At 54.0% G+C, this 57671-nt stretch carries 48 protein-coding genes, 1 tRNA gene and 1 pseudogene (1 of these 50 running past the window's edge); 23 read left to right on the top strand and 27 right to left on the bottom strand.

Going from position 1 to position 57671, the window contains the following annotated elements; all coding sequences use genetic code 11:
* Nucleotides 1–15: 15 nt before the first annotated feature.
* A pseudogene (locus LZ634_RS06250) lies at nucleotides 16–246 on the bottom strand (IS3 family transposase); the annotation flags it as partial.
* A 372-nt stretch (nucleotides 247–618) separates the two neighbouring features.
* Here LZ634_RS06250 and LZ634_RS06255 point away from each other — a divergent pair.
* Nucleotides 619–2763, top strand: a complete 2145-nt coding sequence (locus tag LZ634_RS06255) for a site-specific DNA-methyltransferase (RefSeq protein WP_045405079.1) — start codon at nucleotides 619–621, stop codon at nucleotides 2761–2763.
* On the top strand, nucleotides 2760–5333 hold the full coding sequence (locus tag LZ634_RS06260) for a DEAD/DEAH box helicase (RefSeq protein WP_045405077.1): 2574 nt from the start codon (nucleotides 2760–2762) through the stop codon (nucleotides 5331–5333). The genes LZ634_RS06255 and LZ634_RS06260 overlap by 4 nt, the downstream gene beginning before the upstream one ends.
* A gap of 563 nt (nucleotides 5334–5896) precedes the next feature.
* Here the strand turns inward: LZ634_RS06260 and LZ634_RS06265 are convergent.
* From LZ634_RS06265 to LZ634_RS06280, 4 genes are all read right to left on the bottom strand, one after another.
* A complete protein-coding gene (locus LZ634_RS06265; RefSeq protein WP_045405073.1) occupies nucleotides 5897–7765 on the bottom strand; it encodes a UvrD-helicase domain-containing protein in 1869 nt (622 codons plus the stop codon).
* A 2-nt stretch (nucleotides 7766–7767) separates the two neighbouring features.
* Nucleotides 7768–10164 carry an AAA family ATPase gene (locus LZ634_RS06270; RefSeq protein WP_045405071.1) on the bottom strand — a complete coding sequence of 799 codons (2397 nt, stop codon included), beginning with the start codon at nucleotides 10162–10164 and terminating at the stop codon, nucleotides 7768–7770.
* Nucleotides 10165–10527: 363 nt separating this feature from the next.
* A complete protein-coding gene (locus LZ634_RS06275) occupies nucleotides 10528–11796 on the bottom strand; it encodes a tyrosine-type recombinase/integrase (RefSeq protein ID WP_045405068.1) in 1269 nt (422 codons plus the stop codon).
* Nucleotides 11797–11996: 200 nt separating this feature from the next.
* Nucleotides 11997–12081: transfer RNA gene (locus tag LZ634_RS06280), tRNA-Leu, on the bottom strand.
* A gap of 273 nt (nucleotides 12082–12354) precedes the next feature.
* Between LZ634_RS06280 and LZ634_RS06285 the strand changes: the two genes are divergently transcribed.
* The 3 genes from LZ634_RS06285 to ahr all read left to right on the top strand — a co-directional run bounded on the left by LZ634_RS06285 (nucleotide 12355) and on the right by ahr (nucleotide 15044).
* Nucleotides 12355–13368: an HNH endonuclease gene (locus LZ634_RS06285; RefSeq protein WP_234503154.1), complete on the top strand. Its 1014-nt coding sequence runs from the start codon at nucleotides 12355–12357 to the stop codon at nucleotides 13366–13368.
* A complete protein-coding gene (locus LZ634_RS06290) occupies nucleotides 13368–13949 on the top strand; it encodes a class I SAM-dependent methyltransferase (protein WP_234503156.1) in 582 nt (193 codons plus the stop codon). The genes LZ634_RS06285 and LZ634_RS06290 overlap by 1 nt, the downstream gene beginning before the upstream one ends.
* 75 nt (nucleotides 13950–14024) lie before the next feature.
* Nucleotides 14025–15044 (top strand): NADPH-dependent aldehyde reductase Ahr, encoded by a 1020-nt coding sequence (gene ahr, locus LZ634_RS06295; protein ID WP_052282396.1) that lies wholly within the window; start codon nucleotides 14025–14027, stop codon nucleotides 15042–15044.
* Nucleotides 15045–15079: 35 nt separating this feature from the next.
* Here the strand turns inward: ahr and LZ634_RS06300 are convergent, their stop codons facing one another.
* Nucleotides 15080–16723, bottom strand: coding sequence for a dihydroxyacetone kinase subunit DhaK (locus tag LZ634_RS06300; RefSeq protein ID WP_234503158.1), 1644 nt, complete (start codon nucleotides 16721–16723; stop codon nucleotides 15080–15082).
* Nucleotides 16724–16857: 134 nt separating this feature from the next.
* Between LZ634_RS06300 and LZ634_RS06305 the strand changes: the two genes are divergently transcribed.
* Complete coding sequence (locus LZ634_RS06305) at nucleotides 16858–18357, top strand: helicase HerA-like C-terminal domain-containing protein (protein ID WP_234503162.1); 1500 nt, start codon at nucleotides 16858–16860, stop codon at nucleotides 18355–18357.
* Nucleotides 18358–18548: 191 nt separating this feature from the next.
* Here LZ634_RS06305 and lptG read toward each other — a convergent pair whose 3' ends face one another.
* Complete coding sequence (gene lptG / locus LZ634_RS06310; protein WP_234503164.1) at nucleotides 18549–19631, bottom strand: LPS export ABC transporter permease LptG; 1083 nt, start codon at nucleotides 19629–19631, stop codon at nucleotides 18549–18551.
* Entirely contained in the window at nucleotides 19631–20731 is a 1101-nt protein-coding gene (gene lptF, locus LZ634_RS06315) for an LPS export ABC transporter permease LptF (RefSeq protein ID WP_234503166.1), read from the bottom strand. Before lptF ends, lptG begins: the two co-directional genes overlap by 1 nt.
* Before the next feature lie 267 nt (nucleotides 20732–20998).
* Between lptF and pepA the strand changes: the two genes are divergently transcribed.
* From pepA to LZ634_RS06335, 4 genes are all read left to right on the top strand, one after another.
* A complete protein-coding gene (gene pepA / locus LZ634_RS06320) occupies nucleotides 20999–22510 on the top strand; it encodes a leucyl aminopeptidase (RefSeq protein WP_052282401.1) in 1512 nt (503 codons plus the stop codon).
* Nucleotides 22511–22597: 87 nt separating this feature from the next.
* Nucleotides 22598–23041 (top strand): DNA polymerase III subunit chi, encoded by a 444-nt coding sequence (gene holC / locus LZ634_RS06325; protein WP_052282402.1) that lies wholly within the window; start codon nucleotides 22598–22600, stop codon nucleotides 23039–23041.
* Nucleotides 23041–25896, top strand: coding sequence for a valine--tRNA ligase (locus tag LZ634_RS06330; protein WP_234503168.1), 2856 nt, complete (start codon nucleotides 23041–23043; stop codon nucleotides 25894–25896). The genes holC and LZ634_RS06330 overlap by 1 nt, the downstream gene beginning before the upstream one ends.
* Nucleotides 25897–26093: 197 nt before the next feature.
* Entirely contained in the window at nucleotides 26094–26597 is a 504-nt protein-coding gene (locus LZ634_RS06335) for a GNAT family N-acetyltransferase (protein WP_234503170.1), read from the top strand.
* 22 nt (nucleotides 26598–26619) lie between these two features.
* Here the strand turns inward: LZ634_RS06335 and LZ634_RS06340 are convergent, their stop codons facing one another.
* From LZ634_RS06340 to rraB, 3 genes are all read right to left on the bottom strand, one after another.
* A complete protein-coding gene (locus tag LZ634_RS06340) occupies nucleotides 26620–27450 on the bottom strand; it encodes a topoisomerase II (RefSeq protein WP_234503173.1) in 831 nt (276 codons plus the stop codon).
* A gap of 169 nt (nucleotides 27451–27619) precedes the next feature.
* A complete protein-coding gene (miaE, locus tag LZ634_RS06345) occupies nucleotides 27620–28378 on the bottom strand; it encodes a tRNA isopentenyl-2-thiomethyl-A-37 hydroxylase MiaE (RefSeq protein ID WP_234503174.1) in 759 nt (252 codons plus the stop codon).
* A gap of 53 nt (nucleotides 28379–28431) precedes the next feature.
* On the bottom strand, nucleotides 28432–28851 hold the full coding sequence (gene rraB, locus LZ634_RS06350; protein ID WP_234503175.1) for a ribonuclease E inhibitor RraB: 420 nt from the start codon (nucleotides 28849–28851) through the stop codon (nucleotides 28432–28434).
* A gap of 95 nt (nucleotides 28852–28946) precedes the next feature.
* Here rraB and argL point away from each other — a divergent pair, with 95 nt between their 5' ends.
* Entirely contained in the window at nucleotides 28947–29042 is a 96-nt protein-coding gene (gene argL, locus LZ634_RS22740; protein ID WP_234503384.1) for a putative translational regulatory protein ArgL, read from the top strand.
* Entirely contained in the window at nucleotides 29012–30016 is a 1005-nt protein-coding gene (gene argF / locus LZ634_RS06360) for an ornithine carbamoyltransferase (protein WP_234503176.1), read from the top strand. The genes argL and argF overlap by 31 nt, the downstream gene beginning before the upstream one ends.
* 176 nt (nucleotides 30017–30192) lie before the next feature.
* Here the strand turns inward: argF and LZ634_RS06365 are convergent, their stop codons facing one another.
* On the bottom strand, nucleotides 30193–30645 hold the full coding sequence (locus LZ634_RS06365) for a YhcH/YjgK/YiaL family protein (RefSeq protein ID WP_234503177.1): 453 nt from the start codon (nucleotides 30643–30645) through the stop codon (nucleotides 30193–30195).
* Nucleotides 30646–30907: 262 nt separating this feature from the next.
* On the opposite strand from LZ634_RS06365, the gene LZ634_RS06370 reads away from it, so the two are divergent.
* From LZ634_RS06370 to ridA, 4 genes are all read left to right on the top strand, one after another.
* Complete coding sequence (locus tag LZ634_RS06370) at nucleotides 30908–31012, top strand: pyrBI operon leader peptide (protein ID WP_072351778.1); 105 nt, start codon at nucleotides 30908–30910, stop codon at nucleotides 31010–31012.
* A 36-nt stretch (nucleotides 31013–31048) separates the two neighbouring features.
* Entirely contained in the window at nucleotides 31049–31984 is a 936-nt protein-coding gene (pyrB, locus tag LZ634_RS06375) for an aspartate carbamoyltransferase (RefSeq protein ID WP_234503178.1), read from the top strand.
* 13 nt (nucleotides 31985–31997) lie between these two features.
* Nucleotides 31998–32459, top strand: coding sequence for an aspartate carbamoyltransferase regulatory subunit (pyrI, locus tag LZ634_RS06380; RefSeq protein WP_234503179.1), 462 nt, complete (start codon nucleotides 31998–32000; stop codon nucleotides 32457–32459).
* Nucleotides 32460–32532: 73 nt separating this feature from the next.
* Nucleotides 32533–32919, top strand: coding sequence for a 2-iminobutanoate/2-iminopropanoate deaminase (ridA, locus tag LZ634_RS06385; RefSeq protein WP_061284876.1), 387 nt, complete (start codon nucleotides 32533–32535; stop codon nucleotides 32917–32919).
* A 68-nt stretch (nucleotides 32920–32987) separates the two neighbouring features.
* Here the strand turns inward: ridA and mgtA are convergent, their stop codons facing one another.
* Nucleotides 32988–35696 carry a magnesium-translocating P-type ATPase gene (gene mgtA, locus LZ634_RS06390; RefSeq protein ID WP_234503181.1) on the bottom strand — a complete coding sequence of 903 codons (2709 nt, stop codon included), beginning with the start codon at nucleotides 35694–35696 and terminating at the stop codon, nucleotides 32988–32990.
* 360 nt (nucleotides 35697–36056) lie between these two features.
* Here mgtA and treR point away from each other — a divergent pair, with 360 nt between their 5' ends.
* The 5 genes from treR (at nucleotide 36057) to nrdG (ending at nucleotide 43477) form a co-directional block, all read left to right on the top strand.
* On the top strand, nucleotides 36057–37004 hold the full coding sequence (gene treR / locus LZ634_RS06395) for a trehalose operon repressor TreR (protein WP_234503386.1): 948 nt from the start codon (nucleotides 36057–36059) through the stop codon (nucleotides 37002–37004).
* Nucleotides 37005–37197: 193 nt separating this feature from the next.
* Nucleotides 37198–38616: a PTS trehalose transporter subunit IIBC gene (treB, locus tag LZ634_RS06400; RefSeq protein WP_234503183.1), complete on the top strand. Its 1419-nt coding sequence runs from the start codon at nucleotides 37198–37200 to the stop codon at nucleotides 38614–38616.
* A 57-nt stretch (nucleotides 38617–38673) separates the two neighbouring features.
* Nucleotides 38674–40329, top strand: coding sequence for an alpha,alpha-phosphotrehalase (gene treC, locus LZ634_RS06405; protein ID WP_234503185.1), 1656 nt, complete (start codon nucleotides 38674–38676; stop codon nucleotides 40327–40329).
* A gap of 385 nt (nucleotides 40330–40714) precedes the next feature.
* Nucleotides 40715–42853, top strand: a complete 2139-nt coding sequence (gene nrdD / locus LZ634_RS06410; protein WP_234503187.1) for an anaerobic ribonucleoside-triphosphate reductase — start codon at nucleotides 40715–40717, stop codon at nucleotides 42851–42853.
* A gap of 159 nt (nucleotides 42854–43012) precedes the next feature.
* On the top strand, nucleotides 43013–43477 hold the full coding sequence (gene nrdG / locus LZ634_RS06415; protein ID WP_234503189.1) for an anaerobic ribonucleoside-triphosphate reductase-activating protein: 465 nt from the start codon (nucleotides 43013–43015) through the stop codon (nucleotides 43475–43477).
* Nucleotides 43478–43494: 17 nt separating this feature from the next.
* Here nrdG and LZ634_RS06420 read toward each other — a convergent pair whose 3' ends face one another.
* The 12 genes from LZ634_RS06420 to pmbA form a co-directional block, all read right to left on the bottom strand.
* Entirely contained in the window at nucleotides 43495–45405 is a 1911-nt protein-coding gene (locus LZ634_RS06420; RefSeq protein ID WP_234503190.1) for a BglG family transcription antiterminator, read from the bottom strand.
* A gap of 22 nt (nucleotides 45406–45427) precedes the next feature.
* The gene (locus LZ634_RS06425) at nucleotides 45428–46579 is read right to left on the bottom strand and encodes a lactonase family protein (protein WP_234503191.1); all 1152 of its coding nucleotides are present in this window, start codon (nucleotides 46577–46579) and stop codon (nucleotides 45428–45430) included.
* 145 nt (nucleotides 46580–46724) lie between these two features.
* Nucleotides 46725–47465: a 2-dehydro-3-deoxy-phosphogluconate aldolase gene (gene dagF, locus LZ634_RS06430; RefSeq protein WP_234503193.1), complete on the bottom strand. Its 741-nt coding sequence runs from the start codon at nucleotides 47463–47465 to the stop codon at nucleotides 46725–46727.
* Nucleotides 47462–48580: a DgaE family pyridoxal phosphate-dependent ammonia lyase gene (locus LZ634_RS06435; RefSeq protein ID WP_234503196.1), complete on the bottom strand. Its 1119-nt coding sequence runs from the start codon at nucleotides 48578–48580 to the stop codon at nucleotides 47462–47464. The genes dagF and LZ634_RS06435 overlap by 4 nt, the downstream gene beginning before the upstream one ends.
* Nucleotides 48564–49697, bottom strand: coding sequence for an amidohydrolase/deacetylase family metallohydrolase (locus LZ634_RS06440; protein ID WP_234503197.1), 1134 nt, complete (start codon nucleotides 49695–49697; stop codon nucleotides 48564–48566). The genes LZ634_RS06435 and LZ634_RS06440 overlap by 17 nt, the downstream gene beginning before the upstream one ends.
* 86 nt (nucleotides 49698–49783) lie before the next feature.
* Nucleotides 49784–50428, bottom strand: coding sequence for a DUF4310 family protein (locus tag LZ634_RS06445; protein WP_052282426.1), 645 nt, complete (start codon nucleotides 50426–50428; stop codon nucleotides 49784–49786).
* A gap of 12 nt (nucleotides 50429–50440) precedes the next feature.
* Nucleotides 50441–51217 (bottom strand): DUF4311 domain-containing protein, encoded by a 777-nt coding sequence (locus tag LZ634_RS06450; protein WP_234503199.1) that lies wholly within the window; start codon nucleotides 51215–51217, stop codon nucleotides 50441–50443.
* Between the two features lie 21 nt (nucleotides 51218–51238).
* Complete coding sequence (locus LZ634_RS06455; RefSeq protein ID WP_052282428.1) at nucleotides 51239–51538, bottom strand: DUF4312 family protein; 300 nt, start codon at nucleotides 51536–51538, stop codon at nucleotides 51239–51241.
* 2 nt (nucleotides 51539–51540) lie between these two features.
* Nucleotides 51541–51903 (bottom strand): glycine-rich SFCGS family protein, encoded by a 363-nt coding sequence (locus LZ634_RS06460; RefSeq protein WP_234503201.1) that lies wholly within the window; start codon nucleotides 51901–51903, stop codon nucleotides 51541–51543.
* A 10-nt stretch (nucleotides 51904–51913) separates the two neighbouring features.
* Nucleotides 51914–52252, bottom strand: coding sequence for a glycine dehydrogenase (locus tag LZ634_RS06465; RefSeq protein ID WP_234503389.1), 339 nt, complete (start codon nucleotides 52250–52252; stop codon nucleotides 51914–51916).
* Between the two features lie 287 nt (nucleotides 52253–52539).
* On the bottom strand, nucleotides 52540–52926 hold the full coding sequence (cybC, locus tag LZ634_RS06470) for a cytochrome b562 (protein WP_061284890.1): 387 nt from the start codon (nucleotides 52924–52926) through the stop codon (nucleotides 52540–52542).
* A 62-nt stretch (nucleotides 52927–52988) separates the two neighbouring features.
* Complete coding sequence (gene pmbA / locus LZ634_RS06475; RefSeq protein ID WP_234503202.1) at nucleotides 52989–54329, bottom strand: metalloprotease PmbA; 1341 nt, start codon at nucleotides 54327–54329, stop codon at nucleotides 52989–52991.
* A 106-nt stretch (nucleotides 54330–54435) separates the two neighbouring features.
* Here pmbA and yjgA point away from each other — a divergent pair, with 106 nt between their 5' ends.
* Nucleotides 54436–54987 carry a ribosome biogenesis factor YjgA gene (gene yjgA, locus LZ634_RS06480; RefSeq protein WP_234503204.1) on the top strand — a complete coding sequence of 184 codons (552 nt, stop codon included), beginning with the start codon at nucleotides 54436–54438 and terminating at the stop codon, nucleotides 54985–54987.
* Nucleotides 54988–55029: 42 nt separating this feature from the next.
* Here the strand turns inward: yjgA and LZ634_RS06485 are convergent, their stop codons facing one another.
* On the bottom strand, nucleotides 55030–55560 hold the full coding sequence (locus LZ634_RS06485; RefSeq protein ID WP_234503206.1) for a GNAT family N-acetyltransferase: 531 nt from the start codon (nucleotides 55558–55560) through the stop codon (nucleotides 55030–55032).
* Nucleotides 55561–55639: 79 nt separating this feature from the next.
* Nucleotides 55640–57016 carry a UDP-N-acetylmuramate:L-alanyl-gamma-D-glutamyl-meso-diaminopimelate ligase gene (mpl, locus tag LZ634_RS06490; RefSeq protein ID WP_234503207.1) on the bottom strand — a complete coding sequence of 459 codons (1377 nt, stop codon included), beginning with the start codon at nucleotides 57014–57016 and terminating at the stop codon, nucleotides 55640–55642.
* A gap of 175 nt (nucleotides 57017–57191) precedes the next feature.
* Between mpl and fbp the strand changes: the two genes are divergently transcribed.
* Nucleotides 57192–57671, top strand: the 5' end (the start) of a protein-coding gene (gene fbp, locus LZ634_RS06495) for a class 1 fructose-bisphosphatase (RefSeq protein WP_052282435.1). Its footprint extends 519 nt past the window's final position; only the first 480 of its 999 coding nucleotides appear in the window; its start codon is at nucleotides 57192–57194; the stop codon falls past the right edge of the window.

The raw sequence follows: 57671 nt of genomic DNA on the forward strand, positions 1-57671 counted from the left end.
TTGTTCGCACCTTCCCTAAGCGAGGTTCTGGTTTTCAACTGTTCCGGGCTGAGACCGCCACAGGCACTGTGACGAGGCCAGCTCTTGTAATCACAATAGATATAATTAAACACAGCCATTCGCATCAGTTCACGGCTGACAAAGCGCTATCCGTGCACGCATTCCATCTTCAGTGAATGAAAGAAGCTTTCCTTCTGCACAGGCATTATCGTAGCTGTTGCCTTTAGCAGTCATGATGCCCCACAGAAGACAGGCACTGAAAGCGAATCCACGATTGCTGGTGGTCAGAATGGCGCTTTGGCCTGACATTGATTCGCTGGTTAACCGACGTCGAAACCTGTCCAACTGTTTCATCAAAACACTGGGATAACCAGCTGTCCCCAAAGTTTGAACATGGCAGAGGTCGAACACCACCATTACCCGAATGTGTATCCAGAACCAAAGGCCCCCCCCCCCGAAACTCTCGGTTTTGGGATCGCCGAATTCATTGCATAGTGTTAATATTACCGCCAATTTTTCAGCGTTCTGATTCCTTCTGTGAATCAACGTATTGGGCTTTCCTGAGAGCCGAACGTTAAGAACCTACAATGCTTAAAATTGATAAGAAACAAGGAATATATGTCCAGGCTGACTGATTTAATAGCTAAAGCGAAGGCCAAAGACCCGCAACTGGGCGCTGATCTTGATCGAGAAATCAAGATCCTGTCGTCACGTCTTCCCTTCGGGCTGAATTTCGAGCGACATAGCCCTGAAGTCGTAGAGTTACCATTGCGACCAGTGCGCAAGGGAGATAAAGTGCGCATTTTGCCAGAACGTGGCTCCACCAAGAAAGGTGACCAGCGATTGTGGCAAGTGAAAGCAATCCATAAAGCGAAGAAGACAGCCGATCTAGAATTGCTGGGCGCAGCTGATGTCGAGACTCAGACAGTAACGCTAAGTGACCTAGTGGTTATAGCTGAATTTCGTGACACGATCTGGCCGGGTCTGGTCAGTACAGGAAAAGTACAGCGTGGTGGTGACAAACCTTACCATTCAGTAATCAATGGCGAGAACTACCATGTGTTGAAAGCGTTGACCTACACGCACAGGGGCAAGGTAGACGTCATCTATATTGACCCACCATATAACACGGGAGCAAAAGACTGGAAATACAATAACGATTATGTCGAAGGTGACGATATTTATCGACATAGTAAGTGGCTGGCTTTTATGGAACGTCGTTTGCTTATTGCGCAAGAATTATTGAACCCAGATAATTCAGTGCTAATCGTGACTATTGATGAGAAAGAATATTTACGGCTAGGGCTGTTGCTTGAACAAACGTTTCAAAATGCAAAAATTCAAATGGTCAGTAGCGTTATATCCCCTCAAGGTAGCACTCGGGGAACTCAGTTCAAACGCTCAGATGAATACATTTATTTTGTCTATTTTGGTAATTCAAGTGTGACGCCCCTGCGGCTTCCTGAAGAATGGTCAAATGGGCAAGAAACAAGTACTGTGCGAGGGTCTATTCATTGGGCTAGTTTAAAAAGAACGGGCACTGAAGCTACCCGCCAAGCTAGACCTCAAATGTTTTACCCGATATTTTTGACATCAGATTGCTCGAAATTCCACTCCGTTGGTGATCCAATAGCTATAAATGTTGAAAGATCATCTATCAGTATTCCTGATGGTTGTGTAGCCATATGGCCTCTGCGAAGAGATTCTTCAGAAGGTCGCTGGCAAGTAGGACCAGAGGCATTACGTAATCTAATTCTTGAAGGCCATGCACGATTAGGCAAGCCAAATGGTACAGAAACTGCTATTGCATATCTTAAGGCTGGTGAAAGAGCAAAAGTTGCGAGTGGAGAATATAAAGTAATAGGTCATAATTATGATGGTTCTATCATAACTGAAAATGAAAATGGGGAAACTACTCAAGCAGAATACCGGCCAACAACTATTTGGAATGTCTCTAGTCATAGCGCAGGGCATCATGGTTCAAATCTACTTCGGTCTTTGCTCCCGGGCCGTACCTTTCCATTCCCAAAATCACTCTACGCCGTTGAAGATGCGCTCAGATTTTTTGTAATAAATAATCCTAATGCAGTAGTGCTTGACTTTTTCAGTGGTTCTGGAACCACTGCCCACGCAGTCATGCGTCTGAACAAGCAAGACGGAGGTTGCCGTCAGTGCATATCTGTCACTAACAACGAAGTAGCGGCCGATGAACAAAAACTGTTGCGTGAACAGGGCCTTCGACCAGGTGATCCCGAATGGGAAAAATGGGGTATATGTGACTATATAACCAAGCCACGTGTGCTTGCTGCCATCACAGGCAAGACTCCCGATGGTAAACCGATTAAAGGTGATTATAAATTTACCGATTTATTCCCAATCTCTGAAGGTATTGAGGAAAATGCTGAGTTTTTTACCCTAACCTACGAAGCTGAGAAATCAGTTAGTCACAACTTGGCTTATACCCGAATTGCGCCGTTACTCTGGCTACGCGCAGGGGCACGCGGCAAACGTATTGACACACTGCCTCTTGAAGGATGGGCGGTGGCAGATACCTATGGCCTGCTGTCAGTCGTAGATCAGGCTACGCCTTTCATTGAAGCCATTAGCCAAACCAGTGACATACGAGTAGCCTTTATCGTCACTGACGATGACCGCCACTTCCAAGCTGTCACCAGACGTCTGCCAAAAGGTGTTGAGCCGGTACGTTTGTATGAATCGTACCTGACCAATTTCAGCTTCACCAGTGGGGAATTAACAGAATGAAGTTCACTCTCAAAGACTACCAGCGTGATGCTGTACGTGATTCGCTGGTGAATCTCAGAAAAGCTCGCCGTTTCTGGCATAACGAAAATGACAAGAGCGCCTTCTCCTTAACGGCTGTGACCGGTGCGGGTAAGACCGTCATGGCTGCCGCTGCGTTTGAAGCATTGTTTCATGGCGACGACGAGTTTAATTTCGATGCCGATCCTGGCGCGGTAGTAATCTGGTTCAGTGACGATCCTGCACTGAACGAGCAAACCCGCTTTCGCTTGATGGAAGCCAGTGACCGTATCAACTACAACGATATGGTTGTGGTTGAACATCCTTTCAGTCGGCGCAAATTTCAGGCTGGAAAAATCTATTTCCTTAACACGCAGAAGTTTGGCAAAAAAAGCCTGCTGGTACGCGGGTTCGATGATAAAGGCGGGCTCTTCGAAGCAGCTCCTGATGCACAGGCTTATACGCTATGGGATACCATCCAGAACACCATTGAAGACCCGGATCTAACCCTCTATCTGGTGCTTGACGAAGCGCACAGAGGTATGGGTTCGTCAACGGCTTCCAGTGAAGCTGCTAAGAGTACTATTGTGCAACGTCTAATCAATGGTTCGGCTGGAGTGAAAGGTATTCCAGTAGTGTGGGGTATTTCTGCCACAGTTGAACGTTTCGACAATGCTATTGCCAATGCCGGTCATCATGTCAAACTGCCGAACGTGGTGGTTGACTCAGCTAAAGTGCAGGAATCGGGACTTATCAAGGACGATATCATTCTTGGTGTACCGGATGAAGCCGGAGACTTCGATACTGTATGGGTACGCCGTGCTGCCGACAGACTCAGGGAAGTGACCGATGCCTGGGCAGAGTATGCAAAACAGCAGGAAACTGCGCGCGAAGTAGTGCCGCTGATGGTATTCCAGGTACCCAATACGCCTGACCCGAACGAAGTGGGGCGTTGGCTGGATACGCTATTCTCTCGCTACCCCGAATTGCCCATTGACAGTGTTGCTCATGTTTTCGGTGAACATACCACACAGCGTTTCGGCCAACACCAGGTACATTATATTGAACCGCAGCGGGTGCAGGAATCAACTTGGGTGCGAGTACTGATTGCTAAAGATGCAATCAGCACTGGCTGGGATTGCCCGCGTGCCGAAGTAATGGTTTCCTTCCGCGCTGCCAGCGACAAAACGCATATTACGCAATTACTGGGGCGTATGGTACGAACTCCACTGGCCAGACGTATTCCGGGTAATGAGCGCTTAAACTCTGTCGAATGCCTGTTGCCCAAGTTTAATACCAATACAGTGAGAGATGTCGTCAATACCCTGTTTAAGGGCGATGATACATCCCCTCCGAGCGGACGTATCTTGGTTAACCCTGTGGAGATGAAACCTAACCCGGCGGCTTCAGCTGCCGTATGGGAAGTATTTGAAGCGCTACCTTCACAAACCCGACCACAGAAAGGAGCCAGACCAGCCAGACGTCTGACCGCGCTGGCACAGGAACTGGTTGATGACGGCATTCTTGATGGGGCAGTCAGGAAAGCCCATGCTGCTTTGCACGCTGTCCTGGACAAATTCCAAACAGAAAATGCTGAAAAAATCAAAAACAAGCGCAATGCAGTGCTCGTAGTGGATGGTAAAGCTGTAGTTGCCAGCCTGAAGAATAAAGCAATGACCTTCAACGAATTCTGGGAGGAGGCGGACGTAGCGGTGATTGATGACGCCTACCGGCGCGCAGCCCGAATCTTCAGCCCAGATGTTTCACGTACCTATGTCGAATATCTGGCCGATAAGGTCGCGGATCGAGAAGAGGATGCTGAGGAGTATTTGGAAGCAATCATGGAAGCTCGTGTGACCGTTGCTGGTTTGGGGCTAGTGATGGAGGTGCAGGATTACTTCGATGCCGAGGCTGATAAACTGGCGAAGGCGTGGCTGGCTGAGTACACGCAGCAGATTAAGACCTTGAAAGATGAGCGTAGAGAGGCTTATCGTCAAATCGCCGAAATGAGTACCGAACCGCAGGACGTGGATCTGGTCAAGCCGGAGAACAAGTTTGAAATGACCAGGGCGCGTGAAGGTGAGAAGGAAACCGACCTTCCTGTCTGGAAACACCATTTGTTGTGTGACGAAAACGGGAATTATCCGGCTCAGTTGAACCATTGGGAAACCACGGTTTTTGAGATCGAAACCAAACGTGAAGGATTTGCTTTCTGGTATCGAAATCCACAATACACAGGGCAGTCGTCACTAGGAATCGCTTATGTTGAAGCCGAACAATACAAAATTGTTCGTCCCGATTTCCTATTCTTTGCCGAACAGGATGGCGAAATGATTGTGGACCTGGTAGATCCACATGGCCTTCATCTGGCTGATGCCTTGCCTAAACTGAAAGGACTGGCGCTATATGCCGAACACCATCCTGATGCTTATAGGCGAATCGAATCCGTCGCCGAAGTAAAAGGTAAATTACGGGTGTTAGATTTGAAACAGCAAGATGTACGAAATGCTATAGCTGTAGCTGAAAATGCAGAATTATTATTCAGCAGCAATTTTGCTGGCTATTATCAGTAACCTATTGGTAATCTGGGATCGGAATGGCCTTTTATAAGTAAAAGGCCATTTTATAAAAATACTATCCACGGCCCCCTCATCAAGTTATTTTTCATAAAATTCAGACATATAATCCAATTAATTACGATTACGGAAGCATACCATTCAGCCTGCATCTACATATCCTGCTCAGCTCAACGAAAGGCCGAGAAAAACGCTAGACTATGAATCACCCGCAGAACGGTTCAATAAGTGTATTGCGTGCATCATTTGAACTCACAGCCATAAGAGGACATTTGGCTGAAAGAATAATTAACACAATGAACTGAGCCTGCCTATTAATATATTCAATATTGATAGCTTCCAGATTTATTTAGGATAGCAATCCTTACCCGATGAATATAAATAAAGCCACCTATTGTAGTGGCTTCACTTGTCAATTATATTGGAGTGTCCCCACTGTACCAAAACAGAACTTGCCATAAATCTATATGCCTGATTTTTTAAATTGACCGGTACCCAATCGCGGTATTCTGCTCCTTTGGAAAGTCATCCTCATTATCCTTCACCATACATGGCCCCGTTCACATATGCATAATTTCTTCCTTTACGAACCAACCTGACTCAATTACGGTCCGTTCAACTAAATAGGGCGCTTTAGTGTATGCAACGACAGCGAGGCTCTCCTGTGCCCTGCTGCAGATAACATAAAAAAGGCGGCGCGATCTTTTAGGCGAAGAGTCACCCCCCGCACTTTCGTTTTCCTGATCCGTTTTAGAGTGCGGTATGACGCCCAGTAGCTTATCGTAACTAAACATGAATCCACGGGCCTCTTCATCATCCAGAATAGCCATGACTCGAGGAAACTGCAGTCCCTTCACTCCCTGATGAGTATCGTAGGAAGATGTAGATGAAATATAGCTAATATAATTTTCCAGTTCACGGACGGATGCGCTCAAAGATCTGCTCCATGCTTCATGCTCTTTGTTGACGTCCACTTCCTCCGTGGATTCATCATCCTTATGTGGCACCAGCGCTAGGTGAAGCTGGAAAGCCTCAGGCAAGATCAGCAATTCCCCTTCATGAATCAGTTTGCACACTTCTAGAATGGGGAACGCCAAGTTCTCGCCAAGAAGCACTTTTATCTTGTCTATTTGGCATTGTGCTTCACGGAAGAGCAATAGTGGATCGTCTGCATATTCGAGGCGCGAACTCGAAAAAACAGGGGAGTACTTACGCATGATTGTAGCAATTTTAAAATCATCATCACTGCGAATTGCGTCAATAAGTGGCCATAGTTGTGAGGATAAGAATGTTATCTCTTGACTATCCCCATTGATTGCTGCATCACCCAATCTTTCGACCTCTAGAAGGGGCAGAAAGAAGTTTTCGAACTCACCACGTCTGGCAGCCATATGGTGTTCAAGCGTCAGTACCATGACTGATTGTTTGTTATTCCATTCAGTATCAGCCGCCTGTTCAGCCATATATTCAGCGACCTGACGCTCAATATCGGCTCTTTCCTTGTGGGTGTTCATGTCAACCACAAACAAGCGCGCAGTTCCAGGCTGGGCGTCAGGGCGCGGCTCCTGAATATATGCATCATTGAATTGCCTGATGGAGTTAATCAAAGTGACAATTCTCACTGGTGAACGGTGATTAATTATTATCTCTGGTGACTCCCATCCAGGGGGTAGAGGAGAGGCTAAGTCGGATTTTCCCCCGCTGAATATCTGCTGCATCATATCGCCGAACAATCCAATGCAGAATTTGGTGGGATGCTCCTGCTGTGTCATAATTAACGATTCGATAAGATATTTATTCGTGTCTTGGCTTTCATCAATCAAAAGCACTGGGAATCTGCTAAATAAAATCTCTCTGAGTAGAGCTTCATTTTGGAGGAGATAAGCGGTGACGTTGATCACTTCACTATGATTTAACGCCCCTTTTTCAGGCCTGTTGCTTGTAGGGGAATAGCTGAATTTTTGAATTTTATCGAGGTATTGCAGCCGTTTCGTTTTGCTGGCTAAACTCCGTCTGTTTCTTTGCGCCGTAATACCATCAGGTTTTCTGCTTTTTTCAATGTCGCGGGTGAGTTGTTCAATACTCTTCTCGAGTTCATTTTTAAGCCATAACTTTATATCTGATGTAAATGGGTTGATCAAGTCCCAGCAAAAACTGTGTATGGTTGAAACCATGAAATTGGCATCAAAAAATAATCGCCGTTGTACTTCCTCGCAGGCTGCATTTGTAAACGTAATAATGCCTATTCTTTTTCCGCATCTAGACAGCTCCGAAGAATACCTTTGTTTCATTTTCTCCAGCACACTGACCAACGTACGGGTTTTTCCAGATCCCGCACCGGCAAAAAGCAGAAAACTTCTGGGATTCTCCAGATCAAGATAACTGAAAAGCTCTTCTACCACAGGTTCGTTCGTGGATGGTGTCTCCATGATTATTCCCCCTCCCAAACGTCAGTGACTTTCGGCACTTCCGGCGTAAGGTCTCTACTCGCCACTTCCAGCTCTTTTTTAAGCCAGTCCAGCCCCTCTTGAATATATTTAGGCGCGGCGAGTTCGGCGGGGTCAGCACAGTACAATAAATCGAGTGCCATCTCGGCTTTGTCATCTTTGAGTGCCAAATAGAGTTTTTCACAGCACTGTTCAAGCGTATCGAGGTTAAGAGCATCCTGCATTTTTTTCATCATCCCGGTAGGTTTTTCTACTTTTTTGAACAACTCGGGATTCGTCAATGCAATAGCATCTTCAAATGTGTAAGGGAAAGCCTCGGCCTCCTCCTCTTTTCCAAATTTAATGGGAATACCATATTGAAATGCAATCCTGACCTTACCACGAATTTTCTCATGCTCCGGCATTCTAAGGACCGTATCCAGCCCTCCCTCAACATCGAGCCAAATTTTTATGGTATGGCTGCCAGTAATATATCCCTTGCCAAATTCAGGCCTGATAGCTTTGGGTTTATTTCCTGAGCTAACTTTTTGAACATCTGCCGGTAGTTTGAGTGGAGGCTTTTGAGCATCCGTATCAGTGACGACAAGGGTGGGAATCCCAAGTATGTCAATCAATGCCCTCAGCCGGTGAGCATGGGCTCCTCCTACCTCCAGAATCGAAATGTAGCTGTTGTCCAAACTTGTATTAGCGTTGGGATTATTACGGATAAAATGCGGCATCAGGATACGTTCTGCCGCCCCCTCGACTAGAATAATCCCGTTCGCAAAAAAGAGATCGCAGTGTGTGGTTTTGAGATAGCGAGCCACGAACTGAGCCGTTTGTAAGACATCATCCGAGCGGATTTTACCGTTGCCAAAAGTACAGGACAGATCAATAACGTCCGCAGTCGGCACGTCATGCGGACCTGTAGCGGGTTTACGTTTGAAGTACCTGAGCTTTTCAAAGCCCACTTCATGCGCAAGGTAGCTTGAATGTGTGCTGACCACCAGTTGGCTCGAGAACCTCTTGGAAGTCCGCAAATCATCATGATTGCGCAGCACCGAATAAGCTTTTTTGATAAACACCTGCTGAACCTGCGCGTGCAGGTGAGCTTCCGGCTCTTCAATCAGAATAAGGTGAAGAGGCTCAACAAAGACATCTTCCTCTGGTTTTCTTAGGCCGGCTTTACCGACGCGCATCCATTGATCCCTAAAGCTCATCATTGTAAAAACCATGGATATCAGATTTTTGTAGCCAAGCCCGTTATATTTCTCTGACAGACTCATCAGAGGCACCCCTGCGGCGTGGCTAGTTTTCTGGATCTCAAAAAGAATGGCCGCTTCGTGGTCCAAATTATCGATCGGATTAACCCTGCTAGATAATCTGATATGGGGATCGCTGAACCCCGGATACCCCAGCGTCTCTATCTCTTTCAAGGGTTTGTTAAACACCTTGTTAAGTCTTCCATCAAAGGAGTGTTGAGCATAGGCGATGGCTTCGAGGGCATCCAAATCTTCGTCACAAGGAAGATCGGTAGGATTTAAATGCCGATTGTAGTACTGGTTAATCTGGCTAGCCAGATTAGAGGCACCATGCTGAGAACCTGTTGCCACATAGGGATCTGAAAACCCACGAGTAGCATCAATGATATCTACTTTGAACAGTCCATTGAAAGGATAAAAATCTAGCGGAAGTTGCCCCTCGACAAGAACCTGAGGGAGGAATTTGCTTCCTTGGTCCGTGATAAGTTTTGCGGGATCTAGGATGTAAGATTTTATCTCAAAAGCTTTAGACACCTCTCTTTCAAGGTATTCACGCAACGATCCCGGCCAGACTGAAAATTTGAAATCACTGAGCTCAGATGCTGAACCACCTTGAGCTTTTTCGGCATTTTTTTCTGCCGAGATTTTAAGCTGCTCAGCGGCCTTGAAGTGGGCAATAAAGTCTGCTTTTAGGGCATCAAGATCTTTGGGTTGATAAATCATCCGAATGCCTAACAGTCCGCCATCCCATTTTAATGTCGGTATTAGGTGCCGTACCCGATGGACTTCATTTTTCTCGACTTTTAACCAGACATCCAGCGTTGGGCATAAGGGCTGCCAGTCACTGATTTTTTCGCCAACCTCTTCGGCGTTCGCCCATGCTTGACCAAATTGATTAAGCTGATGCCAATTTGATAGGGTGAAATCGGCTGCGCCTAATTTTCGTGAAGATGGAGATTTACCCGATGCGATGCTCGCAGCCGTTCTTCCTCGTTGATCCAGAAAGAAAATAAGCGCATCCATTGCTGACGTCTTGCCGCTGTTATTTGCCCCAACGAGCAGTGTTTCTTCGTCAGTCAGACGAATTCTGCAAGTTTTAAGCTTTCTGTAGTTCTGGATATCAATATATTCAATTTTCATCTGGCTTCCTTTCCTAAGTAATGCCGAGATGCATCCTAAATGTCATGATCGGCATATTTGATAAGGTGATGATTTTAGGGCTGCGCAGAGAACAACAGCAGCGATTACTTTAATGTTGTATTTATTTTAAATGTTGCTGTCTAGCGGATTATCCGTTCTTCCTAGCATAGTTTTATCCAGATCAGTATTCTTGGCGTCAAGACAATGTTTGCCCCTAGCCTTTCAGCTCCCTGGAAAGCAGTGTTGTCAACTCAACTCCGTTAACCGGCAAGCAGGTAAGCCCTGCCAAACTGACGCATTTCGGGCCTTACGGTTTGGGTTTAATAGCGAACATAAATCTACAACTGGTTTACCGCCAGCGCATCAATTGCGCCTACCGCGATTGATCTTTGCATAGTCAAACGGCGGAATCCCATTATCCCGGTTAGCATCCAGAAAATCAGCCCACCATTGCAGCATCAGCCTACGTTCATCGATAAATTCCGCCTTATGAATATATGCCGCGCGCACTGAATTACGTTCCATATGGCTCATTTGGCGCTCCACCGCATCCTTCGACCATAGCCCTGACTCAATCAACGAACTACAAGCCATTGTACGGAAGCCGTGGCCGCAAATTTCAACTTTAGTGTCATAACCCATAACCCGCAGAGCACTGTTGACCGTGTTTTCACTCATGGGCTTGCGCGGATCGTGATCGCCAATGAAAATCAACTCATGTTCTCCGCAAAACTGTTTTATCTGCTTCAGGATTGCCAGCGCCTGCCTTGAAAGCGGCACCAGATGAGGTGTACGCATCTTTGATCCTCGCTGAGAATGTTTCACGCCGGGAATAGGTTCTCGCTCAGGCGGGATGGTCCACATTGACGTTTCAAAATCGATCTCTGACCAGCGAGCAAAACGCAGCTCACTGGATCGAATAAAGATAAGCAAAGTGAGTTCCGTTGCCCAACGGGTTAACGGCCTGCCGGTATAGCCGTCTATTTTCTGAAGTAATTCAGGGATGCGCTTTAATTCCAGCGCCGGGCGATGTTGTCGATTGCCAGATGCGACGGCTCCAGCCATCTCCTGCGCCGGGTTGTAATCAATCAACCCGCTTTGAACCGCATAACGCATGATGGCCGTGGTGCGCTGTTGAAGACGGGAGGCCACTTCAAGACGGCCTGATGTCTCGACGGCTTTAATGGGAATTAACAGATCGCGGGTACCCAGTTCAGCAATATTGCGAGCACCAATTGCCGGGAAGATATTGTCCTCCAGGCTCTTTTTTACGCGATTAGCATGATCTTCAGACCATTTTTGGTTAGTCGCAAGCCACTCTCTGGCAACCTTCTCGAAAGTAATAATCTCTTTCGCCTGCTCTTCTTTCGCAGCACGTTTATGCTCACGAGGATCGATACCAGCAGCTACCAGCTTTCTGGCTTCTTCCCTTTTCTTCCTGGCATCCGCCAGTGAAATTTCAGGATAGACACCGAACGCCATCAAATGCTGTTTACCGCCAAAACGGAAACGAAATCGCCAATACTTGGAACCGTTAGGTTTTACAAGTAAAAACATGCCGTCACCGTCAACAAGTGAATACTCTTTCTCCTCAGGTTTCGCAGAACGAACTTTAGTATCCGTTAGGGCCATAATGGTCCTCCTTCCATTGGTATTTCGTGAGTATACAAGCAATATCGAATCGGCAAATATACTCATTAGTATACTCACAGGCTTATTGATGTGGGTTGAGTTAGGTTGACTTCAGTTGAGGAGAAAATCGTGGAAAGCCTTGTGTGGCGCGGATTTCAGACATAAAAAAAGACCTCAGTTGAGGTCTATTTACATGCTTTTGGTGCCGAAGGCCGGACTCGAACCGGCACGTATTTCTACGGTTGATTTTGAATCAACTGCGTCTACCGATTTCGCCACTCCGGCACGGAAAGGTATGCGGAAAACGTTGTGGATTATACCTGCCGCGCGCTGCCATGCAAGCATCAGTCATCTATCATGCTGCTAAGTGTCTAAAAAAACGTCGCTCCCTAGGCTAAAACGGCCACTAGCCCTTACGGAATACCCAACCAATCCTTTTTCTCTGAATCCGCTTCGCAAAAAAAAGCAACGTGATCAGGGCGGTTTACATTTACGCCGGTTTGTTATGAGATCGTGTAACTGAATCAAGTACTCACAATCCGATCTCAGGACACCGTTATGCGTTTCTATCAGGTTGAACCTACGCTGGAAAACTACTGGCGCGGGATTATTCTCTTTGGCAAAAATGTCGCATCCTACAAATTTGCGCTCGCGCATGCCCTGTACGACGTGAAACCAGAGGGCAGCGATCTGATTTTACTCGACGACCTGGCCGTGCCGTTCAGCGATCATTTGTGCCGTCATTTACAGCATGCGCCAAAGCAGATCACTTCACGCAGCAGCCAGTTTATTGCTGCTTGTTCACAGTTCAATGCAAGCGAGATCAGCCGTGATGCGCTCACTGCCATAACGGTTCGCCAGGGCTTTAATAATGTGATTGATGCGTTTCACAATGTGAATCAGGGTGAAATCGACAAACGCTTTTTTATTGATGAGCGTAAAAGCCATAAGGGCATCCGTCTGACCGATAATTTCTACCGTCTGGGTGAGCGCCAGCAGTATCAAAATCTCAGTTTTGAAACCGATGCGCGCTGGAGTCTTGTGGAACAAGCATGGGCGCTGAACATCTCCAGCCAGCTTATCAACGTGGAGTATGACTACAGCGATCAGATGCTGTTTAGCCGTAACAACGATCGCCGAGTCGCAATCTCAAGCTGCCGCGATAGCCTTAACGGCTACCAAAAGGGGCGTTGCTTCTACTGTTTTGCGCCAATCAGCCTGCGTCCTGGAGATGAGGCGCTTGCCGATGTCGATCACTTTATCCCATGGAAGGCTCGCGACCGGGTGCGTAACGTGGACGGTGTCTGGAATCTGGTGCTGGCATGCAAAGAGTGTAACCGGGGCGAAAAAGGCAAGTTCGCCCGCCTGCCCTCGCGCAAGCTGCTTCAGCGCCTGAACGAGAGAAACGAGTACTTTATTAATAGCCACCTGCCGCTACGCGAAACGCTCATTCGCCAAACGGGTACCACCACGGCGCAGCGCGAAAAATTTCTGGCAACCAGTTGGAACGATGCGCTACAAGTACTGTTCCACCAATGGGAGCCAGCCGCACAGGGAACGGATACATTCTGATGACGCTTAAATATTATCAACAACACGCCGACGATTTTTTCAGCGCCACGGTCAACGTCGATATGAACGCTCTCTACCGCCCTTTTCTGGAACACATTCCAAAAAACGGCTGGGTTCTGGATGCCGGCTGTGGTTCCGGACGCGACAGTAAAGCATTTTTACAGCGGGGCTATCGCGTTGAGGCCTTCGATGCAACGGCGGAAATGGCGATTCTCGCAAGTCAGCATACCGGTCTGGCCGTTAAGCAAATGACCTTTAGCGACGTCGATGCCGTCGCTCGCTACGAGGGGATTTGGTGCTGCGCTTCGCTGCTACACGTCAGCGCCATGGAGTTACCCGCAGCGATGGCAAAGCTCGCTCGGGCGCTAAAGCCTGGCGGTATCTGGTATGCCTCTTTTAAATATGGCGATAGCGAACGCCTCAAAGATGGACGACATTTTACCGACCTTAACGAGCAGCGGCTGAATACACTGCTGTCTACGCTTGAAGACATCACGCTGACACGTCACTGGATAACCGAGGATCAGCGCCCCGATCGCAGCGAAATGTGGCTAAATGCACTATTACTGAAGCACCCATAATCCCCCCTTCCGCCAAGCGCCTGCCTCCAGCATGCTCTACACTCTCAGTTCAACACCACACGAAAGAGATACACAATGTCCATAATAAAAAGCTACGCCGCTAAAAATGCCGGAGCGGAACTGGAAGTTTGGGAGTACGACGCCGGTGAACTGCTGCCGGAAGACGTTGAGGTGAAGGTGGATTACTGCGGTATCTGCCACTCGGATCTGTCGATGATCGACAACGAATGGGGTTTCTCGCAATACCCGCTGGTTGCCGGCCACGAGGTGATTGGCCATGTGGTGGCGCTGGGCAGCGCTGCGCAGAGTAAAGGGTTGAAGATTGGTCAGCGCGTGGGTATTGGCTGGACGGCGCGAAGCTGCGGCCACTGCGATGCTTGTATCGATGGCAATCAGATTAACTGTACCGAAGGTTCGGTACCAACCATCCTCAACCACGGCGGTTTTGCTGATAAGCTGCGCGCCGACTGGCAATGGGTGATCCCACTGCCAGACAACATTGATATCGAAACCGCAGGCCCAATGCTGTGCGGTGGGATTACGGTGTTTAAACCGCTGCTGATGCATCACGTCACCGCCACCAGCCGCGTAGGGGTGATAGGGATTGGCGGTCTGGGGCATATCGCCATTAAGCTACTGCGCGCGATGGGTGCGGAAGTGACGGCGTTCAGTTCCAATCCGTCGAAAGAGCAGGAAGTGCGGGCGATGGGCGCAGATCACGTGGTAAATAGCCGCTCGCCGGAAGCGCTGAAAGAGCTGGCCGGTCAGTTTGATTTGATCATCAACACCGTCAACGTGGACCTAAACTGGCAGCCGTATTTCGAAGCGCTGGCTTCAGGCGGTAACTTCCACACCGTGGGTGCCGTGCTGACACCGCTACCGGTACCGGCGTTTACGCTGATTGGCGGTGACCGCAGCATCTCCGGTTCGGCGACCGGTAACCCGTTCGAGCTGCGCAAGCTAATGAAGTTTGCCGGTCGCAGCAAGGTCGCGCCGATTACCGAGCTGTTCCCGATGTCTAAAATCAACGATGCCATCCAGCACGTTCGCGACGGTAAAGCCCGTTACCGCGTGGTACTGAAGGCTGACTTCTGATGTTTTACCGGCGGCGCGCTGCCGCCGGTTCTCTCCTAACGCTCATCTGCGCCTAACGCCGCAAACACCTCTGCCACCGCTATGGCTCCTGGATCTGGTACGCCATTCAGGTTATTGCTATTCACATAAGACGCACGCCCTGCTCGGGCTTGCTGCATGGTGGCCGTACTCTCCGCACCGTGCTGGGCGGCGAGAATTGCCTGTTCCAACCCACTATCACGCAGCGCTTCCAGCGCGGGCTGTAGTGCGTCGATTAACGTTCTGTCACCCACCTGCGCTCCACCGTAAAACTTCATCTGTTTTAAGCCGGCCAGCAGCGCATTCGGCAACGACTCGCCCTGTGATAACGCCTGCCCGGCGGCGGTAAAGAACAGCGACATCAGTACCCCGCTAGAGCCGCCCATCACGGTCGCCAGCCGTTCGCCAACAAACTGCAGCAGCTGCGCCGGCTCGTTCAGCGGCAGCGCATGGCGTGCAAGCTGAGTAGCAATATCCTGTGCGCCTAGCGCGAAGGTCGAGCCGGTATCGCCATCGCCCACTTTCGCGTCAAGCGCATTCAAACGTTCCTCAAGGCCGAGCAGCGTCTGGGTAGCGCGGTCCACCACGTCGTGCACCTGCGCGTTCTCCGATGGCTGAACGTCCAGCGCGTCGTGCACTTTGGCATGTTGAAGCGTTTTAAGCGGCCCAAAGGCCCTCGCCTTCACCCAACCAACGGTTTCAACTTCAGCCAGCAGCGCCTGTTCGGTAGCGTCATTCAGCATCAGCAAGGAGAGCGAAAAGCCCTTCATATCCAGCGAGCTGACCAGCGTGGCGGGGCCAATCAGATAAGCAATCTGCTCTCGCAGCGCCGAATGCGCTAGCTCTTTAGTCAGCAGCGCCATCTCAAGCTCAGATACGCCGCCCAGGTTGTTAATCAGTACCGCCACGCGAGAATCGCCCACCGAGGCTTTAAGCGTCTGCGCCAGCGTGTCGACCAGCGTCTTACTGTTATGGCTGCTGACTATCGATGCTCCTGGCTCCCCGTGGATCCCCAGTCCAAGCTCAACCTGACCGGGCTTAATGCGTTCTTCGGCTTCGCTGCCGGGCAGATTGCAGCTCTCCATCGCCAGCCCAAGGCTGAAGACGTTGTCGCAGACGCGCTGCGCTATCGCGTGCACTTCACTGAGCGATTTCCCCTGCTCTGCCGCGTATCCGGCAATCTTATGTACGAATGCCGTACCGGCGATGCCGCGAGGCTGCTTGTTTTCCGGCAACGCAATGTCGTCAGCGACAATCACCATTTCAACTTTTAAGCCATAACGCTTAGCCTTCTCGGCAGCGAGGCCGAAGTTCAGGCGGTCGCCGGTGTAGTTTTTAACAATCAGCAGGCAGCCGCGATCGCCGGTGACGGCGACAATCGCGTTCAGCACCGCATCCACGCTGGGCGACGCGAAGACATCACCGCAGACGGCTGCGGTGAGCATTCCTTTGCCAACAAAGCCCGCATGCGCCGGTTCGTGGCCTGAGCCGCCGCCGGAGATAATCGCCACCCGGCTTTTATCCCAGTCGCTACGCGCCACGATGCGGATAGCCGGATCGACCTCCAGTCGCAGCAAATTACCGTGAGGTGCGGACAACACTAAACCTTCAATCGCATCATCGACCAGCTGTTTTCGATCGTTTAAAAAGAATCTGGACATAACCTTCCAAAAATAAGCAAACCGTATGCAAAGCATAGTCCGCACTGGATATTGCGCCGCAAAATGGACAATTTGCCGCACCGCAATGTCGTTGTTTTGCCTATACTCGACGCAGAGAAAATGGAGGATTACCCATGAGCGCACCTTTGCTGATTGCACGTACCCAGGACACACAGCTGGTTTTACTTCCCGGCATGGCCAACCGTCACGGACTCATAACCGGCGCCACGGGGACCGGGAAAACCGTCACCTTACAGAAACTGGCGGAGTCGTTTTCCGAGATTGGCGTGCCGGTATTTATGGCCGATGTGAAAGGTGACCTGACCGGTATTGCGAAGGAAGGCCAGGCCTCCGAGAAACTGCTGGCGCGACTGAATAAAATCGGCGTAACCGACTGGGAGCCGCACGCGAACCCGGTAGTGCTATGGGATATCTTCGGTGAGAAAGGCCATCCGGTGCGCGCCACCGTTTCAGATCTCGGCCCGCTGCTGCTGGCGCGCCTGCTGAACCTTAATGAGGTGCAGTCCGGTGTACTCAATATCATCTTCCGTATCGCCGACGATCAGGGTCTGTTGCTGCTGGATTTTAAAGACCTGCGCGCCATTACCCAGTACATCGGCGACAACGCCAAATCATTCCAGAATCAGTACGGCAATATCAGCAGCGCCTCCGTTGGGGCGATTCAGCGCGGGCTGCTGACGCTGGAGCAACAAGGCGCCGAACACTTCTTCGGCGAGCCGATGCTCGATATCAAAGACTGGATGCGTACCGACAGCAATGGCAAAGGCGTCATCAACATTCTCAGCGCCGAGAAGCTCTACCAGATGCCAAAAATGTACGCCGCCAGCCTGCTGTGGATGCTCTCTGAACTTTACGAGCAGTTACCAGAAGCTGGCGATCAGGAAAAACCTAAACTGGTGTTCTTCTTCGACGAAGCGCATCTGTTGTTTAACGACGCGCCGCAGGTGTTGCTGGATAAAATCGAACAGGTCATCCGTCTGATTCGCTCCAAAGCCGTTGGCGTCTACTTTGTCTCACAGAACCCGGCGGATATTCCCGATGCCGTACTTGGGCAGTTGGGAAATCGCGTACAGCACGCGCTGCGCGCCTTCACGCCAAAGGATCAGAAAGCGGTGAAAACCGCTGCGCAGACCATGCGAGCTAATCCGGCATTTAGCACCGAACAGGCGATTCAGGAACTGGGTACCGGCGAGGCGCTAATCTCGTTCCTTGATGAGAAAGGCAGCCCGTCGGTTGTTGAACGAGCGATGGTCATAGCCCCGGACTCACGGATGGGGCCGGTGACCGACGATGAACGCAACGGCCTTATCAATAACTCATCGCTGTACGGTAAGTATGAGGATGAGGTCGACAGAGAATCAGCGTTTGAGATGCTGCAAAAAGGTGTGCAGAACAGCGCAGGTCAGGCCGAAGCACCGCCGGCGAAAGGCCAGCAGAACGATGACGGTGGCCTGCTGGGGAGTTTGAAGGATATTGTCTTTGGCACCACCGGGCCGCGCGGCGGCAAGCATGATGGTCTGGTGCAAACCGCAGCGAAAAGCGCCGTGCGCCAGGTAACCAATCAGATCGTGCGCGGCATGCTGGGAAGCCTGCTCGGCGGTAGACGCCGCTAGTACCTCATCGCTCGCTTACCGGATGGCGGCGTGAACGCCTTATCCGGCCGACATAAACCTGTACGTACGTCGGTCCGTTGCCCGGGCAAGCGAAAGCGCCCCCGGGAATCACACGGCCCCACAGCAAGTTTCAGGCACAAAAAAACCGGCGTCGCGCAGCGAGGCCGGTTTTTTAACATCAAGCATTACGACTAGCTTTTTCGCATCATCAGCCAGAGGCTTATCAGGAAGAAGCTAGCGCTTGGCAGCAGCGCACCGATGATTGGCGGAATGCCGTACACCAGCGTCAGCGGGCCAAAGATCTGGTCGAGAACGTAGAACACGAAGCCAAAGCTGATCCCCGTCACCACACGCACACCCATTGCCACGCTACGCAGCGGACCGAAGATAAACGACAGCGCCATCAGCATCATTACCGCCACGGACAGCGGCTGGAAGACCTTACTCCACATATTGAGCTGGTAGCGACCGGAATCCTGACCACTGGCTTTCAGGTACTTCACGTAGTTATGCAGGCCGCTGATAGACAGCGCATCCGGGTCCAGAGCCACCACGCCCAACTTGTCCGGCGTGAGGGTGGTTTTCCAGGTGCCGCTTACCGTCTGCGTACCGGTAATTTGTTTCGGGTCGCTCAGGTTGGATTCGTCCACCTGCGACAGACGCCACACCTTCTGCTCGGTATCAAACTTAGCACTGGCAGCATATCGAACTGACTGTAAACGACGCTCATCGTTAAACGCGTAGATACTCACGCCGCCCAGCTCATCGCTGCCTTTGAGGCGTTCGATATAGACAAAGCTGTGGCCGTCTTTCGCCCACATCCCTTGCTGGGTAGAAAGCAGCGAGCCGCCGTACATCTGCTGAGCACGGTAGTTGCGTGCCATCTGCTCGCCCTGTGGTGCCACCCACTCGCCCATTGCCATGGTCAGCAGTACCAGAGGGATAGCCGTTTTCATCACCGCCAGCGCGACCTGCATCCGGGTAAAGCCGGATGCCTGCATCACCACCAGTTCGCTGCGCTGTGCCAGCATACCCAGCCCCAAAAGCGCGCCAAGCAGCGCGGCCATCGGGAAGAAGATCTGCACATCTTTCGGCGCGCTGAGAATGGTGTATAACCCAGCGCCCAGCGCATCATAGCTCCCCTGTCCCGCTTTTTTCAGCTGGTCGACAAACTTAATGATGCCGGAGAGCGACACCAGCATGAACAGGGTCATCATGATGGTGGTAAAAATGGTCTTGCCGATATAGCGGTCAAGTACACCAAATGGCTGCATTATACCGCTCCTCTATGCATCAAACGGGCGCGGATACGGCGCATTGGGATGGTATCCCACAGGTTCAACGCCACGGCCAGTGCAAAGTAGGCCACGTTTACCATCCACATCCAGAGACCCGGGTCGATTTTGCCTTTACCCGCATTGGACTTCAGCGAGGTTTGCAGCAAGAAGAACACCAGGTAAAGCAGCATGGCGGGCAGCATCGACAGCACGCGCCCCTGACGCGGGTTCACCACGCTCAGCGGGACAACCATCAGCGCCATAATGAAGACCGTCGCCACCAGCGTGAATCGCCAGTGCAGCTCGGCGCGGGCGCGATTGGTATCGGTTTTCCACAACGTGCTCATGCTCATCTGTTCGGTATCGGTAGGATCCGATGCCACCGCCTGATGGCCGATAACAGCCTTGTAGTTTTTGAAATCGGTAATGCGGAAATCGCGCAACAAGGCGGTACCTTCAAAGCGGGTACCCTGATTCAAGGTCACGACCTGAGAGCCATCTTTGTGCTGGGAAAGTTGACCGGAATCCGCGACAACTACCGATGGGCGCGCGCTGCCCTTCGGGCGAAGCTGTGCCAGGAAGACATCATGGAAACTCGCGCCTTTTACGCCTTCAATAAACAGCACCGCATTACCATCACTGGACTGCTGGAACTGCCCCTGCGCTAGTGCCGCCATACCCGGGTTGGCCTTGGCCTCTGACAGGACTTCATCCTGATGCCGGGACGACCACGGCCCCGCCCACATCACGTTCACTGCTGCGACCGCACCGGTAAACAGCGCCAGTACCATCGCCGCTTTAATCAGTACCGCTTTACTCAGGCCACACGCATGCATGACCGTAATTTCACTTTCGGTATACAGTTTGCCCAGCGTCATCAATAGACCCAGGAACAGACTCAGCGGTAGGATAAGCTGCGCCATTTCAGGCACGCCGAGTCCCAGCAATGAGAGCACCAGGTTTGTCGGGATTTCACCGTCGACCGCTGCGCCCAGAATCCTCACCAGTTTCTGACAAAAGAAGATCAGAAGCAGGATGAAGAGGATGGCAAGCTGGCTTTTTAGCGTCTCCCGCACCAGATATCGTATGATTATCACTATAAATACGCCCGTAAAAACCCGTCTTATTGCAGGAAAATAGCTTGTTTCATGGCTTAAACGTCATTTATTCTCTTGAGTCGTCGAAAACATCGCTAAGATTAAATGACTCAGCGGTTTCACGTTTCAGGAAATGTTCTGACGCGCCAACACCGTAATAACGTTAAGATTAACACGAAGTCACCGCAACAGCGGAAATGAGTTACGTAAGCTTGCAATTCTATCCGTAGCCACCGCCGTTGTCTTTAAGATTCAGGAGCGTAGTGCATGGAGTTCAGTGTAAAAAGTGGTAGCCCGGAGAAGCAGCGGAGTGCCTGTATCGTCGTGGGCGTATTCGAACCACGTCGGCTCTCTCCCATTGCCGAACAGCTCGATAAAATCAGCGACGGCTATATCAGTGCGCTGCTGCGCCGCGGCGAACTGGAAGGCAAACCGGGGCAGACCTTATTGCTGCACCACGTACCAAACGTGCTGTCAGAGCGTATTCTGCTGATTGGCTGCGGCAAAGAGCGTGAGCTGGACGAGCGCCAGTACAAGCAGGTTATTCAGAAAACAATCAACACCCTGAATGATACTGGTTCGATGGAAGCGGTCTGCTTCCTGACCGAGCTGCACGTGAAAGGCCGCAACAACTACTGGAAAGTACGCCAGGCGGTTGAGACGGCAAAAGAGACGCTGTACAGCTTTGACCAGCTGAAAACCAACAAAAGCGAGCCTCGTCGTCCGCTGCGTAAAATGGTCTTCAACGTGCCAACCCGCCGTGAACTGACCAGCGGCGAGCGCGCCATTCAGCACGGTCTGGCGATTGCCGCCGGTATTAAAGCGGCGAAAGATCTCGGCAACATGCCGCCAAACATCTGTAATGCCGCTTACCTCGCCTCTCAGGCGCGACAGCTGGCTGACTCTTACAGCAAAAACGTCATCACCCGCGTCATCGGCGAACAGCAGATGAAAGAGCTGGGAATGCACTCTTATCTCGCAGTCGGCGACGGTTCACAAAACGAATCCCTGATGTCGGTCATTGAGTATAAAGGTGTGGCTTCCGAAGACGTACGCCCTATCGTGTTGGTCGGTAAAGGCCTGACCTTCGACTCCGGCGGTATCTCCATCAAGCCTGCCGAAGGCATGGACGAGATGAAGTACGACATGTGCGGTGCGGCAGCGGTCTACGGCGTGATGCGTATGGTCGCTGAACTTCAGCTACCGATTAACGTCATTGGCGTACTGGCCGGCTGTGAGAACATGCCGGGTGGGCGCGCATATCGTCCAGGCGACGTGCTAACCACCATGTCCGGTCAAACCGTGGAAGTGCTGAACACCGATGCCGAAGGCCGTCTGGTGCTGTGTGACGTCTTAACTTACGTTGAGCGCTTTGAACCAGAAGCGGTGATTGACGTGGCCACTCTGACCGGTGCCTGCGTAATTGCCCTGGGTCATCACATCACCGGCCTGATGTCGAACCACAACCCGCTGGCGCACGAGCTGATTGGCGCGTCCGAGCAGGCGGGCGACCGCGCATGGCGTCTGCCGCTGGGTGATGAGTACCAGGAGCAGTTAGAGTCTAACTTTGCCGATATGGCGAACATCGGCGGTCGTCCTGGTGGTGCCATCACCGCGGGCTGCTTCCTTGCGCGCTTTACCCGTAAATATAACTGGGCTCACCTGGACATCGCCGGTACCGCATGGCGTTCAGGCAAAGCCAAAGGCGCAACCGGACGTCCGGTCGCGCTGCTGTCCCAGTTCTTGCTTAACCGCGCGGGTTTTAACGGCGAAGAGTAAGTTTAAAATTGCCCCGTAGGCCGGGCCATCTGGCCTACGGTGTGCAACATAGCAAAGCATTTAAATCCACCACAAGAAGCCCCATATATGAAGAATGCAACGTTCTATATTCTGGACAACGACACCACCGTCGACGACCTCAGCGCCGTCGAGCAGTTAGTGTGTGAAATTGCCGCAGAACGTTGGCGAGCAGGTAAGCGCGTGCTCATCGCCTGTGAAGACGAACAGCAGGCCATTCGCCTGGATGAAGCGCTGTGGACGCGTCCACCGGAAAGCTTTGTGCCGCATAATCTGGCGGGAGAAGGTCCGCGTGGTGGTGCCCCGGTCGAGATTGCCTGGCCTGCAAAGCGCAACAGCAGCCCTCGCGATATACTGATCAGTCTGCGGGTAAATTTTGCAGATTTTGCCACCGCTTTCACAGAAGTGGTAGACTTCGTCCCTTATGAAGAAACTCTGAAACAACTGGCACGCGATCGCTACAAAGCCTACCGCGTGGCTGGTTTTAACCTGAATACGGCAACCTGGAAATAATGGAAAAGACATATAACCCACAAGATATCGAACAGCCGCTTTACGAGCACTGGGAAAAGCAGGGCTATTTCAAGCCTAACGGCGATGAAAGCAAAGAGTCCTTCTGCATCATGATCCCGCCGCCGAACGTCACCGGCAGTTTGCATATGGGTCATGCTTTCCAGCAGACCATCATGGACACCATGATTCGCTATCAGCGCATGCAGGGTAAAAACACCCTGTGGCAGGCCGGTACTGACCACGCGGGTATTGCGACCCAAATGGTGGTTGAGCGTAAGATTGCCGCTGAAGAAGGTAAAACCCGTCACGACTACGGTCGCGATGCCTTTATCGATAAAATCTGGCAGTGGAAAGCGGAATCCGGCGGCACCATTACCCGCCAGATGCGCCGTCTCGGCAACTCTGTTGACTGGGAGCGCGAGCGCTTCACCATGGACGAAGGCCTTTCCAATGCCGTGAAAGAAGTCTTTGTCCGCCTGTACAAAGAAGACCTGATCTACCGTGGCAAGCGCCTGGTCAACTGGGACCCGAAACTGCGCACCGCCATCTCTGACCTGGAAGTGGAAAACCGCGAGTCTAAAGGCTCGATGTGGCACATCCGCTATCCGCTGGCCGACGGCGCGAAAACCGCAGACGGTAAAGATTACCTGGTTGTCGCGACTACCCGTCCGGAAACCGTGCTCGGTGATACCGGCGTGGCCGTGAACCCGGAAGATCCACGTTACAAAGATCTGATCGGCAAATTCGTGATTCTGCCGCTGGTTGATCGCCGCATTCCAATCGTTGGCGATGAACACGCCGATATGGAAAAAGGCACCGGCTGCGTGAAAATCACCCCAGCGCACGACTTCAACGACTATGAAGTCGGGAAACGTCACAGCCTGCCGATGATCAACATCCTGACCTTTGATGGCGACATTCGCGAAACCGCGGAAGTGTACGACACCAAAGGCGAAGAGTCTGACGTCTATTCCAACGCTATCCCGGCTGAATTCCAGAAACTGGAACGCTTTGCCGCGCGTAAAGCCGTTGTGGCGGCCATCGACGCACTGGGCCTGCTGGAAGAGATAAAACCTCACGACCTGACCGTTCCTTACGGCGACCGTGGAGGCGTGGTTATCGAGCCAATGCTGACCGACCAGTGGTACGTCCGTGCTGACGTGCTGGCAAAACCGGCGGTTGAAGCGGTTGAGAACGGCGATATCCAGTTCGTGCCAAAACAGTACGAAAACATGTACTTCTCCTGGATGCGTGACATTCAGGACTGGTGTATCTCCCGCCAGCTGTGGTGGGGCCACCGTATCCCGGCATGGTATGACAACGACGGTAACGTCTATGTTGGCCGTACCGAAGAAGAAGTGCGTAGCGAAAACAACCTCGGCGCCGACGTGGCGCTTCGTCAGGACGAAGACGTTCTCGACACCTGGTTCTCCTCCGCGCTGTGGACCTTCTCTACCCTGGGCTGGCCGGAAAACACCGACGCGCTGCGTCAGTTCCATCCAACCAGCGTGATGGTTTCCGGCTTCGACATCATCTTCTTCTGGATTGCCCGCATGATCATGATGACCATGCACTTCATCAAAGATGAAAACGGCAAGCCGCAGGTTCCGTTTAAGACTGTCTACATGACCGGTCTGATCCGTGACGACGAAGGGCAGAAGATGTCCAAATCCAAGGGTAACGTTATTGACCCACTGGATATGGTTGATGGTATTTCTCTGGCCGACCTGCTGGAAAAACGCACCGGCAACATGATGCAGCCGCAGCTGGCTGAGAAAATTGCCAAGCGTACCGAGAAGCAGTTCCCGGACGGCATCGAGCCGCACGGCACCGACGCCCTGCGTTTCACCCTGGCGGCACTGGCCTCTACCGGCCGTGACATCAACTGGGATATGAAGCGTCTGGAAGGTTACCGTAACTTCTGTAACAAGCTGTGGAACGCCAGCCGCTTCGTGCTGATGAACACTGAAGATCAGGATTGCGGCTTCAACGGCGGCGAGAAAACCCTGTCTCTGGCAGACCGTTGGATCCTCGCGGAATTCAATCAGACCACTAAAGCGTACCGCGAAGCGCTGGATAACTTCCGCTTCGATATCGCCGCGGGCATTCTGTATGAGTTCACCTGGAACCAGTTCTGTGACTGGTACCTCGAGCTGACCAAGCCGGTGATGAACGGGGGTTCTGAGTCTGAACTGCGCGGCACCCGTAACACGCTGGTGACCGTTCTGGAAGGTCTGCTGCGTCTGGCGCACCCAATCATTCCATTCATCACCGAGACCATCTGGCAGCGTGTGAAGGTCATCTGCGGCAACACCGCTGACACCATCATGCTGCAGCCGTTCCCGGCGTACGATGCGTCCCAGGTTGATGAAGCGGCTCTGGCCGATACCGAGTGGCTGAAGCAGGCGATCATCGCCGTGCGTAACATCCGTGCGGAAATGAACATTGCTCCAGGCAAACCGCTTGAGCTGCTGCTGCGCGGTTGCAGCACTGACGCAGTGCGTCGCGTCACCGACAACCAGAGCTTCCTGCAGTCCATGGCGCGTCTGGAAAGCATCACCATCCTGCCTGCGGATGACAAAGGCCCGGTTTCCGTGACCAAAATCATCGACGGTGCTGAGCTGCTGATCCCGATGGCTGGCCTCATCAACAAAGACGATGAGCTGGCGCGTCTGGCAAAAGAAGTGGCGAAAATCGAAGGTGAAATCAGCCGTATCGAAAGCAAACTGTCTAACGAAGGCTTTGTGGCGCGCGCACCGGAAGCGGTGATCGCCAAAGAGCGTGAGAAGCTGGATGGATACGCGGAAGCGAAAGCCAAGCTGATTGAGCAGCAGGCGGTCATCGCCGCGCTGTAAGACCGTTGGGTCGTGCCCGTCTGTTTGCTGGCACACCCCACGTCTTTCGGATAACCATCGCGAATCCGAAACCCCAGACCGAAAAAGCCCCTGATGCTATTGCTCAGGGGCTTTTTATTGAATTATCCTCGCTTGCGCTTCCCCTCCTCACAGTGTTATTAACTGCATATGTCCCACGTTAATGTCATGAGTTTGCTATGAGTGTTGTTACGCCCGTTGCGGCGACGCTTCGCCGGATAACGGTTGAAGATAATGCGGCTATTGCCTCCGTCATCCGCCAGGTCTCTGCCGAATACGGTTTAACCGCCGATAAAGGCTATACGGTGGCCGACCCTAATCTGGACGAGCTGTTCGAAGTGTATAGCCAGCCAGGCGCGGCTTATTGGGTGGTTGAGCTGAATGGGTTGATTGTCGGCGGCGGCGGCGTTGCGCCATTAAGCTGTAGCGAACCGGGCATCTGCGAACTGCAGAAGATGTACTTTTTATCCAGCGCACGTGGGCAAGGTCTGGCGAAGAAACTCGCGCTGACAGCGCTCGAATATGCCCGCGAACAGGGTTTTCAGCAATGCTATCTGGAGACGACGGCTTTCCTGACGGAGGCCATTCGCCTCTATGAGCGCCTTGGCTTTGCGCATATTGCCGAACCGCTAGGCTGCACCGGCCACGTCGACTGCGAAGTGAGAATGCTTAAACCCCTTTGATGGTGCAAAGGGGTTATCCGGTTTACTGCATTTCAGGCGACAACGCTAAACGAACAACGCCCGCGGCATTCACTTCCGGCAGCGCCAAAACCTGCGACCAGAAATCCTGCACCAGCTGACAGGCCACTTTCTCTTTACCCACGCCTTTGCTCGGGTCAGACATGATTTCAATGTCCTGTCCATAACGCTGCACCAGCCCCGGGCCAATGGCCTGCATATCGGCCAGCGCCTGCTGTTTTTCCTGCGGAGTCACCGTGTGTTTATTTGGCCCGTAGGCAGCACGCATCATCCGCGCATCGCTCTCGGTACGGCGAGCGAGGACTTCATGCGAAATCACCTTCACCGGGTTGATACCGCCTTTGACCGCAGGGAACAGGAAGCGGAAGCACACGTCATCGCCGCTATTTTTCGCTTCGGCAATCTGCTCAAGGTTGATCTTCATATACTCAACCACGTTAGCGTCAGGCGCCTGCTGCAAACGCGCCATCTGTAGCTGCAGGATTTGCGGTTGGATAGCATCGATAATCTGCTGCTGATCTTTGCCCGCTTTTTTCATCTGCACCGACAGCTCGAGAATATGCTGCCAGAATGCCGGGTCTTGTTCCTTAATGACCTGGAACGTCGGCATCGCCATCATCGCCGATTCGAATTTCTGCTCTTCAGTCTGCCCATAATCCGGGCTCATGCGCGGTATGAGGTAGTGCACATCAAACAGATTCCAGCCGACAATCGCCACCACGAAAATAACGACCCCGGCAACTTTCCCTACCCAACCCTTTTTACGGAATACGCCGACTATCACGGCAATCACCGCACCAATGTAGCCTGCCAAAATTACGTGAGCCCAGTTCATCAACCATCCTTATTCCAATCAATAGTTCTACCGGGGATTATATTTCCCCTTTATGAATGTTGATTATTGCGGCAACGGACGGGTATTTCCAGCCACCAGATTTTCATCTGCGAGGGCGTTGACGATTCAGGGAAGAGGGGAAACGGCGCAAACGCGCCGGGAAAGAAGACTAGGCAGGCACGCCGCTGTGGAAGCGAAATTCCTCATCGGCAGAGGTAATCAGCGCCGCCTCGACTTCACCAAAGAAACGCACGCGCTCGCTGATATCACCGTCGGCAATCTGCTCGGCCAGGGTCAGGTAGTCCTGATAGTGCCGCGCCTCTGAACGCAATAGCGAGAGATAAAACGCCTGCAGATCGTCATCCAGATACGGTGCCAGCGCGGCAAATCGTTCGCAGGAGCGCGCCTCAATGTAGGCACCGCAAATCAGCTTATCGATAAGCGTCAACGGTTCGTGAGTGCGCACCTCTTTGAGCATACCTTTCGCATAGCGGCTGGCGGTGATCTTCACGTAGGGAATATTACGGCGCTGCATGGCTTCACGCACCTGCCAGAAGTGGTGCAGCTCTTCTTTAATCAGCAGCACCATGCTGTCGATAAGCAGGCGTCCCCACGGGTCGTCGGTTTTCGGCATCACGCCTTTGCCAATCTGTTTGTTCAGCGCGACAAAATCCGGCTCTTCGCCGTCGCGGAAGGTGAATGCTTCATACGGTTTTAGCCAATCCAGAAGCGCCTGTGCACCCTCTTTATCCGCCACATATTTACGCACCATCAGCATCGCGGTTTGCGCCGCTTTGAGCTCGCAAACCAGGTGGTCGGTCAGCAACAGAGGAAGATTTTCAGGTAAGCGCGCTTTATCCAGCCACGCCTGAGGCGTTTTGCAGTGCAGGAAGCGATAAACAGGGGTGAGTATTTGCGGGTAGTCCATTCCGGGATCCTTGACCTACGGCAGCGGGTGCTGCCGTAGGGAATCAAGATGACTTAGTGGCGAACGCCATCGTCGTCTTCGTCGATTTCATCTTCGTCGTCGTCGCCTTCTTCACCGTTAGGATCTTCGTAGTAGGTGCCCCAACCGTCGTAATCAACTTCAAACTTCTCAGCCAGATTCATCAGTTGCTCAACCTGAGCGTCGATAAGCTCAGCGTTCAGCGCACATTCGCTGAGAATATCGCAGCAGATGACGGTGTCGCCCTCTTCCACTTCCAGCTCTTCCGGTTCGGTCACTTCATAACCCATCTTGAACGCTTCAACCGCCGCTTTTTCCAGGCTTTCGAAATCGTCTGCAGAAAGGTGGTGTTCAATGGTGTACAGCGCGTCAGGATCGCTGCCGTCTTCCAGCAGTTCTTCAATGATCAGACGTGTTTCTTCACGCTGTTCTTCCAGGTGTTCCGGGTTTGCCATGGCTCATTCCTCATAATGTGGCTGATACTCTTATTGTCACATACCGTTGCCATTGCCTCCACCTTTCCGATAAAGATTTGTTATTGGGGTTGCAAATGAATATTCATCCATATAAAGTGAATTTTAATTCAATAAGTGGCTTGAGCCAGGTGAGGGAAAAATGTCTAGTCTGTATAAAAAACACTTCTTAAAATTACTCGATTTTACCCCTGCAGAAATCACCACCCTGCTGCAACTCGCGGCGAAACTCAAAGCGGATAAAAAGAACGGCACGGAGTCGCCGAACCTGACCGGTAAAAACATCGCGCTCATCTTCGAAAAAGACTCAACCCGTACACGATGCTCTTTCGAAGTTGCCGCTTACGATCAGGGCGCTCGCGTCACTTATCTTGGATCCAGCGGCAGCCAGATTGGCCACAAAGAGTCGATCAAAGACACCGCCCGCGTTTTGGGCCGGATGTATGACGGTATCCAGTACCGTGGCTACGGCCAGGAGATTGTCGAAACGCTGGCGGAATATTCCGGCGTTCCGGTGTGGAACGGCCTGACCGACGAATTCCACCCAACCCAGCTGCTGGCGGACCTGCTCACCATGCAGGAACATCTGCCGGGCAAAGCGTTTAATGAAATGACGCTGGTGTATGCCGGTGATGCCCGTAACAACATGGGTAACTCAATGCTGGAAGCCGCGGCGTTGACCGGTCTCGACCTGCGTCTGGTGGCGCCACAAGCGTGTTGGCCGGAAGCGAGCCTGGTCGCGGAATGCAAAGCACTGGCGCAGAAGAATGGCGGTAACGTGACGCTGACCGAAGATATTGCCAGCGGCGTGAAGGGCGCAGACTTTATCTATACCGACGTGTGGGTATCGATGGGCGAAGCCAAAGAGAAATGGTCCGAGCGTATCGCCCTGCTGCGCGGCTATCAGGTGAACAGCGCGATGATGAAGCTGACCGGCAATCCGCAGGTCAAATTCCTGCACTGTCTGCCAGCGTTCCATGATGACCAGACCACGCTGGGTAAGAAAATGGCGGCAGAATACGGGATGCATGGCGGGATGGAAGTGACCGATGAGGTCTTTGAATCACCAGCAAGCATTGTGTTCGATCAGGCGGAAAACCGGATGCACACGATCAAAGCGGTGATGGTGGCGACGCTATCGCAGTGATTCCACTTATCCTGAAAGGGCACGGGGAACCTATTGTGCGGTTGTTCCCCTCACCCTAGCCCTCTCCCCAAAGGGGCGAGGGAACGGAGCAGTGCAGTCTTCATGCTCTTCCCAAATGCCGAAATAACAGAACAGCACGCTCTTTCCCCCTCTCCCTTTCAGGGAGAGGGTAAACCTCACTCCACCAGCAGTTTAATCACCGCTTTACGCACTTTCGCCGGCTGCCCTACCGCGCACAGCGGTTTATGGACTTCGCCCGGGTAGAAGACCACGAAGTCACCTTCGCTCATCACCACCATTTTTTCCTGCACGCCTTCCGGCAGGAAAGCGATGTCTTTATCCGCCAGCCAATCGGTGTCCGGCTTGCCCGCAGGCAGCACGCTAAATGACATCCCTTCCTGGCCTTTCAGCACCACCTGAATATCCAGGTAACGCACATGATATTCCGCACGGCGTTCGGCAAACGGCTCGGTCATGTTTTCTGAGATCAGATAAAACAGACGGTGACCGTCGATGTCATATTTCCCTTCCGGGGTTTCGTCGGTGACGTTGGCCTGAAGATGGACAATCGCCTGGCGCAGTTCTTCCGGCAGCCATGACTGCAGGTGATGGATGTTGCCAATAATCATGATGACTCCGTAAATAAAACAATGTTTCAATTTTCATTTGTTATACGTAATTTCGCGTTACCATACCACTACTTTTTGTCATGACTCTTGCCACGGTTGCGCTAGCGCACGCTTTGCACCTTTATTCACTCCGTGGAATTTAAATTCATCACAATCAGCTAACCATTCAGTGAGAATCGTTTTCGTCGCGTAAATTGTGAATTCCCCCCTTGATTGCCGGATAAAGCTGCGTATAATTCCGCTCCGTTTGCCGGGAGGAAATATGGTTCAGTGTGTACGACATCGCGTCTTACCGCGTCTGAAAACAGACGCTGGCCTGCCGTTTTTCCTTTCCGTTGCATCCGTATTCGTAAAGCCCCTTATTTAAGGGGCTTTTTTTTTGCGCCGTCGTCAGGAGATAAACATGACTAATCCGCTGTATCAAAAACACATCATTTCCATAAACGATCTCAGCCGCGAAGACCTTGAACTGGTGCTGGCGACCGCCGCCAAACTAAAAGCACATCCGCAGCCGGAGTTGCTCAAGCATAAAGTTATCGCCAGCTGCTTCTTCGAGGCCTCGACGCGCACTCGTCTGTCTTTTGAAACCTCAATGCATCGCCTGGGCGCGAGCGTGGTCGGCTTCTCCGACAGCGCCAATACCTCACTTGGCAAAAAAGGCGAAACGCTGGCCGACACCATCTCGGTAATTAGCACCTACGTCGATGCCATCGTGATGCGTCACCCGCAGGAAGGGGCAGCGCGTCTGGCGACGGAATTTTCCGGCGGCATTCCAATCCTGAACGCTGGCGATGGCGCCAACCAGCACCCAACCCAAACCCTGCTCGACTTGTTCACCATTCAGGAAACCCAGGGCCGTCTGGAAAACCTCAATATCGCGATGGTTGGCGACCTGAAATATGGCCGTACCGTCCACTCGCTGACCCAGGCGCTGGCGAAATTTAACGGCAACCGCTTCTACTTTATCGCTCCGGACGCGCTGGCGATGCCGCAGTACATTCTCGATATGCTCGACGAAAAAGGCATCGCCTGGAGCCTGCACAGCGCCATTGATGAAGTGATGGCTGAGGTCGATATTCTCTACATGACCCGCGTACAGAAAGAGCGCCTCGACCCGTCCGAATACGCCAATGTCAAGGCGCAGTTCGTTCTGCGTGCCGCAGACCTCGAAGGCGCGCGCGACAACATGAAGGTCCTGCATCCGCTGCCACGTATTGATGAGATAACCACCGATGTCGATAAAACGCCGCACGCCTGGTACTTCCAGCAGGCCGGCAACGGCATCTTCGCGCGCCAGGCGTTACTGGCACTAGTACTGAATAGCGAACTGGCTCTGTAAGGGGGAAATGACGATGACACACGATAACAAATTGCAGGTAGAAGCCATTAAACGTGGCACCGTGATTGACCATATCCCGGCACAGATCGGCTTTAAGCTGTTAACGCTGTTCAAACTGACCGAAACCGATCAGCGCATCACCATAGGTCTGAACCTGCCGTCCGGCGAGATGGGGCGTAAAGATCTGATTAAGATTGAAAATACCTTTCTGACCGACGAGCAGGTGAACCAGCTGTCGCTGTACGCACCGCAGGCCACGGTTAATCGCATCGACAACTATGAAGTGGTGGGAAAATCTCGCCCAAGCCTGCCGGAACGCATCAACAATGTGCTGGTTTGCCCGAACAGCAACTGCATCAGTCATGCTGAACCCGTTTCATCAAGCTTTGTAGTGAAAAAACGCGCCGATGACATCGCACTCAAATGCAAATACTGTGAAAAAGAGTTTTCTCATTATGTGGTGCTGGCCAACTAATTGCGGTTGGTATTGATATCTAGCGTCTCTATAATGGCTAACACCTTACTACTGCAGTTTATCTGGAGATATCATGAGCAAGACTATTGCGACGGAAAAGGCACCAGCAGCTATCGGCCCATACGTTCAGGGCGTTGACCTGGGCAGTATGGTTATCACTTCCGGTCAGATCCCGGTTAACCCGAAAGATGGTAGCGTAGCGGAAGATGTATCCGCTCAGGCTCGCCAGTCGCTGGAAAACGTAAAAGCTATCGTTGAAGCCGCTGGCCTGAAAGTGGGCGATATCGTTAAAACGACCGTATTCGTTAAAGATCTTAACGATTTCGCGACCGTTAACGCCACTTACGAAGCGTTCTTCACCGAGCATAACGCCACCTTCCCAGCGCGCTCCTGCGTTGAAGTCGCGCGTCTGCCAAAAGACGTGAAAATTGAAATCGAAGCGATCGCCGTTCGTCGCTAATTTCATGCAGTATAAGAAAAGGCAGCCGATGGCTGCCTTTTTTGTTTTTATCGCAGGCTTATCGCCAATCACTGCCAGCCATAGCGGCGGCTGAAGAAGCCTTTCACCATCTGAGTGAAGGTCATATAACCCACCAGAATCGCCACCAGCCATGGGAAGTAGCTCAGCGGCAGCGGCTGCAATTGCAGGTAGCTTGCCAGCGGCGAGAACGGCAGCGCAATCCCCACCGCCATCACCACCAGGGTCATAGCGAACAGCGGCCATGCGGCGCGGCTCTGCACGAACGGAATACGGCGGGTACGGATCATATGCACAATCAGCGTCTGCGACAGCAGACCTTCAATAAACCAGCCGGACTGGAACAGGGTCTGCATTTCTGGCGTATTGGCCTTAAACACCCACCACATCAGGCAGAAGGTCAGAATATCGAAGATCGAACTGATCGGCCCGAAGAACACCATAAAGCGACCAAGATCCGCCGGGTTCCAGCGCTGTGGTTTCTGAATCTGTTCGTCATCGACGTTATCAAACGGCAGCGCCACCTGGGATACATCGTACAGCAGGTTCTGAATCAGCAAGTGTAACGGCAGCATCGGCAGGAACGGCAGGAAGGCGCTGGCCACCAGCACGCTAAAGACGTTACCAAAGTTCGAGCTGGCGGTCATTTTGATGTATTTGAGCATGTTAGAGAAGGTGCGACGCCCTTCAATCACGCCCTCTTCCAGCACCATCAGGCTTTTTTCCAGCAGGATAATATCGGCCGCTTCACGGGCGATATCCACCGCGCCGTCCACGGAAATACCAATATCTGCCGCCCGCAGCGCCGGTGCATCGTTGATGCCGTCGCCCATAAAGCCGACCACGTGCCCTTCACGTTTGAGCAGCGTCACAATGCGCTCTTTATGCATCGGCGTCAGGCGGGCAAACAGCGTGGTGCGCTGCGCCAGCTGTGCCAGCTCGTCATCGCTCAAATGCTCGATATCGCTACCAACGATCACTTCGCCCGCATCCAGCCCGACTTCGTGGCACACTTTCGCTGCCACCAGTTCGCTGTCGCCGGTGAGGATTTTGACGGTGATTCCGCTGGCCTTCAGCGCTTTCAGCGCCGGTGCGGTGGTCTCTTTCGGCGGATCGAGGAACGCAATGTAACCTTCAAGGATCAGATCGGATTCATCAATACGCTGGTAGTCACCTTCCCGCGCCGGGAGGAATTTGCTGGCCACCGCCACCACGCGCAGCCCCTGACGATTCAGGGTGTCGGTCACGCGTTTAATGCGGCGCAGCATGGTCTCATCCAGCGGCACCACTTCGCCGTTGTGATAAACCTGAGTACAGACGTTGAGGATCTCCTGCAATGCGCCTTTGCAAATCAGCTTATGGACGTCAGGTTGTTCATTCACCACCACCGACATGCGGCGGCGTTCGAAATCAAACGGAATTTCATCCACCTTCTGCCAGTCGCTGGAGAGCTGGCGAGCCGCCACTTCATCAACCCCTTCCAGCACCGCCGTGTCGAGCAGATTTTTCAACCCGGTCTGGTAATGGCTATTCAGCCACGCGGTGTGCAGCACCCGTTCGCTGGCTTTGCCGGAGACATCGGTATGGTTTTCCAGCACGATTTTGTCCTGGGTGAGCGTCCCGGTTTTATCGGTGCAGAGAATATCCATTGCGCCAAAGTTCTGGATAGCGTCGAGGTGCTTCACAATCACTTTCTGTTTGGACAGCTTCACCGCCCCACGCGCCAGCGTTGAGGTGACGATCATCGGCAGCATTTCCGGCGTCAGGCCGACGGCCACCGACAGCGCGAACAGCGCCGCTTCCCACCAATCGCCTTTGGTGTAGCCATTAATCACCAGCACGATAGGCGCCATCACCAGCATAAAGCGGATCAACAGCATGCTGACGCGGCTGATGCCTTTCTGGAACGCGTTCGGCTCGCTCTCCTGCTCGCTAACCCGGCCGGCCAGTTGACCAAACCAAGTGTTGGCGCCGCTGGCAATCACCATCGCCTGCGCGGTTCCGCTCACCACGTTGGTGCCCATAAAGCACAAGGTGTCGCACTCAAGTGGGTTAGTCTGATGGGGTTCGCGGGTTTTGGCGACTTTCTCCACCGGCAGCGATTCACCGGTCAGCGATGCCTGCGCGACAAACAGATCGCGCGCCTGAATCACGCGCAGATCGGCGGGGATCATATCCCCGGCGGCAAGCTTGATGATATCGCCCGGCACCAGCTGATCGATAGGCAGCTCAACCCAGCCGCTTTCGCCTTTATCATTGATGACGCGCAGCACCGTTGCGGTATTGCTGACCATCGCTTTCAGCGTGTCGGCGGCCTTGGTAGAACGCGCCTCCTGTACGAAGTTCAGCAGGGTGGAAATCCCCACCATCAGCACAATCACCACCGCAGCAAACAGATCTTCCGTGGCGTAGGAGACGGCGGCCAGTACGGTCAGCAGGATGTTGAACGGATTGCGGTAGCACAGCCACAGGTGCACCCACCACGGCTGCGGCTGCTGCGCTGGCAGCTGGTTTTCACCGTGAATAGCGCGCGCCTGTTCTACTTCCGCCGCATTCAACCCTTCCGGGTGGCTGTTAAACGCCTGCCACAGCTCCTGCTCGCTAAGCTGGGCCATTTTCAGGCAGTGTTCACTCAACGATGACGGAATGGGCGTATTGGCAACGCTTTGCTGGGTTGGCATAGGGTCGCGCTGAACCAAACGGCGCGGCAAATGGCGGCCAAGCTGTGCAAACAGCTGCCGGGTTAAATTTTTCAGCATAAAAAGTCCCCCGCGCTCGCCTTAGACGAACGCAGTCGGTCCAACGGGCACGGATAAACCGAAGCCCGTTGGCAATCATTTTTTATTGCAGGGACATGAAATAGGATGTCACTGCCTCACAGCATCGGTAAGGCAGCAATAAAACTGGCCTACCGGAAAATTACTCTCGCGCAGGAGAGAGGTGTGGGATCGGGCTCCATAACGCCTCCGGTAAGGTTAGATGAGAAAAACGCCGCGAATTATACGGAGAAAATCATAAGATGTATGACCATTAGAGCGATATAATAACGGACGGCAATTCAACGGCACGTAAACCATCAGGTTTAACCATAGAAATTATTCACACGGGGCAACTATATGCTGGAAAATCGGCTGACCATCAAAGATATCGCTCGTTTGAGTGGCGTCGGTAAATCCACCGTTTCCCGCGTGCTGAACAATGAGAGCGGCGTCAGCGACCGCACCCGCGAGCGCGTTGAAGAGGTCATGCTGCAGCACGGTTTCTCCCCTTCCCGCTCGGCACGCGCCATGCGTGGGCAAAGCGACAAAGTGGTCGCCATTATCGTCACCCGTCTGGACTCGCTTTCGGAAAACCTCGCCGTACAAACCATGCTGCCCGCGTTTTACGAGCAGGGCTACGACCCGATTATGATGGAGAGTCAGTTCTCGCCGGACAAAGTGGTCGAGCACCTGGCGATGCTCAAACGCCGCAACATCGACGGCGTTATCCTGTTTGGCTTTACCGGCGTGACCGAAGAGATGCTGACCAACTGGCAGTCAACACTGGTGCTGATGGCGCGTAACGCCAGCGGCTTCACCTCCGTTTGCTACGACGATACCGGCGCGATTAGCCAGCTGATGCAGCGGCTGTTCGATCTCGGGCACCGCCACATCAGCTTCCTCGGCGTCCCCACCAGCGATGCCACCACCGGCCAGCGGCGTCACGATGCCTATCAGGCCTTCTGCAAACGGCATAAGCTCGCGCCGACCGCCGCCCTGCCGGGTCTGGCAATGAAGCAAGGCTACGATTTTGCCCGTGAGGTCATCACCCCAGAAACCAGCGCGCTGATTTGCGCGACCGATACCCTCGCGCTGGGAGCCAGCAAGTATCTTCAGGATCAGCGCATCGACAAGGTCCAGCTGGCGAGCGTCGGCAACACTCCTCTCACCAAGTTTCTGCACCCGGAAATTATCACCGTCGATCCCGGCTACGCCGAGGCTGGACGCCGCGCCGCAGAACAGCTCATTGCCCAGATAGGCGGTAAAAGCGAGCCGCATCAGATAGTGATCCCCGCGATCCTGGCCTAAGCTTAATATCAGCTTTAATGTGATCGTCGCGACGTTTCGGGAACGTTCCCATTTTCCCAAAAACCTAAACCCGGTACGCTTATATTCAGCGTGTTAATTACGGTTTTGATCCTGAGTCCGTCAGGCTGCCAGACTCAAGCAGCCTGAAGTGGCGGGTATCGGGGAGATCTCACCTCTGTTTTAAGGCCCTATAATGAGCAAAAAAATAGAACAAAAAAACATCGATAAACTTATCGAACTGGTCGGCGGGCGCGACAACATCGCCACCGTCAGCCACTGCATCACGCGTCTGCGCTTCGTGCTAAACGACCCGGCCAAGGCCAACCCTAAAGCCATCGAAGAATTGCCGATGGTGAAAGGCTGCTTTACTAACGCCGGGCAGTTCCAGGTGGTTATCGGCACCGAAGTGGGCGACTACTATGAAGCGCTGCTGGCCACCACCGGTCAGAAATCTGCGGATAAGGAGCAGGCAAAACTGGCGGCCCGTCAGAACATGAAATGGCACGAGCAGATGATTTCGCACTTCGCCGAGATCTTCTTCCCACTGCTGCCGGCGCTTATCAGCGGGGGTTTGATCTTAGGCTTCCGTAACGTTATCGGCGACTTGCCGATGAGCAACGGCCAGACGCTGGCGCAAATGCACCCGTCTTTGCAAACCATCTATGACTTCTTGTGGCTGATTGGCGAAGCCATCTTCTTCTACCTGCCGGTCGGTATCTGTTGGTCGGCGGTCAAAAAGATGGGCGGCACGCCAATTCTCGGTATCGTCCTCGGCGTGACGCTGGTTTCTCCACAGCTGATGAACGCCTACATGCTGGGCCAGCAGGTGCCAGAAGTGTGGAACTTCGGTCTGTTCACCATCGCTAAAGTCGGCTATCAGGCGCAGGTTATTCCGGCGCTGCTGGCTGGTCTGGCGCTGGGCTTTATTGAAACCCGTCTGAAACGCATCGTTCCTGACTACCTTTATCTGGTCATCGTCCCGGTGTGCTCGCTGATTCTGGCGGTCTTCCTCGCCCATGCCCTGATCGGCCCGTTCGGCCGCTGGATTGGCGATGGCGTGGCCTTCGCCGTACGTCACCTGATGACCGGCAGCTTCGCGCCGGTCGGCGCTGCGCTGTTCGGCTTCCTGTACGCGCCGCTGGTCATCACCGGTGTGCACCAGACCACGCTGGCGATTGATATGCAGATGATTCAAAGCATGGGCGGTACGCCGGTCTGGCCGATGATCGCGCTGTCTAACATCGCGCAGGCTTCCGCCGTTGTCGGCATCATCATTTGCAGCCGTAAGAGCAACGAGCGCGAAATTTCCGTACCTGCAGCTATCTCCGCCTATCTCGGCGTTACCGAGCCGGCCATGTACGGGATCAACCTGAAGTACCGCTTCCCAATGCTCTGCGCGATGATCGGTTCCGGTATTGCGGGCCTGCTGTGCGGTCTGAACGGCGTGATGGCGAACGGTATCGGCGTTGGCGGCCTGCCGGGCATTCTGTCCATTAAGCCGACCTTCTGGGGCGTTTACAGTATTGCGATGGTTATCGCCGTCGTGGTGCCGATTATCCTCACCATGGTGGTGTACAAGCGCAAACTGCGCCAGGGCACGCTGCCGGTCTAAGTCTCACCTTTGTTCGGGGCGCAATTGCGCCCCTTCGCCTTCTTCAAGGACAACCTCATGAATACACTTCCTCACTGGTGGCAGAACGGCGTTATCTACCAGATTTACCCGAAGAGTTTCCAGGACACCACCGGCCGCGGTACGGGAGATCTGCGCGGTGTGACCTCACGTCTGGATTACCTGAAAAAGCTCGGCATTGACGCCATCTGGCTGACGCCGTTCTACGTTTCGCCGCAGGTCGACAACGGCTACGACGTGGCCAACTACACGGCGATCGATCCCTCTTACGGTACGCTCGACGATTTCGATACGCTGATTGCCGAAGCGCATCAGCGCGGGATCCGCATCGTGCTCGACATGGTGTTGAACCACACCTCAACCCACCACGCGTGGTTTAAGGAATCGCTGAATAAAGAAAGTCCGTACCGCCAGTTCTATATCTGGCGCGACGGCACGCCGGAAACGCCGCCGAACAACTGGCGTTCGAAATTTGGCGGCAACGCCTGGCAGTGGGACGCCGCCAGCGGCCAGTACTATCTGCATCTGTTCGCCACCGAGCAGGCCGATCTCAATTGGGAAAACCCGACGGTACGCGATGAGCTGAAAAAGGTCTGCGAATTCTGGGCCGATCGTGGCGTCGACGGCCTGCGCCTCGACGTGGTGAACCTGATCTCCAAAGATCAGTCCTTCCCCAATGATGACCAGGGCGATGGCCGCCGCTTCTATACCGACGGCCCGCGCGCCCATGAGTTCCTGCAAGAGTTCAGCCGCGATGTGTTTACCCCGCGCGGGCTAATGACCGTGGGCGAAATGTCCTCCACCTCGCTGGAAAACTGCCAGCAGTACGCCTCGCTCGACGGCAAAGAGCTGTCGATGACCTTTAACTTCCACCACCTCAAGGTCGATTATCCCGGCGGTGAGAAGTGGACGCTGGCGCGTCCGGACTACGTGGCGCTGAAATCGCTGTTCAGCCACTGGCAGCAAGGGATGCACAATCGGGCGTGGAACGCGCTGTTCTGGTGTAACCACGACCAGCCGCGTATTGCCTCACGTTTTGGCGATGAAGGTGAACACCGGGTGACGGCGGCCAAAATGCTGGCGATGGTGCTGCACGGCATGCAGGGCACGCCGTACATCTATCAGGGCGAAGAGATTGGCATGACCAACCCACATTTCGCGAAGATAGAGCAATATCGCGACGTGGAAAGCCACAATATGTATGCCGAGCGGCTGGCCGAAGGGCAAAGCGCCGACGAGCTGCTGGCGATCCTTGCCAGTAAATCTCGCGATAACAGCCGGACGCCAATGCAGTGGAACGCCAGCACAAACGCCGGGTTTACCCAGGGCGAACCGTGGATTGGCGTCTGCGATAACTACGCGGATATCAACGTCGAACGCGCGCTAGCTGACCCGGATTCCGTGTTCTACGCCTATCAGCAGCTGATTGCGCTGCGTAAATCACAGCCGGTGCTGACCTGGGGCGATTATCAGGATCTGCTGCCTGAGCATCCGTCGCTGTGGTGCTATCGCCGCCAGCACAATGGGCAGACGCTGCTGGTGCTCGCCAACCTTGGCGCAGAACCGCAGGCATGGCAGCCATCGGAAACGCTGGCCGACGGTCACGTGTTGATGAGCAACTATTCCGATTCTGTACAAAAACCGGCAGCAATGACGCTGCGCCCGTTTGAAGCTATCTGGTGGCTTCTGGGCTAAACCTACGGCCCGGTAGCCTTGTGCTGCCGGGCTTGCCTGCATCACGCTGTTTTACGGCCCTTTTGTGCATTTATTACGCAGTAATAATTTACATACCCCCTCAGCGCCTGTCATCTGTACTCTTGCATTTTTACTTTGTTCTGCATCAATAAAAGCGTAAACATGTTTGATGCAAATCACTACATATAGAACTTAAAATGCTCCCCGGCCCAATATATGGTATTTATCGTCTATCATTGCAACAATGAGAATCACGAAAAAGATAGCCGGTATGTGGATAACCTGGGCCGCACTTAGGGGAAAGTATTGGTGAATGGAGCTATTGCGCCAATCGTTGTTTTCCTACCGCTGTGGATAACCTGTTCTTATAAATAATGGAGTGATCATGACACCGCATGTGATGAAACGTGATGGCTGTAAAGTGCCGTTCAAATCAGAGCGCATCAAAGAAGCAATTCTGCGTGCAGCTAAAGCAGCGGGAGTCGATGACGCAGACTATTGCGCCACCGTCGCAGCAATTGTTAGCCAGCAAATGCAGGACCAGTCGCAGGTTGATATCAACGAGATTCAGACCGCCGTTGAAAACCAGCTGATGTCCGGGCCGTATAAGCAGCTGGCCCGTTCTTATATCGAATATCGCCATGACCGCGACAGCCAGCGCGAAAAGCGCGGCCGCCTGAACCAGGAAATTCGTGGTCTGGTTGAGCAGACCAACTCGGCGCTGCTCAACGAAAACGCCAACAAAGACAGTAAAGTGATCCCGACCCAGCGCGACCTGCTGGCCGGTATCGTCGCCAAACACTACGCACGTCAGCACCTGCTGCCGCACGATGTGGTGATGGCGCACGAGCGCGGGGTGATTCACTACCACGATCTCGACTACTCTCCGTTTTTCCCGATGTTCAACTGTATGCTTATCGATCTGAAAGGCATGCTGACTCAGGGCTTTAAGATGGGCAACGCGGAAATTGAGCCGCCGAAATCCATCTCGACCGCCACCGCGGTCACCGCGCAGATCATCGCGCAGGTTGCCAGCCACATCTATGGCGGCACCACCATCAACCGTATTGATGAAGTGCTGGCACCGTTCGTCACCGCCAGCTTCGATAAGCACCGCAAAACCGCCGAAGAGTGGCAGATCCCGAATGCCGAAGAGTACGCGCTGTCTCGCACCGAGAAAGAGTGCTACGACGCCTTCCAGTCGCTGGAGTATGAAGTGAATACGCTGCATACCGCCAACGGTCAGACACCGTTCGTTACCTTCGGTTTTGGCCTCGGCACCAGCTGGGAATCGCGTCTGATTCAGCAATCGATTCTGCGTAATCGTATCGCCGGCCTTGGCAAAAACCGCAAAACCGCGGTGTTCCCAAAACTGGTCTTCGCGATTCGCGATGGTCTGAACCACAAGCCGGGCGATGCCAATTACGACATCAAACAGCTGGCGCTGGAGTGCGCAAGCAAGCGCATGTACCCGGATATCCTCAACTACGATCAGGTAGTTAAGGTTACCGGTTCGTTCAAAACCCCAATGGGTTGCCGCAGCTTCCTTGGCGTGTGGGAAAACGAAGACGGCGAGCAGGTACACGACGGGCGTAACAACCTGGGCGTTATCAGCCTGAACCTGCCGCGCATCGCGCTGGAAGCCAAAGGTGATGAGGCCGCATTCTGGTCGCTGCTCGACGAGCGCCTGCTGCTGGCACGTAAAGCGCTGATGACCCGTATTGCGCGTCTGGAAGGGGTGAAAGCCCGCGTCGCGCCAATTCTTTATATGGAAGGTGCCTGCGGCGTGCGTCTGAAAGCTGACGATGACGTATCTGAAATCTTCAAAAACGGTCGTGCATCGATTTCGCTGGGCTACATCGGTATTCACGAGACCATCAATGCGCTGTTCGGCGACCAACACATGTACGACAGCGAAATGCTGCGTGAAAAAGGCGTGGCCATCGTCGCCCGTCTGCGTGAAGCGGTTGACCAATGGAAAGACGAAACCGGCTACGGCTTTAGCCTGTACAGCACGCCAAGTGAAAACCTGTGCGACCGCTTCTGCCGTCTGGATACCGCCGAGTTTGGGCTGGTGAAAGGCGTGACCGACAAGGGTTACTACACCAACAGCTTCCACCTCGACGTGGAGAAAAAGGTGAACCCGTACGACAAAATCGATTTCGAAGCGGCCTACCCTCCGCTGGCGAACGGTGGCTTCATTTGCTACGGCGAATACCCGAACATTCAGCACAACCTGAAGGCGCTGGAAGACGTGTGGGACTATAGCTACCAGCACGTGCCGTATTACGGCACCAACACGCCAATCGACGAGTGCTACGAGTGCGGCTTTACCGGTGAGTTCGAATGCACCAGCAAAGGCTTCACCTGCCCGAAATGCGGTAACCACGACGCAGCCCGCGTCTCGGTGACGCGCCGCGTATGCGGTTATCTCGGCAGCCCGGACGCGCGTCCGTTCAACGCCGGGAAGCAGGAAGAAGTGAAGCGCCGCGTGAAACACCTGGGGAATGGGCAGTTAGGCTAAGCTAACCATCGCTCTGTGGGTCGTTTCCCCCTCACCCCGGCCCTCTCCCTCAAGGGAGAGGGAGAAAACCAGCCCGGTACCGATCGGTTCCCTCGCCCCTTTGGGGAGAGGGTTAGGGTGAGGGGGGTTACACAACACCCTTCCAATTGAGAAGCAGAAATGAATTACCACCAATACTACCCCGTCGACATCGTCAACGGCCCCGGCACGCGCTGCACCCTGTTTGTTTCCGGCTGCGTTCACGAATGCCCCGGCTGCTACAACAAGAGCACCTGGCGGGTTAACTCCGGCCAACCGTTCACCGCAGAGATGGCCGACCGCATCATCGCCGATTTAAACGATACTCGCGTTAAGCGTCAGGGGATTTCTCTGTCCGGCGGCGACCCGCTGCACCCGCAGAACGTGGCGGATATTCTCGCGCTGGTGAAGCGGATCCACGCCGAATGCTCGGGCAAAGATATCTGGGTATGGACCGGCTATAAGCTCGACGAACTGAACGCCGCGCAGATGGAGGTCGTCGACCTTATCAACGTGCTGGTCGACGGCAAGTTCGTACAGGATTTAAAAGACCCGGCGCTGATCTGGCGCGGCAGCAGCAACCAGGTCGTTCATCACCTGCGATAATTGCTCACGTCAGCCGCTCAAAAACGGCTGACGCATTCCATCGCCACCGTTTTAAACTCATCAAAACTCCGCGTTGCCGCAAGACGAGCCATCGCGCGCTCGCGCAGGAAGGTGACAAAAATATCGTAGATCGCCATCGCTTCTTCATACTCGCTTTTGCTGATCGCCAACAGGAAGATGATATGCGCGGTTTCGTCGCCCCAGGCGATACCGTCGGGAGCAATCACGGTGTAGACCACCGTCTTTTTCGCCAGCAGCCCCAGCGCATGGGGCAGCGCGATGCCGTCCCCCAGCATGGTGCTGACGATAGCTTCACGCTCGACCACCGAGCCATAAAACTCAGCGTCGACAAACCCTTCCATCTCCAGCTGTTCGCACAGCTCGGCAAACAGCGTCTGCTGATCTACCTGCCCGTCAATCACCCGGAAATGGGCGGCGTCGAAGTATTTGTTCAACATAAACGGCCGGGTGCGGTCCACCAGCACCAGTTTGCCGATTTGGTCGAGCTGATAGTCAGTGGGGAACGGCGCGATGGTGATAACCGGTTTATCTTTTTCGCTGATGCGCGCGGTGGAGATCACAAAATCTTCCGTAATCGTCGCCAGCTGTTCATATTCCCGCTGTGAGAGCGTGGCGGCAATTTCCACCTGCGGATACTTACGCTGCAAAATCGCTTCGATCATTCGCGCCATAGCGTTACCCGCATCGCACACCAGCAGCACCTTCGGCTGGCGCTGGTAGCCGATGTTGTAATGGCGCTCAAGGCCCACGCCGATATGCAGCACCAGGAAACCAATCTCGTTTTCGCTAATGGCGTACGGCGTGTATTTGCCCCAGCTGGAGACCGCCGCCAGCGTCATATCCCACGCCATCGGGTAGTGCTGTTTGATGTTATCGAGCAGCGGATTGGGGATCATTATCTGGTAGCGCACGCGGGTGATCATGGTTTTGATATGGGTGAGCAGATCCGCATGCAGCTGGGCATCGTCCAGCAGGTTGTAGTTATATTGCTGATTGATATAGCGCAGGATGTAATTCACCAGCGCTTCGTCATCGTCGGCGCTGATCGTTTCCGGGTCCACATCCTGCACCTGGCGCGCGGCGATATGCACGCACAGCCACTCCTCTTCCGCCGCGGAGAACGGTTTTCCGGCCAGCTTTTGCAGCGCGGCCGCCACATCATGCGCGACATCGCGAACGTTTTGCGCCACATCTTCGGCGCTAAAATCCGCCAGCGGAAATCCCTCGCTGACGCGACGGGCCACCACCGCGCCATACAGGCACAGAAAACGCTCGCCGGCATCGGTCAGGCGAACGCGGTGACGGGTCAGCGTCTCTTGCAGTATCTCTTCGAGCTGCATCGGCACGCTGGCATCAAACGCCTCTTCGCAAATGAGCGGATTCAGCGCCCCCTGCTGGCTCAGTTCCCACAGCAGATCGGTCAGACAAGCGCGCAGCGACACTTCGCTACCAAAGAGCTTCATCCCGTGGCGCGGGCGCGTCTCCAGGGTCAACTGATAGCGAGCAAAGCGCTCGCGCACCTCCGCCATATCGCTTTGCAGCGTGGCCCGGCTGACAAACCACTCATCGGCTAAATCCTCAAGCTTGAGGGAAAAAGCCGAGGTGAGAAACCGCACCAGTAAAAAATGGATGCGATCCTGCGCCGTGCGCGGGATATGCTGCGGCTTGGGCGCCGTTTCTTCCAGCGTCTGATAGCGCGACGGATCGTCAATTTTCAGCTGATAACCGCTGCCGCGCGTCAATACAAACTGGGCGCCGTAATGCATCAACAGCGCATTAAGCGCGGTGATATCGGCGCGGACGGTACGGGTTGACACCGACAGCCGCTGCGCCAGTTCATCCTGCGGCAGCGTTTCGTTTTGCAGCAGGCTAAAGAGTTGCGCTAAACGTTGGTTGGGAAATCGCATGTCGGTTCCTTCATGTTACGACTTAAGGTTTTGCAGAAATCACCATCTGAGATGGGCTGCCGACCGGAGTATAGTCCGGCGCAAACGTCAGCTTGCCGTCCTTCGGCGCCACGCTAAAACGGGTGATGTTGTCGCTGCGCTGATTCATGACGTACAGCCAGCGCCCCTGACTATCCAGCGTCAAGCCGCGCGGGTAATCCCCACGGGTCCAGATGTCATCCTGCTGATTCAGGCTGCCATCCGCCATCACGGTAAAATGGGCAATGCTGTTGTGCAGACGGTTGGCGACATACAGCTGCTTCCCGTCGGCGCTAAGTACCAGCCCGGCGGCAAAGCTGGTGCCTTTGTACTCTTTTGGCAGCGCGGAGACCGTTTGGCCCTCACGCAGCAGGCCGCTGTGTTTGTCGAGGTGGTAGAACGTCAGCGTGGAGGATTCTTCGTTAATCAACCATAGTCCATCCCCGGCGGGGGTAAAGACAAAATGACGCGGCCCGGCACCGGCCGACGACGCAGCGATATACGGCGGATCGTTCGGCGTTAACTTGCCGCTGGCGCTGTCCCGGCGGTACTGATAAATCCGGTCCAGCCCCAGGTCTGTGGAGTAGACAAACTGCCCGCTCGGGTCGGCCTGCACCATGTGAGCATGCGGGCCATTATGATCGCTGATGGCAAAACTACCTTCCGTCGCCGCTTCCGGGCGCTCGGCTCCCGCCGGGCCCTGATCCTGATGGACCTCCACCGCCTCACCCAGGCTGCCGTCCTCTTTGACCGGCAATACGGCAATGGAGCCGCTGACGTAGTTTGCCACCAGCAGATGACGGTTATCCGGGGTCAGTGAAAGATAGACCGGCCCGGCACCGCCGGACGCCACCTGATTCAGGCTACTTAAGCTGCCATCGGCGCCAATACTCCACGCCTGTACCACGCCCTTTTCCACTTCGCTGGCGGCATACAGCGTTTTCCCATCCGGCGAGACGGTCAGCTGCGCCACGTTAGGCAGCGAGCCCACCAGCGTCTTATCGCTTAACGCCCCGGTTTTCCCGTCAATGGTAAAACGGTAGAGCCCTTCACCGCTGGGATTATAGGTGCCGACCCAGGCATACTGCGTTTGGGCGACGGCGCCAGCGGCGAGAAGCGAAAGTGAAGCGGCAAGCAGGTGATGGGCGGTTGGCATGGTGACTCCTTGGTGGCTCGGTAGGGTTTCCCCTCACCCTGAATCTCTCCCCTAGGGGAAAGGTGAAAACCTCCGCGCCATGTTATGGCACGAAACGGTCCCCTCTCCCCAGCGGGGAGAGGGTTAGGGTGAGGGGCAGTCGGCACTATTTCACTAACTGTTTCGTCATCTCCAGCAGCTGACGCACATCCGCCGGACGGGTATTGCCGCTGGCTTTATCAATAATTGAACTATAGATATGGGGAATAATTTTGCTAACACCAGCATCCAGCGCAATTTTCAGGATTTCACCGTAGTTTTCCAGGTCGATACCGCCGGTCGGCTCCAGCCAGAAGTCATGCTGCGCACAGGCTTGCGCCACCGCGACATACTCATCGCGATGCTTCAGCCCGCCCATCGGGAAATACTTGATGGAGCTGCCGCCCATATCTTTTAGCAGCGCAATCGCGGTCTCCAGCGGGACAATACCGTCAGGTGCCGTGCTCGACAGCGGGCCGGTGGAAATCTTCACCATGCCCACGGTGCCGGTCGGGGAAACCAGGCCGTTGACCACGGTTTCATTTTGCCCCAACAGCGCGCGGCTGGTGCCAACGCCGGTGAAGACCTGGTTGACGTGCTGCGGCTGAACCTGACGGGAAATTTCACTGACCATCGCCGACTGATTCGGATCGCCAGCGCCCAGCCCGACGGAAAGCGCGTTATCAATCAGCTGCGCATAGTCGCGCATGTCCGCTACCGCGCTGGCGATATCAGGATAATTTTTGGAGAGCACGCCAACCAACACATGGCCTTCCGCCGCGTCATAAATCTCACGGGCGTTATCTTTGCTCCCCGCCAGAACGTTCAGACAGACGCGGTCGCGATAAAAGTTTGGGGTCAGTTTCATGCGCTTTTCTCCTTGTTAAGAACTTCAGCAATACGGCGGGAGACGATCTCCAGCTGCTGCGCGTCCACGCTGCGGACATCGGCTTCGATGATGCCTTCGTTGGCCTTGTAGCCACGGAAATAGATGGCGTATTCGCCCTGCTTCAGCGCGCTCACCAGTTCTCCGGTGGCGATGCCGGTCACGGCTTCATCAAATTTGATTTCCGCACGCGCGATGTCACGCCCGGCGCTATCCCACACAACGCGCGCGGTAACACCGTTTAACGTATTCAGTTGCTCAATGAATGGGGTCATTTTGGCCACCATCTCATCGCCGCTCTCTTTGCGCGCCGTCAGATAATGTTCAATGGCGCAGGTCAGCCCCAGAATGCCTTCTTTGCCCACTTTCATGGCACGGCCGATGCCCATCGACTGGCGCTTCACCCACTCAACGTACTGGGTTTTACCAATCACCAGCCCGCTGGTTGGCCCTTCAATCGCCTTCGCGCCGCTGTAGATAACCAGATCCGCGCCAACGCGGTAATAGCACTGCAAATCTTCTTCCGCGGCCGCATCCACGATCAGCGGCAGATTATGATGACGCGCCACCACCGCCGCTTGTTCAACGCTGAGCATGCTTTTCTGTACGCAGTGGTGTGATTTGATATACAGAATCGCCGCCGTACGCGGGGTGATCGCCGCCGCCAGCTGTTCTGCGGAACATTCGTTCGCATAGCCCGCTTCCACCAGCTTGCCGCCGCCCAGCGCCACCATGGTGCCCACCGGTGCGCCAAAGTTCACGTTGTGGCCTTTTGGCAGCACGATTTCGTTATTCTCAATTGGCGTGACGTGGAGGTTTTCCAGCAGCCAGTCGCTGTCTTTGACCAGCACCGCCGCCACCGACTGCGCGATACCCGCCGAGGCGCAGGAGACGACGGTCGCCCCTTCTACGTCCAGCAGTTTGGCAATGTAATCACCGGTTTTGTTGACCAGATCTTTCATCTCAAAATACTGATTCATCCCCGCCATTGCGGCGTCCACCACTTCCGGACGCGGCGTAGAGACGCCCAGCGCCGTCATGCGGCCGGAGGTATTAATGACTTGTTTTAAATTGTACTTCTCAAAAATTGAAGGCATTTTCCGCGCTCCCTTGTTCGGTCAAATAGCCCTTGCCCGCGCGAATCGCGGCAAGCGGCAGCAGAATCTTGTCAGCCTGAAGGCTCTCTTTTTCGGCATCCACCAACAGCGTCGGCGTGGATGCGAGAGTGAACAGCGTGAGATCGGCGTCATAGCCAACTTCCAGCCGCCCTTTGTGAGACAAACGTAGCCCGTCGGCGGCCTGTGAAGTCACGCAGGCGATGACCTGCGGCAGCGACATGCCGATGGCGAGGAATTTTGACATCACCAGCGCCAGCGAGCGCACCGGGCCGTCGATGCGGTTGCGGCAATAAATATCGGAGCTGATGGTGTCGGGCAGAATACCCATCGCAATCGCCCGCCGCGCCACTTCAAAACTGAAGCTGGCGGTGCCATGGCCGACATCAAGGCGTACGCCGCGCTTTAAGGCACGTACGATGGAACTGCGTAGCTCGCCTTCCGGCGTCAAAATACGGTTAGGTTTGCCGTTATAGCAGTGAGTAATGATGTCGCCTGAGCTCAACAGTTCGGCAATTTCATCGAGGTTTGGCGGGTTGTTGCCGATGTGCACCATCAACGGCAGATCGCCGTTTTGCTGCTGAATGACTTTCGCCCGCTCCAGTGGCGTAATGCCGTTTTCACCGACCACGCTGCTGCTCATGCGCGCTTTCAGGCCGACGATAAAGTCCGGATGACGCTGCACGGCCTGTTTCACCGCATCGGCATCGATATTGGCCATATTGGCCAACTCGTTCTGCGCAATCAGCCCGACGCGGGAGATATTGAGCAGCGCATAGACATCGGTCGCCGCCTGACGGGTGAGCTGATAAAAATCGTCCACATCGTCGGCACCGGTACTGCCGGCATCAATCACGGTGGTGACGCCGGTGGCAATGCCGACGCTGTCCGGCTGGTCGTGGTAAATCGGTGAGTTGGGGTAGCAGTGAACGTGGGAGTCAATCCAGCCCGCGCTGACGTAATAGTTGCCGTCCAGCTCGATGGTTTTGTGCGAGGGCGCGCTAATCTCGCCCAGCGCCGCGATTTTCCCGTCCTGGATGGCGATATCAGTGAGGGTATCGTCGACGAGGCGCGCACGGCGCAGGAGTAAATCAAACATCTCTCTCTCCTGTAAAAATGGGAGGAGGCGTTAGCGGCTTATCCGGCCGGTCTGTTTTGGCCGGATAAGCGCTATGCCATTGGCACTTAGCTAATCGCCACCGGGAAGATAGAACCCAGCAGCATGGCGCCAAGGATCGCGCCGCCGGTAATCGGCTTCTGCCAGATGTAGAAGAGAAGCGCGCCGACCAGCGAACCGATGCCGATAGGAATGGAAGCGGTCATCGCGCTTAAGATAATCAACGGGCCCAGGAAGCGGCCTGAGGCGTTACCCGCGCCCATCATCACGTCCGCACCGTAGGTGGAGTCGCTCTGGTTGATGGTGAACTTACGCGCCAGAATAATGATGTAGCCAATCGCCAGACCAATCACCAGACCGGTAATCAGGGAGGCGATAAAGTTGGTCACCGGGAACATAATGCCCGCGCCCAGCAGCAGCGCCGGAACGCCGAGGCCAACACCGGTCTGGATAGCGCCGCCGATATCGAGGATCCCCACCAGCGAACCTTCGATGATACGGGCGAACAGGAAGCTCGCGCCAAACGCCGCCACCGCGCCGTAGGCACCGGTATCAATCCCAGCTTTTAACATTGCCACGAAGGCCACTTCGTTAAACGCGCCGATACCGTACAGGTAGTACATGTGTGTCCCGGCAAAGACGCCGGAGGAAAGCAGGCCAACGAAGATCGGGAACGACCAGTCGGCATACCAAAACCCTTTATTTTGTTCCATGTCAGGCTCCCGTTATTTGCCGCTGATTGAGCTGTGGATCAGATCCAGCCAATTCGGCACGGTCAGGTGGAAGGATTCGATCATCTTCATGTCGAAGCCGCGGAAGAAGGCGCTCAGGACGAACAGTGCAACGATGGCAGCCATCATCACCTTGGTGACGCGATGCCAGCCGCTCTCTTCCACACCCTTACCAATCAGAATACCCAGCACCAGGCCCGGTACCGCGTTACCCATAATCAGCTGCGCTGCGCCACCGAAAATGGTCGCCCAGAAGCCTGATTTCTTACCGGCATCAATCGCCGCCAGCCAGAAGATCACCGGCATCACGGTGTTCACCAGCAGGTTTGCCGCCGGAACCAGTACCTTAATGGCAGTGACCTGCAGCGCCTGCGGCACGGAGGAGGCCGTCAGGTTAAGGAAGGCCACGACGATCATGCCGATCACGCCGCAGGCAATCGCCATTTTCTTCGGATCGTGCAGCGTCTCACCGACGTTGCGGTTTTTGATCATCAGCGCCGCCGCGCCCCAGTTCGGGATAATGCGGTGATCGACGTCCTGGGTGAAGGAACCTGCTGCAACGGAAGAAGCCCAGGCGTTAAAGAAGAAGCCGAGGCCAAAGGAGAAGTGGGAAGCCGGATCGCCTTCACAGGAGTTCAGCTCGCCCAATGTACGAAATGCGCCCATCCCTTGGGTGGTGGGCGCATGAAACATGCGTGCCGCTCCGGCGCCCACGCCGACGCCAACCAGGCCGCCGATGATGAGCGATTTTATTAAAATTATCAGGAACATAGTCTGACCCTTTGGTAAAAATCAGGTTTGCGCGACGAAATCCACTTTATCGATATCAATGGCGGTCACGTTGACGGTAACGTCCAGCTCCACGCTGTACGCACGTCGTTCACGGCGTAAAAAGAAAAACAGGAAAGCTTCTTTTCGTACCGCTTCACGCGCATGAACAACCGCCACGTCCTGTGGCTCAATACGCAATAAGATGTGCGATGATGTTTTCATCACCGCGGCCTGCACATGGTTCAGGGCATCGGCGAACGCCCGCGTTTTGCTCTCGCCTTTGCCCGTGACCCTCACCGTGGTGGTGAATTGCTCTTTCATGTTCACGCGCCGTACTTCTTCTTCCAGGCTTCTACCAGGCGCTCGCCCAGCTCTTCTTTATCCATAAAGCCGAAGCCCAGCACGTTGAAACCTTCGTTGATGGCGGTCACGCCCTCTTCAACCGAACGCATGCCGTATTTCGCTTTGTAGCCATGCTTGTTTTGCGCGGTGATGGCGCCTGCGCCGCCGCTGCCGCAGAAGGAGATGCCGAAGGTGGCGTTTTCCGTTTTCATCATGTCGCCAAGCTTCATGTCGGCGGCGACGCCCGGTACCACGACTGCACGAGCACCGGCTTTTTCCGCGCCAGCGGCAACTTTTTGTCCTTTACCCAGGCGGTCGCCAATTACTACGGTGATCTGTTCCATGTGTTGCTCCTTACAGGTTTTCTTTTGCGACTTCGAAGTGGACGGACAGTAGCCAGGCCTCTTCTTTTGGCAGATTGCCGAATTCCGCGACCACGTCGCGAGCCAGATTCATTGAGTCTTCTGATATTTCTTCAAACAGGCTGGCGTCCACTTCCGGCAGCGGTTCACCGCTGATTGAACGATGGGCCATGGCCCGCACGTGGGACGTCAACATTTGCTCCTGCACGTCGTTGGGGGTGATACCGCGTTGGCGTAACAGTGTGAACACCTGCTTAAGCATCTTGTCTGCCAGCTGTTCGGTCTGTGCCGCCTGCTCCCCTGCGTCGTGTATTACCGCTCCGTTATTCACTCGTGTTACCCCGCTAATGTCTCTGGGGATAAAACTAACGTTGGGGGCGAGGAGTTTGTAGCGAGTTGTTTTCCACTTCGAAGTGGAAAGGCAGACGGACTGGGTGATCTGATTCACATATTCATCACGAATCTCACGATTTCGATATATTCGCGTGATGAATGTCACGGATGCGGGGCAAGGCGATAGGAAAAGCGAATGGCAAAACGAAGGTCAAAAGTGTGAAGCGGACGGAGTTTTGGCGGTGGAAAGCGGGAAACGTCGGCTGACGCTTCCCGGGAAAATGCTTAGCGGTACTTCTTGTGGTAAGTGTTGCGGGTGGTTTTAAACTCTTCGGCCGCAGCCTGAGCTTCTTTGATTTTGCCTTCGTTTGCCAGCTTCAGCGCACCGTCAATCTGGCCGATAAGGATATCGAAACCGTGGCGGAAGTCTTTCATTTCCGGGCTATCAGCCGCTTTGCCTTCCAGCTTCGGCGGGGTCTCTTTTTGCGCATCGACGGCAGCGGTACGCATCTTGTTCAGCGCGCCTTTCAGCTCGCCCGCATCGGAGGTTTTCTGCACGACCTGCAGATTTTCCGCCAGCGTATCCATATCTTCGCCGAGGTCAGCAAAGGCCGAAGCCGAGCCGAGGGCTAAAGCAGAGACAGCCAGCATCGCTAACAGTTTTTTACGCATTGCTCACTTCCTTTTTTATTATTTAAGCAAAACGGGCGCAGCAGGATGCGCCCTAAACGTGATTACTGGCCGGCGATTTTCATCTCCGGTAACAGTACGGAACCACACTGGATATTACTCCGTGTCTCAATATCGTCGGCAATAGTGACCATATTGCGCCACATATCTTTCAGGTTGCCGGCGATGGTGATTTCACTTACCGGGTACTGAATTTCGCCGTTTTCAACCCAAAAACCGGATGCGCCGCGGGAGTAATCGCCGGTGATGCCGCTAACACCCTGCCCCATCAGTTCGGTGACGACAAGACCCGTGCCCATCTCTTTAAGCAACTTTTCAAAACTCAGGCCGCGGCCCTTGATGCGCCAGTTATGGATGCCACCCGCATGGCCGGTGCTCTTCAGACCCAGCTTACGCGCAGAATAATTGGTCAGCAGCCACTGCGTCAGCACGCCATCTTTAATGATGTCGCGACGTTCGGTACGCACGCCCTCGCCGTCGAACGGCGTCGAGGCCAGCCCTTTCAGCAGATGCGGATGCTCTTCGATGGTCAGCCACTCCGGCAGAATTTGTTCGCCCAGCGAGTCGAGCAGGAAGGTGGATTTACGGTACACCGAGCTGCCGGCAATCGCCCCGACTAAATGGCCAAACAGGCCGGTAGCCACTTCATTGGCGAAAATCACCGGCGCCTGCATGGTGGACAGCTTGCGCGGAGCCAGGCGTGACAAGGTGCGACGCGCGCACTCTTCGCCAACCCATTCCGGCGATTGCAGATCGCCCAGCGCACGACCGATGGTGTAAGCATAGTCACGCTCCATATCGCCATTGGCTTCAGCAATCACGCAGCTGGAGAGCGAATGACGGGTCGAGCAGTAGCTTTGCAGCATGCCGTGGCTGTTACCAAATACCTTGATACCGTAGTGGCTGTTGAAGCTGCCGCCTTCGGTATTGGTGATACGCTTGTCCGCTTTCAGGGAAGCCTGTTCAGCGCGAGCCGCCATTTCAATGGCTTCGTCCGGGGAGACTTCCGCCGGGTGGAACAGGTCAAGATCCGGGGCCTCAAACGCCAGCAGATCTTTGTCCGCCACGCCAGCACACGGGTCTGGCGAGGTGTAGCGCGCGATATCCAGCGCCGCCTGCACGGTGCGGGCAATGGCTTCCGGACTCAGGTCGGTTGAAGAAGCGCTGCCTTTGCGATTCTGGTGATAAACGGTGATCCCGAGCGCGCCATCGCTATTAAATTCGACGTTTTCAACTTCGCCGTAACGGGTGCTGACGCCAATACCGGTGGTCTTGCTGACCGCGACTTCTGCACCGTCTGATTGGCTGGCTGCCAGCTCTAACGCCATGGAGACCGCTTTTTCCAGCGCAATACGTTGTTCCGCAACTTGTGTGATCACTTTCATCGTCTAAGCCATAATCTGAGGTAAAGTTAAATGAAGTCTAACAGAGAACCCTTTCTCAGTATGCGCTCAAGCTGTTAGTATTAGCCTCTTTTTTAAGGAGCCTGAAATGACAAAGCAGCCCGAAGACTGGCTCGACGAAGTCCCCGGTGATGATATCGAGGACGAAGATGATGAAATTATCTGGGTCAGCAAGAGTGAAATTAAACGTGATGCCGAAGAGCTGAAAAAGCTCGGGGCAGAGCTGGTCTCCCTGGGTAAAAACGCCCTGGATAAAATCCCGCTGGACGCCGACCTGCGCGCCGCCATTGAACTGGCGCAGCGTATTAAGATGGAAGGCCGCCGCCGCCAGCTGCAGCTGATTGGTAAAATGCTGCGCCAGCGCGACGTAGAACCTTTCCGTCAGGCGCTGGACAAGCTGAAAAACCGTCACAACCAGCAGGTTGTTCTGTTCCATAAACTGGAACAGCTGCGCGACCGTATGATTGAAGGTGGGGATGAAGCGGTTGAAGAGGTGCTGAACCTCTGGCCAGACGCTGACCGCCAGCAGCTGCGTTCGCTGGTGCGTAACGCCAAAAAAGAGAAGGCCGGTAACAAGCCGCCAAAATCCTCTCGTCAGATTTTCCAGTATCTGCGCGAACTGGCTGAACAGCAGGATTAAGTCTCTTAAAAACGCCCTCTTCCGAGGGCATTTTTTTATCGACTACAGCGCCATCACTATCTGGCGCAAATCATCGTTAAAGCGCTGATAATACGCAGCATCAATCGCCTGCGGATAGCTCAACACAATCAATTCATGGTCAGCGATACCGGCGTGGTACGTCGGGTGCGCGTGCGGCCACGGGTTGGCGCTAAACCCCATTCCTTCATAAAAACGCAGACGCTTATGGGCAATCTCAGTGGTCAGCGGGTCGATTTCCAGCACGGTGAGCGGCGCGCGCATCAGAATCTGCCCCAGCAGACGTTTCCCGTAGCCCTGCGAACGCAGCGTGCTGTCCACCGCCAGATGTTCAATATAGCTGTAGCCATCAAACGCCCATGTCCCACTCATGCCAATAAACTGTTCACCGTCAAACCAGGCTTCCAGCGCATAGTGCGGGTCGCCCAGCGCGCGCTGCTTGGCCGCTAACTCCCGCTGTTCATGCCAGGGAAAAGCCTGCTCATACAGCGCTTCAACACGAGGGAAAAGGGGTGATTGCGTTGAAGTCAGTTTCTGTGACGTTAACCTTTCCATGTCCGGTCCTTGCTGAAATCAGGAAATAAAAAAGCCAACCGGTTTCCCGATTGGCTGAGGAGAAACCTGAGCGATCAGATTAGTGCTGTTGCTGTTCCGCTTTTTTCGCCAGACCATCCAGCAGTTTCTGGTGAATACCACCAAAACCACCGTTGCTCATCACCAGAATATGGTCACCTGGCTCAGCGTTTTTAATCACCATGTCTGCCAGTACATCCACGTCCGCACTCCAGTGAGCTGGCTGTACACAGGCTTCCGCAACTTCCGCCACCTGCCACGGAATATGCTGCGGCTGTAACAGGAACACTTCGTCAGCACGACCTAAGGACGGTGCCAGATCGTCTTTGCAAACGCCCATTTTCATGGTGTTGGAACGCGGTTCCAGCACGGCGATGATTTTAGCCGTACCGCCCACTTTCCCACGCAGCGCCTGCAGCGTAGCGAGGATCGCCGTTGGGTGGTGAGCAAAATCGTCATACACGCAAACGCCGTTGGCTTCACCGCGCAGTTCAAGGCGGCGACGGGCATTGATAAAGCTGCCCAGCGCGTTGGCGGCATCTGCCGGGGTCACGCCAACGTGACGCGCGGCGGCAATCGCCATCAGGCCGTTGTGCATGTTGTGTTCGCCCACCAGGCCCCACTTCACTTCGCCAACCTTTTCACCGTCCAGCAGCACTTCCCACTCGGAGGCGTCGGTATTCAGCTTCTTCGCCTGCCAGTGGCCCTGCTCGCCCACCAGCTCCTGCTCGCTCCAGCAGCCCATCGCCATCACCTGTTTCAGGTTCGCGTCGTTCTCCGGCAGGATGATGCGGCCTTGTCCAGGGACAATACGCACCAGGTGGTGGAACTGTTTTTGAATCGCTTTCAGATCGTCAAAAATGTCCGCGTGGTCGAACTCAAGGTTATTGAGGACCAGCGTACGCGGGCAGTAATGCACGAACTTGGAGCGCTTATCAAAGAAGGCGCAGTCGTATTCATCAGCTTCAATCACGAAGAACGGGCTCTCGCCCAGACGTGCGGAAACATCGAAGTTACCCGGCAGGCCGCCAATGACAAAACCAGGCTTGTAGCCGCAGGCTTCGAGGATCCAGGTCGCCATCCCGGCGGTGGTGGTTTTACCGTGGGTACCGGCAATCGCCACAACCCAGCGGTCGCGCAGCACGAAATCGTGCAGCCACTGCGGGCCGGACATGAACGGAATGTTTTTCTCCAGCACCGCTTCCACGCACGGATTGCCGCGGGTCATTGCGTTGCCGACGATCACCAGATCCGGCTGAGGGTCAAGCTGGCTTGCATCGTAACCTTGAATTAAATCAATGCCTTGATTTTCCAGCAGCGTGCTCATCGGGGGATACACATTGGCATCCGAACCCGTGACTTCGTGACCCAGAGAACGAGCCAGCATGGCCAGGCCGCCCATGAAAGTGCCACAAATACCCAAAATATGAATGCGCATACGTCACTATCCTTTTGTAATCTGCCTCGCATTTTACCCATATGTTTGCCGTCAGAGAAATGCATTTAAGGATATTCCGTAGTTTGCTGGCGCGATTCACCTGTGCGTATTTTTTTTATTCTTTGTTAAGATTGTTGCAGTCGCTTTACTCATCATCCAATGCAGGGAAAGTGTTATGAAAACGTTAGGTGAATTTATTGTCGAAAAGCAGCACGAGTTCTCTCATGCTACCGGTGAGCTCACTGCTTTGCTGTCGGCAATAAAGTTAGGTGCCAAGATCATCCACCGCGATATCAACAAGGCCGGTCTGGTCGATATCCTGGGTGCCAGCGGCGCAGAAAACGTACAGGGAGAAGTACAGCAAAAGCTCGATCTGTTTGCGAACGAGAAACTGAAAGCCGCACTGCGCGCACGTGACATCGTCGCCGGTATCGCCTCCGAAGAAGAAGACGAAATCGTCGTCTTTGACGGCTGCGAACACGCGAAATATGTGGTCCTGATGGATCCACTGGATGGCTCATCTAATATCGACGTTAACGTCTCTGTCGGGACTATCTTCTCTATCTACCGTCGCGTGACCCCAGTGGGTACGCCGGTGACCGAAGAAGATTTCCTCCAGCCGGGTAACCGCCAGGTTGCTGCGGGCTACGTGGTT

The sequence above is a fragment of the Kluyvera intermedia genome (assembly GCF_021440345.1).
Classification (GTDB): Bacteria; Pseudomonadota; Gammaproteobacteria; order Enterobacterales; family Enterobacteriaceae; genus Kluyvera; species Kluyvera intermedia_A.

Coding starts and splice junctions, on each gene's coding strand:
- LZ634_RS06255 (WP_045405079.1), top strand. CDS start 619: ATGTCCAGGCTGACTGATTTAATAGCTAAAGCGAAGGCCAAAGACCCG.
- LZ634_RS06260 (WP_045405077.1), top strand. CDS start 2,760: ATGAAGTTCACTCTCAAAGACTACCAGCGTGATGCTGTACGTGATTCG.
- LZ634_RS06265 (WP_045405073.1), bottom strand. CDS start 7,765: ATGGAGACACCATCCACGAACGAACCTGTGGTAGAAGAGCTTTTCAGT.
- LZ634_RS06270 (WP_045405071.1), bottom strand. CDS start 10,164: ATGAAAATTGAATATATTGATATCCAGAACTACAGAAAGCTTAAAACT.
- LZ634_RS06275 (WP_045405068.1), bottom strand. CDS start 11,796: ATGGCCCTAACGGATACTAAAGTTCGTTCTGCGAAACCTGAGGAGAAA.
- LZ634_RS06285 (WP_234503154.1), top strand. CDS start 12,355: ATGCGTTTCTATCAGGTTGAACCTACGCTGGAAAACTACTGGCGCGGG.
- LZ634_RS06290 (WP_234503156.1), top strand. CDS start 13,368: ATGACGCTTAAATATTATCAACAACACGCCGACGATTTTTTCAGCGCC.
- ahr (WP_052282396.1), top strand. CDS start 14,025: ATGTCCATAATAAAAAGCTACGCCGCTAAAAATGCCGGAGCGGAACTG.
- LZ634_RS06300 (WP_234503158.1), bottom strand. CDS start 16,723: ATGTCCAGATTCTTTTTAAACGATCGAAAACAGCTGGTCGATGATGCG.
- LZ634_RS06305 (WP_234503162.1), top strand. CDS start 16,858: ATGAGCGCACCTTTGCTGATTGCACGTACCCAGGACACACAGCTGGTT.
- lptG (WP_234503164.1), bottom strand. CDS start 19,631: ATGCAGCCATTTGGTGTACTTGACCGCTATATCGGCAAGACCATTTTT.
- pepA (WP_052282401.1), top strand. CDS start 20,999: ATGGAGTTCAGTGTAAAAAGTGGTAGCCCGGAGAAGCAGCGGAGTGCC.
- holC (WP_052282402.1), top strand. CDS start 22,598: ATGAAGAATGCAACGTTCTATATTCTGGACAACGACACCACCGTCGAC.
- LZ634_RS06330 (WP_234503168.1), top strand. CDS start 23,041: ATGGAAAAGACATATAACCCACAAGATATCGAACAGCCGCTTTACGAG.
- LZ634_RS06335 (WP_234503170.1), top strand. CDS start 26,094: ATGAGTGTTGTTACGCCCGTTGCGGCGACGCTTCGCCGGATAACGGTT.
- LZ634_RS06340 (WP_234503173.1), bottom strand. CDS start 27,450: ATGAACTGGGCTCACGTAATTTTGGCAGGCTACATTGGTGCGGTGATT.
- miaE (WP_234503174.1), bottom strand. CDS start 28,378: ATGGACTACCCGCAAATACTCACCCCTGTTTATCGCTTCCTGCACTGC.
- rraB (WP_234503175.1), bottom strand. CDS start 28,851: ATGGCAAACCCGGAACACCTGGAAGAACAGCGTGAAGAAACACGTCTG.
- argL (WP_234503384.1), top strand. CDS start 28,947: ATGAATATTCATCCATATAAAGTGAATTTTAATTCAATAAGTGGCTTG.
- argF (WP_234503176.1), top strand. CDS start 29,012: ATGTCTAGTCTGTATAAAAAACACTTCTTAAAATTACTCGATTTTACC.
- LZ634_RS06365 (WP_234503177.1), bottom strand. CDS start 30,645: ATGATTATTGGCAACATCCATCACCTGCAGTCATGGCTGCCGGAAGAA.
- LZ634_RS06370 (WP_072351778.1), top strand. CDS start 30,908: ATGGTTCAGTGTGTACGACATCGCGTCTTACCGCGTCTGAAAACAGAC.
- pyrB (WP_234503178.1), top strand. CDS start 31,049: ATGACTAATCCGCTGTATCAAAAACACATCATTTCCATAAACGATCTC.
- pyrI (WP_234503179.1), top strand. CDS start 31,998: ATGACACACGATAACAAATTGCAGGTAGAAGCCATTAAACGTGGCACC.
- ridA (WP_061284876.1), top strand. CDS start 32,533: ATGAGCAAGACTATTGCGACGGAAAAGGCACCAGCAGCTATCGGCCCA.
- mgtA (WP_234503181.1), bottom strand. CDS start 35,696: ATGCTGAAAAATTTAACCCGGCAGCTGTTTGCACAGCTTGGCCGCCAT.
- treB (WP_234503183.1), top strand. CDS start 37,198: ATGAGCAAAAAAATAGAACAAAAAAACATCGATAAACTTATCGAACTG.
- treC (WP_234503185.1), top strand. CDS start 38,674: ATGAATACACTTCCTCACTGGTGGCAGAACGGCGTTATCTACCAGATT.
- nrdD (WP_234503187.1), top strand. CDS start 40,715: ATGACACCGCATGTGATGAAACGTGATGGCTGTAAAGTGCCGTTCAAA.
- nrdG (WP_234503189.1), top strand. CDS start 43,013: ATGAATTACCACCAATACTACCCCGTCGACATCGTCAACGGCCCCGGC.
- LZ634_RS06420 (WP_234503190.1), bottom strand. CDS start 45,405: ATGCGATTTCCCAACCAACGTTTAGCGCAACTCTTTAGCCTGCTGCAA.
- LZ634_RS06425 (WP_234503191.1), bottom strand. CDS start 46,579: ATGCCAACCGCCCATCACCTGCTTGCCGCTTCACTTTCGCTTCTCGCC.
- dagF (WP_234503193.1), bottom strand. CDS start 47,465: ATGAAACTGACCCCAAACTTTTATCGCGACCGCGTCTGTCTGAACGTT.
- LZ634_RS06435 (WP_234503196.1), bottom strand. CDS start 48,580: ATGCCTTCAATTTTTGAGAAGTACAATTTAAAACAAGTCATTAATACC.
- LZ634_RS06440 (WP_234503197.1), bottom strand. CDS start 49,697: ATGTTTGATTTACTCCTGCGCCGTGCGCGCCTCGTCGACGATACCCTC.
- LZ634_RS06445 (WP_052282426.1), bottom strand. CDS start 50,428: ATGGAACAAAATAAAGGGTTTTGGTATGCCGACTGGTCGTTCCCGATC.
- LZ634_RS06450 (WP_234503199.1), bottom strand. CDS start 51,217: ATGTTCCTGATAATTTTAATAAAATCGCTCATCATCGGCGGCCTGGTT.
- LZ634_RS06455 (WP_052282428.1), bottom strand. CDS start 51,538: ATGAAAGAGCAATTCACCACCACGGTGAGGGTCACGGGCAAAGGCGAG.
- LZ634_RS06460 (WP_234503201.1), bottom strand. CDS start 51,903: ATGGAACAGATCACCGTAGTAATTGGCGACCGCCTGGGTAAAGGACAA.
- cybC (WP_061284890.1), bottom strand. CDS start 52,926: ATGCGTAAAAAACTGTTAGCGATGCTGGCTGTCTCTGCTTTAGCCCTC.
- pmbA (WP_234503202.1), bottom strand. CDS start 54,329: ATGAAAGTGATCACACAAGTTGCGGAACAACGTATTGCGCTGGAAAAA.
- yjgA (WP_234503204.1), top strand. CDS start 54,436: ATGACAAAGCAGCCCGAAGACTGGCTCGACGAAGTCCCCGGTGATGAT.
- LZ634_RS06485 (WP_234503206.1), bottom strand. CDS start 55,560: ATGGAAAGGTTAACGTCACAGAAACTGACTTCAACGCAATCACCCCTT.
- mpl (WP_234503207.1), bottom strand. CDS start 57,016: ATGCGCATTCATATTTTGGGTATTTGTGGCACTTTCATGGGCGGCCTG.